Source organism: Streptomyces sp. NPDC000594 (assembly GCF_040299965.1).
Classification (GTDB): domain Bacteria; phylum Actinomycetota; class Actinomycetes; order Streptomycetales; family Streptomycetaceae; genus Streptomyces.
In genome coordinates, this window is record NZ_JBEPCY010000027.1 from 1 (window position 1) to 57,671 (window position 57,671).

Annotated in this window: 42 protein-coding genes and 1 pseudogene (1 of these 43 running past the window's edge); 24 read left to right on the top strand and 19 right to left on the bottom strand. The window is 72.4% G+C overall.

Going from position 1 to position 57,671, the window contains the following annotated elements:
• Positions 1–97: 97 nt before the first annotated feature.
• Positions 98–439, bottom strand: coding sequence for a hypothetical protein (locus ABT354_RS28255; RefSeq protein ID WP_351498830.1), 342 nt, complete (start codon positions 437–439; stop codon positions 98–100).
• 151 nt (positions 440–590) lie between these two features.
• Between ABT354_RS28255 and ABT354_RS28260 the strand changes: the two genes are divergently transcribed.
• The 6 genes from ABT354_RS28260 (at position 591) to ABT354_RS28285 (ending at position 7,780) form a co-directional block, all read left to right on the top strand.
• Positions 591–1,502, top strand: a complete 912-nt coding sequence (locus tag ABT354_RS28260) for an ADP-ribosylglycohydrolase family protein (RefSeq protein ID WP_351498832.1) — start codon at positions 591–593, stop codon at positions 1,500–1,502.
• A 483-nt stretch (positions 1,503–1,985) separates the two neighbouring features.
• The gene (locus ABT354_RS28265) at positions 1,986–3,725 is read left to right on the top strand and encodes a histidinol-phosphate aminotransferase family protein (protein ID WP_502983516.1); all 1,740 of its coding nucleotides are present in this window, start codon (positions 1,986–1,988) and stop codon (positions 3,723–3,725) included.
• Positions 3,722–4,525 (top strand): phosphatidate cytidylyltransferase, encoded by an 804-nt coding sequence (locus ABT354_RS28270; RefSeq protein ID WP_351498836.1) that lies wholly within the window; start codon positions 3,722–3,724, stop codon positions 4,523–4,525. The genes ABT354_RS28265 and ABT354_RS28270 overlap by 4 nt, the downstream gene beginning before the upstream one ends.
• A 298-nt stretch (positions 4,526–4,823) precedes the next feature.
• On the top strand, positions 4,824–5,795 hold the full coding sequence (locus ABT354_RS28275; RefSeq protein WP_351498838.1) for a hypothetical protein: 972 nt from the start codon (positions 4,824–4,826) through the stop codon (positions 5,793–5,795).
• 253 nt (positions 5,796–6,048) lie between these two features.
• Positions 6,049–6,552, top strand: coding sequence for a hypothetical protein (locus ABT354_RS28280; protein ID WP_351498840.1), 504 nt, complete (start codon positions 6,049–6,051; stop codon positions 6,550–6,552).
• A 430-nt stretch (positions 6,553–6,982) separates the two neighbouring features.
• A complete protein-coding gene (locus tag ABT354_RS28285; protein WP_351498842.1) occupies positions 6,983–7,780 on the top strand; it encodes a peptidoglycan recognition protein family protein in 798 nt (265 codons plus the stop codon).
• Positions 7,781–7,999: 219 nt separating this feature from the next.
• Here ABT354_RS28285 and ABT354_RS28290 read toward each other — a convergent pair whose 3' ends face one another.
• Complete coding sequence (locus ABT354_RS28290) at positions 8,000–8,266, bottom strand: hypothetical protein (protein WP_351498844.1); 267 nt, start codon at positions 8,264–8,266, stop codon at positions 8,000–8,002.
• Positions 8,267–8,670: 404 nt separating this feature from the next.
• Between ABT354_RS28290 and ABT354_RS28295 the strand changes: the two genes are divergently transcribed.
• The 5 genes from ABT354_RS28295 (at position 8,671) to ABT354_RS28315 (ending at position 15,176) form a co-directional block, all read left to right on the top strand.
• Positions 8,671–9,405, top strand: a complete 735-nt coding sequence (locus tag ABT354_RS28295; protein WP_351498846.1) for a hypothetical protein — start codon at positions 8,671–8,673, stop codon at positions 9,403–9,405.
• 436 nt (positions 9,406–9,841) lie between these two features.
• Positions 9,842–9,985, top strand: coding sequence for a hypothetical protein (locus ABT354_RS28300; protein ID WP_351498848.1), 144 nt, complete (start codon positions 9,842–9,844; stop codon positions 9,983–9,985).
• 1,092 nt (positions 9,986–11,077) lie between these two features.
• Entirely contained in the window at positions 11,078–13,093 is a 2,016-nt protein-coding gene (locus tag ABT354_RS28305; protein WP_351498850.1) for an ABC transporter ATP-binding protein, read from the top strand.
• Complete coding sequence (locus tag ABT354_RS28310; RefSeq protein WP_351498852.1) at positions 13,090–13,647, top strand: NUDIX hydrolase; 558 nt, start codon at positions 13,090–13,092, stop codon at positions 13,645–13,647. Before ABT354_RS28305 ends, ABT354_RS28310 begins: the two co-directional genes overlap by 4 nt.
• 206 nt (positions 13,648–13,853) lie before the next feature.
• Positions 13,854–15,176, top strand: a complete 1,323-nt coding sequence (locus ABT354_RS28315; RefSeq protein WP_351498855.1) for a glycosyltransferase — start codon at positions 13,854–13,856, stop codon at positions 15,174–15,176.
• On the opposite strand, the gene rfbD is transcribed toward ABT354_RS28315, so the two are convergent.
• From rfbD to rfbA, 4 genes are read right to left on the bottom strand one after another with little or no spacing between them, the layout of a single operon-like run.
• Positions 15,157–16,092, bottom strand: coding sequence for a dTDP-4-dehydrorhamnose reductase (gene rfbD, locus ABT354_RS28320; protein ID WP_351498856.1), 936 nt, complete (start codon positions 16,090–16,092; stop codon positions 15,157–15,159). The two genes, ABT354_RS28315 and rfbD, sit on opposite strands and share 20 nt — an antisense overlap.
• Positions 16,089–17,063 carry a dTDP-glucose 4,6-dehydratase gene (gene rfbB, locus ABT354_RS28325; protein WP_351498858.1) on the bottom strand — a complete coding sequence of 325 codons (975 nt, stop codon included), beginning with the start codon at positions 17,061–17,063 and terminating at the stop codon, positions 16,089–16,091. The genes rfbD and rfbB overlap by 4 nt, the downstream gene beginning before the upstream one ends.
• Positions 17,048–17,671 (bottom strand): dTDP-4-dehydrorhamnose 3,5-epimerase family protein, encoded by a 624-nt coding sequence (locus ABT354_RS28330; RefSeq protein WP_351498860.1) that lies wholly within the window; start codon positions 17,669–17,671, stop codon positions 17,048–17,050. Before ABT354_RS28330 ends, rfbB begins: the two co-directional genes overlap by 16 nt.
• A gap of 44 nt (positions 17,672–17,715) precedes the next feature.
• Positions 17,716–18,645, bottom strand: coding sequence for a glucose-1-phosphate thymidylyltransferase RfbA (rfbA, locus tag ABT354_RS28335; protein ID WP_351498862.1), 930 nt, complete (start codon positions 18,643–18,645; stop codon positions 17,716–17,718).
• A gap of 369 nt (positions 18,646–19,014) precedes the next feature.
• Here rfbA and ABT354_RS28340 point away from each other — a divergent pair, with 369 nt between their 5' ends.
• The gene (locus ABT354_RS28340; RefSeq protein ID WP_351498864.1) at positions 19,015–20,247 is read left to right on the top strand and encodes a collagen-like domain-containing protein; all 1,233 of its coding nucleotides are present in this window, start codon (positions 19,015–19,017) and stop codon (positions 20,245–20,247) included.
• A 157-nt stretch (positions 20,248–20,404) separates the two neighbouring features.
• On the opposite strand, the gene ABT354_RS28345 is transcribed toward ABT354_RS28340, so the two are convergent.
• Positions 20,405–22,648 (bottom strand): MMPL family transporter, encoded by a 2,244-nt coding sequence (locus tag ABT354_RS28345; protein WP_351498866.1) that lies wholly within the window; start codon positions 22,646–22,648, stop codon positions 20,405–20,407.
• A gap of 318 nt (positions 22,649–22,966) precedes the next feature.
• Here ABT354_RS28345 and ABT354_RS28350 point away from each other — a divergent pair, with 318 nt between their 5' ends.
• Together ABT354_RS28350 and ABT354_RS28355 are read left to right on the top strand one after the other, a co-directional pair.
• Positions 22,967–23,770, top strand: a complete 804-nt coding sequence (locus tag ABT354_RS28350) for a TetR/AcrR family transcriptional regulator (protein ID WP_351498868.1) — start codon at positions 22,967–22,969, stop codon at positions 23,768–23,770.
• Between the two features lie 80 nt (positions 23,771–23,850).
• A complete protein-coding gene (locus ABT354_RS28355; RefSeq protein ID WP_351498870.1) occupies positions 23,851–24,126 on the top strand; it encodes a hypothetical protein in 276 nt (91 codons plus the stop codon).
• A 292-nt stretch (positions 24,127–24,418) separates the two neighbouring features.
• Here the strand turns inward: ABT354_RS28355 and ABT354_RS28360 are convergent.
• A pseudogene (locus ABT354_RS28360) lies at positions 24,419–24,640 on the bottom strand (helix-turn-helix domain-containing protein); the annotation flags it as partial.
• A 475-nt stretch (positions 24,641–25,115) separates the two neighbouring features.
• Between ABT354_RS28360 and ABT354_RS28365 the strand changes: the two are divergent.
• Positions 25,116–26,300 (top strand): chymotrypsin family serine protease, encoded by a 1,185-nt coding sequence (locus ABT354_RS28365; protein WP_351498872.1) that lies wholly within the window; start codon positions 25,116–25,118, stop codon positions 26,298–26,300.
• Positions 26,301–26,415: 115 nt separating this feature from the next.
• Here the strand turns inward: ABT354_RS28365 and ABT354_RS28370 are convergent, their stop codons facing one another.
• The 4 genes from ABT354_RS28370 to ABT354_RS28385 all read right to left on the bottom strand — a co-directional run bounded on the left by ABT354_RS28370 (position 26,416) and on the right by ABT354_RS28385 (position 33,664).
• A complete protein-coding gene (locus ABT354_RS28370) occupies positions 26,416–30,201 on the bottom strand; it encodes a CHAT domain-containing protein (RefSeq protein ID WP_351498874.1) in 3,786 nt (1,261 codons plus the stop codon).
• Positions 30,202–30,370: 169 nt separating this feature from the next.
• Positions 30,371–31,660: an erythromycin esterase family protein gene (locus ABT354_RS28375; protein WP_351498876.1), complete on the bottom strand. Its 1,290-nt coding sequence runs from the start codon at positions 31,658–31,660 to the stop codon at positions 30,371–30,373.
• Positions 31,661–31,833: 173 nt separating this feature from the next.
• A complete protein-coding gene (locus ABT354_RS28380; RefSeq protein ID WP_351498878.1) occupies positions 31,834–32,634 on the bottom strand; it encodes an SAM-dependent methyltransferase in 801 nt (266 codons plus the stop codon).
• A 220-nt stretch (positions 32,635–32,854) separates the two neighbouring features.
• Positions 32,855–33,664 carry an alpha/beta fold hydrolase gene (locus ABT354_RS28385; RefSeq protein WP_351498880.1) on the bottom strand — a complete coding sequence of 270 codons (810 nt, stop codon included), beginning with the start codon at positions 33,662–33,664 and terminating at the stop codon, positions 32,855–32,857.
• Between the two features lie 36 nt (positions 33,665–33,700).
• Here ABT354_RS28385 and ABT354_RS28390 point away from each other — a divergent pair, with 36 nt between their 5' ends.
• The 3 genes from ABT354_RS28390 (at position 33,701) to ABT354_RS28400 (ending at position 37,515) form a co-directional block, all read left to right on the top strand.
• Positions 33,701–34,321: a TetR/AcrR family transcriptional regulator gene (locus ABT354_RS28390; RefSeq protein WP_351498882.1), complete on the top strand. Its 621-nt coding sequence runs from the start codon at positions 33,701–33,703 to the stop codon at positions 34,319–34,321.
• A 131-nt stretch (positions 34,322–34,452) separates the two neighbouring features.
• On the top strand, positions 34,453–35,958 hold the full coding sequence (locus tag ABT354_RS28395) for an alpha/beta hydrolase (protein ID WP_351498884.1): 1,506 nt from the start codon (positions 34,453–34,455) through the stop codon (positions 35,956–35,958).
• Between the two features lie 114 nt (positions 35,959–36,072).
• A complete protein-coding gene (locus ABT354_RS28400) occupies positions 36,073–37,515 on the top strand; it encodes an FG-GAP-like repeat-containing protein (protein ID WP_351498886.1) in 1,443 nt (480 codons plus the stop codon).
• A gap of 88 nt (positions 37,516–37,603) precedes the next feature.
• Here the strand turns inward: ABT354_RS28400 and ABT354_RS28405 are convergent, their stop codons facing one another.
• The 7 genes from ABT354_RS28405 to ABT354_RS28435 all read right to left on the bottom strand — a co-directional run bounded on the left by ABT354_RS28405 (position 37,604) and on the right by ABT354_RS28435 (position 45,363).
• Positions 37,604–38,146, bottom strand: a complete 543-nt coding sequence (locus ABT354_RS28405; RefSeq protein WP_351498888.1) for a DapH/DapD/GlmU-related protein — start codon at positions 38,144–38,146, stop codon at positions 37,604–37,606.
• A 57-nt stretch (positions 38,147–38,203) separates the two neighbouring features.
• Positions 38,204–38,584, bottom strand: a complete 381-nt coding sequence (locus tag ABT354_RS28410; RefSeq protein WP_351498890.1) for a VOC family protein — start codon at positions 38,582–38,584, stop codon at positions 38,204–38,206.
• Between the two features lie 190 nt (positions 38,585–38,774).
• Positions 38,775–39,410, bottom strand: coding sequence for a class I SAM-dependent methyltransferase (locus ABT354_RS28415; RefSeq protein WP_351498892.1), 636 nt, complete (start codon positions 39,408–39,410; stop codon positions 38,775–38,777).
• A 142-nt stretch (positions 39,411–39,552) separates the two neighbouring features.
• Positions 39,553–41,478, bottom strand: coding sequence for an SMI1/KNR4 family protein (locus ABT354_RS28420; RefSeq protein WP_351498894.1), 1,926 nt, complete (start codon positions 41,476–41,478; stop codon positions 39,553–39,555).
• A gap of 47 nt (positions 41,479–41,525) precedes the next feature.
• A complete protein-coding gene (locus ABT354_RS28425; RefSeq protein WP_351498896.1) occupies positions 41,526–42,608 on the bottom strand; it encodes a cytochrome P450 in 1,083 nt (360 codons plus the stop codon).
• Between the two features lie 600 nt (positions 42,609–43,208).
• The gene (locus tag ABT354_RS28430; RefSeq protein ID WP_351498914.1) at positions 43,209–44,594 is read right to left on the bottom strand and encodes an FG-GAP and VCBS repeat-containing protein; all 1,386 of its coding nucleotides are present in this window, start codon (positions 44,592–44,594) and stop codon (positions 43,209–43,211) included.
• 139 nt (positions 44,595–44,733) lie between these two features.
• Positions 44,734–45,363, bottom strand: coding sequence for an FMN-dependent NADH-azoreductase (locus ABT354_RS28435; protein WP_351498916.1), 630 nt, complete (start codon positions 45,361–45,363; stop codon positions 44,734–44,736).
• A 159-nt stretch (positions 45,364–45,522) separates the two neighbouring features.
• Here ABT354_RS28435 and ABT354_RS28440 point away from each other — a divergent pair, with 159 nt between their 5' ends.
• The 6 genes from ABT354_RS28440 to ABT354_RS28465 form a co-directional block, all read left to right on the top strand.
• Entirely contained in the window at positions 45,523–46,137 is a 615-nt protein-coding gene (locus ABT354_RS28440; RefSeq protein WP_351498898.1) for a TetR/AcrR family transcriptional regulator, read from the top strand.
• Positions 46,138–46,560: 423 nt separating this feature from the next.
• Positions 46,561–47,607 (top strand): FecCD family ABC transporter permease, encoded by a 1,047-nt coding sequence (locus ABT354_RS28445; RefSeq protein ID WP_502983517.1) that lies wholly within the window; start codon positions 46,561–46,563, stop codon positions 47,605–47,607.
• Complete coding sequence (locus ABT354_RS28450; protein WP_351498902.1) at positions 47,604–48,812, top strand: FecCD family ABC transporter permease; 1,209 nt, start codon at positions 47,604–47,606, stop codon at positions 48,810–48,812. Before ABT354_RS28445 ends, ABT354_RS28450 begins: the two co-directional genes overlap by 4 nt.
• A gap of 254 nt (positions 48,813–49,066) precedes the next feature.
• Positions 49,067–49,285: an MbtH family protein gene (locus ABT354_RS28455; protein ID WP_351498904.1), complete on the top strand. Its 219-nt coding sequence runs from the start codon at positions 49,067–49,069 to the stop codon at positions 49,283–49,285.
• A 60-nt stretch (positions 49,286–49,345) separates the two neighbouring features.
• Positions 49,346–51,442 (top strand): multicopper oxidase family protein, encoded by a 2,097-nt coding sequence (locus tag ABT354_RS28460; protein WP_351498906.1) that lies wholly within the window; start codon positions 49,346–49,348, stop codon positions 51,440–51,442.
• Positions 51,443–51,771: 329 nt separating this feature from the next.
• A protein-coding gene (locus ABT354_RS28465; protein ID WP_351498908.1) for a non-ribosomal peptide synthetase crosses the window boundary here: on the top strand, positions 51,772–57,671 show its start. The gene runs 11,722 nt beyond the window's last position; the window shows 5,900 of its 17,622 coding nt (coding positions 1–5,900); the start codon lies at positions 51,772–51,774; the stop codon falls past the right edge of the window.

Sequence of the window (57,671 nt, forward strand, 5' to 3'; positions counted from 1 at the left end):
AGACCCGATAAGTCAGACACACTCGCAGCCACCTGAACCACCCCCGGGACCCACTACCAAACACAGTACGCCCACCACAAAGACAACGGCATTGGGTCTAAAGGGGGTTTGGGGAGCCGGTGACCTGCCTGGTCGGCCGTCCGGGAAAGTCGCGGGCGGCCAGCCAGAGGGTGAGGTCGCGGGCGATGTCGTCGATGCCGGTCGCCGTGGTGACCCGGTGCTCGTCGCGGGTGGTGTCACGGCGGACGATCTCGTAGCCGCCCTCGTCGAGGAAGGTCACCGAGGCGGACCAGACGGGGTCGTCCCCGTCGGGCCGTACCACGACGAACGTGTTGTCGGAGTCGTCGAGGTCGCTGATCATCATGAACAGCGCGTCCTCGGAGGGATCGTCGATACGGTCACCGTTCTCGCTGTCGGCACCGTAGTACTCAGCCCCCATCGTTCCCTCTCCCTCACCCCGTGGATCCCGGTCGGGGTCAGCATCGCACGAAGCACCGACAGCGCGGGCCGGTCACCACCACCCACCAACCGCGGCGACAGCTCCGGAAATCGGAGTGCAGGGGTCGTCATGGCCTTGTGATACTGCTCCGATGAACATCCTGCCCGCCGCCGCGCTGGACTCGTTGTCCGGGCTCGCCTTCGGTGATGCCTTCGGGGACCGCTGGTTCGGCATCCTGCGCCGCGAAGGACCGGCCGCCCTGGAGGCTCGGATCCTGCCCCCGGAGGCGCTGTGGTCATGGAGCGACGACACCGCGCAGGCACTCGTTCTTGTCCGGGAACTCGCCGAGAGCGGCGGCACCGTCGACCAGGACCGTCTCGCTCTGCGTCTGGCCGCGGCCTATGCCGACGACACGCACCGCGGTTACGGAGCCTCGATGCACGACGTGCTCCGGCGGATCGGCGCGGGCGAGCCCTGGCGGATGGTGGTCGCCGGGCAGTTCGGCGGGCAGGGCTCCTGGGGCAACGGCGCGGCCATGCGCGTCGCCCCGCTCGGGGCATGGCACGCCGGCGACCTCGATACCGTCGCCGAGCAGGCCGCCCGCCAGAGCGTGGTCTCCCACCACCACCCGGAGGCCGTGGCCGGGGCCGTGGCGGTCGCCGTGGCCGCCGCGCTGGCAGCGCGCAGCCGGGGTGGGCCCGCCCCGGCCGCGCCGGACTTCCTCCGGGCCGTCGCCGCGCTGCTGCCCGAGAGTGATGTCCGGTCGGGAGTACGGAGCGCGGCCCGGATGCCGGCGCACACCTCGCTTCGGCACGCCGCGGAGGTGCTGGGCTCCGGTTACCGGATGTCCGGACCCGACACCGTCCCCTACGCCCTCTGGTGTGCGGCGAAACACCTCGACGACCTGGAGGAGGGTCTGTGGTTCACCGTCGCGGGAAGGGGTGACATCGACACCACCTGCGCCATCGTGGGCGGGGTGATCGCCGCCCGTACGGGTGTCGCCGCTCTGCCGTCCGCCTGGCACGCGGCCTGTGAACCGCTGCCCCCGCTGGGGCTGTCCTAGGACCCGCCGCTCGGATCGGGTGGCGCGGCGTTCCATCCCGTACCGGCGCACTGTCTGTACGGCGGGAGCCGGTTCGGCGCGACCCTCTGGACGGGGTCCGGTCGCTGCCGCGTGCGGGCGTGCGGGTCCCGGGGCGGCTGAGTAAGTTCCCACCCGTTGCCCCACCAGCAGGGGCACCCCACTCACGTACTCACGTACGCGTACTCATGTGCACCAGCGGGGCACCCTCAAGGATGTCCTTACGGCGCGAACATCCGGTGAGAACCGGCGCACGCCCACCTTCGAAGGGGTGCGTTCCGGACATCTCCTCACCCGCTCGTGGCAAGCCCGGCGTCCAGCCGTCGCCCTGTTCGCCACGGGTGGTCCTCGGAGGTGGAGCGCCCTGGGCCAGTAGGCCTCCGTACCACCAAGGGGCTCCCCCCCTCGCCGAAAGAGACATACGTGAGTCGCGACCTGCACATACGAGCTGCCACCCCCGAAGATATGTTCTGGATACACGAGTTGAGGCACCGCGTGTATGCCCAGGAACTGGGTCAGCACACGCCGCAGCCGGACCGACGGCTCTGCGACGGGCTGGACGGTGACAACGTCTACCTCGTCGCGGCCCGGGGGTCGGTCCGTATCGGCTTCGTCAGCCTGACCCCGCCGTGGCTGGGCCGCTACGGCCTGGACAAGTATCTGACTCGCGGTGAACTGCCGCTGTTGTCCGAGGGGGGCGTCTTCGAGATACGCATCCTCACCGTGGAGCCGCGCCGGCGCGGCACCATGGTGGCGCCGCTTCTGATGTACGCGGCCCTGCGCTGGGTCTCCTCCCGGGGAGGCCGCACGGTGGTGGCGATGGGCCGCACGGAACTGCTCGACATGTATCTGGCGGTCGGTCTGCGGCCCGTCGGACGCACGGTCCGCAGTGGTGCGGTGGACTTCGAGGTGCTGACGGGCGAGGTGGCCGGGCTGACGCAGGTGGCCACCACGCGCTATCGCACCGTCCTGGAGCGGTTCGGCTCCACGGTCGACTGGCAGCTGGACATGGAGTGGGCGCCGGGGCCGGACGGCTGTGAACACGGCGGTGCCTCCTTCACCGCCATGGGGACGGACTTCCGCACTTTGCACCGGCGTCATGAGGTCGTCGCCGCCGATGTGCTGGATGCCTGGTTCCCGCCCGCTCCCGGGGCCGGGACGGCGATCACGGAAGACCCGGACTGGACCGCCAGGACCTCGCCTCCCACCGGTGCCGAGGGCCTGCTGGCGGAGGTCGCGCAGGCCCGGGCGCTGCCGGTGGAGACGCTGGTGCCCGGGGCCGGCTCGTCGGACCTGATCTTCCGGGCGCTCGCCCGGTGGCTGACCCCGGCGAGCAGGGTGCTTCTGCTGGACCCGGGGTACGGCGAGTACGCCCATGTCACCGAGCGCGTGATCGGGTGCCGGGTGGACCGCTTCCGGTTGCACCGGAGGGACGGGTGGCGGATCGACTTCGCCCGGCTGGCCTCCGTCGTCGGGACGGGTCGTTACGATCTGGTGGTCGTGGTCAACCCGAACAACCCGACCGGACGCCACGCGTCCGCCGCCGAATTGGGCACCCTGATCGCGGCTGCCCCGGCCGGGACCCGCTGGTGGATCGACGAAGCCTACCTCGGCTACGTGGATCTGGCGGAGTCGCTCGCCCCGCTGGCCGCGGTGGACCCGCGGGTCGTGGTCTGCACCTCGCTGTCCAAGATGTACGCGCTGTCCGGAGTGCGGGCGGCCTTCCTGGTGGCCGAACCCGGCACCGCGGCGCTGCTGCGCCGGTGGACGCCGCCATGGGCCGTGAGCCTTCCCGCGCAACTCGCCGCCGTGGCCGCCCTGCGGGACCCCGGGTACTACCGCTCCCGCTGGCTCCGTACCCACGCCCTCCGCCGTCAGCTGGCCTCCGACCTTGCCGGGGTGGCCGACACCGCCGTGGTCGAGGAGGGCGTCGCGAACTTCCTCAGCGTCACCCTTCCGGACGACGGGCCGAGCGCTGCCAGCCTGGTGCGGGAGTGCCGTCGGCACGATGTCTACCTGCGCGATCTGTCGCCCCTCTCGCCGCAGTACGAAGGGCGCACCGTACGTGTCGCGGTCAGGGACACGGCGGAGAACGCGCGCATCGTGGCGGCGTACGGAGCCGCGCTGGAGACGCTGCGGCCCGGCTCGCTCCCACGGCGGTCCGCCGGGGCCCCGGCCGATGTCGCCGCCGGCCGTGCCCGGTGATCGGCGTCGCCTCGCTCGCGCCCTTCCTCGGCGGGGCCCTGGCGCTCGGCGGGATCGCCGTGGCACTCTCCGGGCGCCGCGAACTGCTGGTCCGTTGGTGCTGTTGGGCGGTCGGAGTGCCGCTGGTCACCGGGGCGTTCTGGTGGGGCAGCCCGGGGGTGACGGTCCTCGCGCTCGTGGTCGGGGTGGTCGCGGCGATGGAGTTCGGCGGGCTGATGGGGCTGTCCCGGCCGGACAGGGCGGTCCTGGCCGCGGCCGTCTCCGGGGTGATACTGACCTCCTGGCTGGCCCCCGGACACGAGGTGCGGGCGGTGGCGGCGGGCGCGCTGGCCATCGCCGCGGTCCCGCTGTTGGCGGGTGACTCCACCGATGGTCTGCGCCGGCTCGGGGCCGGTCTGCTCGGGCTGGTCTGGCTGAGCGTGCTCGCCGCCCTGGCGCCGCTCGGCGCGACCGCGCTCGTCCTGTTCATCGCTGTCTCGGTGGGCGACATCGTCGCGTACTTCGCCGGTCAACGGCTGGGCGGGCCACGGCTGTCGCCGCTCTCCCCGGCCAAGCGGTGGAGCGGAACCCTCTGCGGTTCCGCAGCCGCTCTCGGTGTGCTCGCCGCGCTGTCCGCGCTGAGCCTGCCGATGGCGGTCGCGGTGGCGGTCGGCGCACCGGCGGGGGACCTCCTCGAATCCATGGTCAAGCGGGGAGCGCGGGTGAAGGACTCCGCTGACTGGCTGGCCGGTTCCGGGGGCCTGCTCGACCGCATCGACTCACTCCTCCTCGCCCTGACCGTCCTTCTTCTCCTGCGCTGAGCGTCCTTCTCCTCCTGTGCTGAGCGCCTTTCTCCTCCTGCGCCGGCTCAGCGGCTCAGTGGCTCAGGTCCTTCGGCCGGAGTGCGGCCTGCCCACCGGAACCGTCCGGCCGGGGTGTGGCCGCCGGGGGCGTGCCGGTGCCCCGTATCCGTCGGCCAGTTCGGTGCGGGCGGTACCCCGCCGGTCAGGCCGTTTCGATCGCCCAGGTGTACCGGTGGCCCGCGTGCGGGGCGGGATCCGGGGCGTGGCAGAATCCCGCCTCTGATACGTGGGATGTACAGACAGTCAGGGGTGGGGCATGGGTGGGCGGTCGACCGTGGTGGCGGCGGCGGTGCTGGCAGGGGTGGTGGTGCTCGCGGGGTGTGGCGAGGGGGCAGGGAAGGATCCGGAAGCGAAGAAGGCCGCCGCGTCCTCCGTGCCTTCAGGGAAGGGGGACCAAGAGGGGAAGAAGGAGCCCGGGAAGCCGGGGAAGAAGGGGAAGCCGGGGAAGAAGGGCGTGAAGACCAGCGAGGAGGTCGCGGAGGACTTCCGTACCGCCTCGATCGGGGTCGGCGTCGGCTACACCCCCATGAGTACTCCCCCCGGCCAGGAGCACTGTGAGGTGGCCGGCATCGTCTCGGACCAGAAGGCCGCGGGGCAGGGTCAGGTGGAGCAGGTCGTGGCCGGGCTCCGGGAACGGGGCTGGGCCCCGGCGGGCAAGAGCGGGGTCAGGGAGAAGGACGGGATCACCTCGGCCGAACTGAGCGCGGGTCCCTGGAAGGTCCAGGTGGCGGGCGGTGACTACACCGAGGAAGCCGGGGAGGAGTACTCCGCCAACTCCGGACTGGAGTTCGAAGCGGTCGGCGACTGCGATGCGAAGCCGAAGGCCCCGCCTGGCGGCACGGGAGCGGAGAAGCCGGGTGAGAAGTCCCGGGAGCAGGTCACGCGGGATCTCCGCACGGCGCTGAAGGGCCTCGGCGCGGGGTTCATGGTCCAGGATCCCCCGCCCGGGCCCTTCTGCGGGGTGAACGTGGTGGTCCCGGTCGCGGCACTCCCCGGGGAGGCGGATCTGCGGGAGGTCGCCGACCGGCTGGAGGAACGCGGCTGGAAGGACGAGACCGACATGGGGATCGAGGCCGACGACAACGGCACACTGGCGGTGATGCTGCACCACGGGGACTGGTCCGTCGTCATCGGTACCGGACCGGTTCCCGAGGGCGCGGAGGCCGCGGGCCTGAAGCTGGCCATCCTTGTCGACGCACTCGGCTACTGCGTCGACGAAGGAATCTGAAACGACGGCCGGCCCGGAACCGCCCCGCCACAGGAGGACATCCGGCCGGCCCGAGCGGTGGCCAACGGACGGGACCCGGTGCGACCGACCTCAGGCGCGCGGGTCCCGTCCCCGTACCCACAGGTGTGGCGCCGGCCCGGGTCGATGAGGTCCTCGGTCACGGGCGGCGGGCCCCGGGCGGTGGTGGCCGGCCGCGGTGAGCGGGGGGCGAATCCGGATGCGCTGATCCGCGGGGCGGCCGCATACTCGCGGCATGGAATCACTCTCCGGCCGGTTCCGGGATCCGCAGAGCACCGAGTACTCCTTCCTCGGCTCGATCATGGTGCGATGCCCCGGCTGCGCGAAGGCCGCCCGTGTCATCCCGGCGCCCGGGGAGGACTCCGGCTCCGGAGGCCGGATCCTGTTCAGGCCACGCCGTCTGGTCTGCCGCGGCTGCGGGCTGTCACGGGTGTGGAACGGCCGTCTTGTCGCCCTCTCCCCCGGCACGGCCCGGCCTGCGACCGATCCGTACTTCGGTAGGCCCCTGTGGCTCCAGACCGAGACCCGGCACGGCTGGCTGTGGGCCTACGATCTCGAACACCTCGACCTGATCCGCCGCTTCGTCCGGGCACCGCTGCGGGAACGCATGCCCTACGGCGGCACCGGACAGAGGATGACCCTGGTGGCGCGCCTTCCGGCATGGATCAAGCGGGCGAAGAACCGGAACGAGATCCTGCGCGCCGTCAACCGGATCCACGGTTCCCTGGCCGACGCCTGAGAGAAGATCGAAGACGCCCACAGCTGGGCGGCGGCAGGGTCGTGACCCGGCCGCCCAAGGGGGTATACATGGATAGAGAGACCGATGCAGCACGGTCGGTCTGTGGGTGCGCAGCGCGACCGCGTCGTGACGACCGGCGAAGGACTCCCCCAAAATCTGCGGCCCGAGCGGTCCCGCTCTCCAGGACCGGCCGGTATCGGGGCCGGGCCATCCGCAGCGGGCGTACCGCCGGGTACGCGGAGAGCCGCCGGTCCCGGTCCCCGCACCGGGAGAAGAGCGCCCACGCCCGGCCGACGGCACCGGCTCCTCCGATGGCGCGCCGCTGTTCGCGGCCGCCTCCGAACACCCCGCGCGACCCGGTCCCGGGCCCCGGACGATCCGCCCGTCGAGCCCGGTGCCGCCCGGCCCGCCTGACGCAGAGGACAGTCCCATGGCCACCCCGCTCACCGCGACCGAGCTGATGGCAGCACTCCGTGACGAGGGCCTTACCCTCGTCGAGCACCGCAGCTGGCGCACGCACAACCGCAACCACAAGGGCCCCTGGGGCCCCGTGAAGGGTGTGGTGATCCACCATACGGTCACCACGGGAACCGACTCCTCGGTGCAGTTCTGCTACGACGGGGACGCGGCTCTGCCCGGCCCTCTCTGTCATGGAGTGATCGCCAAGGACGGCACCGTCCACCTCGTCGGCAACGGGCGGGCCAACCACGCCGGCGGGGGCGACCCCGTGGTCCTCGCCCGGGTGATCGCCGAGGACTACGGCGAACGCCCACCGCCCACGCACGAGCACCAGGGCAGCCCCGGGTCCGTCGACGGCAACGCCCCCTTCTACGGATTCGAGTGCGTCAACCTCGGCGACGGCAAGGACCCCTGGCCCGCCCGCCAGCTCGACGCCATCGAGCGCGCCGCGGCCGCTCTCTGCCGGGCGCACGGCTGGAGCGCCAAGAGCGTCATCGGACATCTGGAATGGTCCGATTGGAAGAGTGATCCGCTTGGCTTCACCATGCCGGACATGCGCCGGCGAATCGCCGGACGGCTCGCGACCGGGCCCCGCGGCCGCCCGATGCCGGAGGAACCGGACCGGTCCCGGCGCCCGGACCGCGCTGAAGAGCCCGAACATCACCGGGACCCGGTGACCCCCCGGGGTCCCCATGGCTCCCGCCGAGAGGGCCGACGAGAGGGCCAGGAGGACCATCACGGCCGTCAGCGGCGTCACTCCCCGATGTAGAGACGTACACCCGACCCGTGCTCCCGCACCGGTAGCTGATGATCGCCCCTGTGCCGGCGAACGCCTCCCCCGTGGTCGGGCGTTCGGGCCCGTCCTTCGGCGGTGTGGCCGAGCCGGGCTTGGATCCGGCGTCTCACCGCGCCAGGGCAACGCGGCCGGCCGGCCCGGCAGATCCGGCAGGTCCGGGCCGGTGAGGTGACGCGCCCCGTCCGAGCGGGCTCAGTCGGCCAGCGGGTCGCCCGCCACCCCGCTCAGCCGGACCAGTCCGAGTCCTTCGGCGGCTTCGACCGCCAGGTACACGGTGTGGGTCCAGCCGTGTTCCGCCGCGTGCGCGGCAGCCCAGGCGAGAACCTCGTCCACGTCCCGGTCGCCCAGTACCTCGTACTCCTCACAGGCACCGGCGGACCGGTCCCAGAAGTACACGCGGTAACGGCCGTGGTCCTGTTCCCACGCGGTCTCGCGGGGATCGACGCTGCGGATGTCCATGATCGGATCCTAGGTCCAAACTCTGGGCCACCCCGGGCGGGACCGGGGCCGTCGACCGCCGCTCGGGGCTCGGGGCTCGGGGCGGCGGAAGACTCCTCCCCGGGCCATGCGTGCGCGTCGGCGGTCCGGTGAGCGCGGCCCGCGCCTGGATGGCGGCCGTCGCCTTCGGTGGTCACGGAGGACGGCACGCACATCGCCGAAAGGTTGTAGCGGACGGCGTCTCGATCGGGCGGCGGCTTGGCGGCTACCCCGTTACGATCACCGAAGTCCGAGGTCATCAGCGTAATCCGGTAGGGATCGGCGCACCCTGCGGCGTAGATTTGCCCGACGCCACGCGAGCACGCCGTGATGACAACCGGGTGTTCCGCGCGAGGCGACCCACCGATCCAGGAGAAGTCCTTCCCATGCCACGCACCGCTGTCCGCCGTACCACCATCGTCGCCGCCTCGCTCCTCTCCCTGGCGCTGACACTGAGCGCCTGCTCGGATGCCGACTCCGGCAAGCAGGACAAGGGCGGTGCGCAGAACGCGAAGGAGGTGCCCGCGGCCGAGCTGGCCAAGCTCATGCTGACCAAGGAGGACGTGCCGGGTCACCGCTTCAAGAAGGCGACCGAGAGCGACCTCGAGCAGGCCGCGGACGAGGGGGCGAAGGACGCCAAGTGCGCGCCGATCGTCGACGCGTTGATGCTGCGCATGGGCGGGAAGTCCGCCCACGAGGCGGCGCAGACCATCTCTCCCGAGCCCAAGAAGCCGCCGAAGGACGCCTCGCCCGAGGAGCAGATGAAGGCGGCCCTCGGCGGGACGACCGTCCAGATCGGTCTGGTGTCCCTCACGGGTGATGGTGCCGCCGACGCGCTCGGCGCGCTGGAGAAGGCCGGCCAGGACTGCGCGGGCGGCTTCGGTCTGAAGGGCAAGGACGCGACCCAGATCAAGAAGGTGGAGAAGGACGGCTTCAGCGCCGGGGACGAGTCGGTCTCGCTGACCCTCACCTCGGACCTGGACGAGAAGACGACCATGAAGACCTATCTGGTGGCGGTCCGTCAGGGCGGGGTGGTGGCCAGCTTCGCCGCGCTGAGCCTCGCGGGCGAGACCCAGCACCCGAAGGCGCTGGTCGAGAAGCAGCTGGCGAAGCTCGGCTGATCCCCGGGGCGCCGCCCGGTCGGCCGGGTGGCGCTCCATCCCGGGTGGCCCGTCCGCCGGGCCCGGCCCGTGCCTCTTCCCTCGGCGTCGGCAGATCTCCGGGGTGGCGGCGATCGCGGCACGCGCGCCCTCATCGTGCCCGTACGCGCCGGAGCCAGTGGGGCACACCGCGGGCCTCACCCGCCCAGGATCGCGGGGATGGATCCCGCGCAGTTCGACGGCCAGGTCCGCGGAGGGCCGGTGAATACCCTTTCCGTCGCGGACGCCTCCCGGCAACGGGACGCGGTCACCCGCTCTGTGGCCCAGGCCCGGGAGAACCTCGTCCGGCGTGAGGCGTGCGGTGACGTCCCGGCCCTCGCCCCCCCGAGAAGGCGCTTGCCTTCGCTCAGGGGCCGAGTCGCTGTCGCTGACCGATGCTTCCGGCGGGACCGTCGCGGTGATCGTCTCCCCAGCCGTCCTCGACGTACTCGAAGACGCCCTCGGACTTCTGCGGGGCGAGGTGCGTCGTCTGCGCGGCACCACCACGACGGTGACCACCGAGGACTTGCGGGACCGGCTGAACGGGCGGATGGCCTCGTGATCCAGGTCGTCCGGGGGCAGGCGACCTCGTCGACCGGGTCCGCTGAACGACGCCTCGCAGGCTCCCCGGCTCCCTTCCTGAGCCGCCGACCAGGTGTTCACGGGGCCGCGCGGCGGGAGCGCGGGACCCCTGTCGGCGTTTCCCTCGATCCTGGCGCCCTGCCGGATGACCCGCCGTCATCTCCCGCCCCTTCTCCGTCCGACCACGCGATGCGCCGGGGGCGGTGTCCGGTGCACCCGCCGGGCGGTGCGGGTGTGGCGGCCACGGCAGGGGTTGAGGTCAGGTCTCCAACGGGTCTGTCCGCGCTGTGGGCGGGATCCCGGACGGGTGCCGTTCGCCTGTCCGGGCATGGAGGGCGTCGCGGCCGAGTCCGACAAGGCCGTCGCGCATCCCGGGCTCAGGCCGTGGCCGGCCCCTCGGTCACGTCAGGGGGAACCAGTGCCATGAGCGGGCGCTGCGGCACCTTGGTTCTGGCAGCGGCCTGATGGGGTCGATGTCAGGCCCGGACACCGGGGTCAGGCGGTGTCCTCTGGCCGGCTGCAGGGAGCGGGCCGGGCACCGGCGGTGGCGGGATCGGGGGCGGGAGCGAGAAATCCCATCCGTCACAGCGGCATCGGCTCCGGCGTTTCGGCCATCTCCCGCCCCGGGCCGTCCCGGCTCCGGTACGGGTCGATGGCGTCTACAGCCTCCGGAATTCGCTTGTTCATGCGGTTCCCGTCCCGACTGAAATACGTGTGTTCGAGCGGGCGGTCCGGGTCGTTGTCCCGGATGACGGCGGCAATAGCCGAGAAAGGGGAACGCCGATGACACCCATGGCACCGATGTCCCGCACTGCGGCCCGGCCGGCTGAACAATGCGCCAGGGCCCTGTGGCCGCAGCCGGCGGCGGGGAGGCGCGGATGACCGAGGCGCGGAGCGAGGGCCGCCGGGCCACGGGGGAACGCGTTCCGCCGCCCCGGCACGTGCCCGGCCGGGAGAGGCCCCCGGCGTGGGCCACCCCCGGCCCACGGGCAGGCAGCGGACCGTGCACCGGACTCCCCCAGGGCGGACCGTGCACCGAAGCCGTCCTGATCCGTACCCGGGGAGGAGGCGCATGAGCGCGGGGAGCAGCGGGGGCGGCCCGGAGAGCGGGGCGGAAGAGGTGTCGGCGTCGGAGCGGCTGTTGTTCGGCGGGCCGCTCGCCTACGACGTGGGCTGGAGCCAGCACCAGGGGGCGTGGCTGTCGCTGGATCTGTGGAAGATGGCTCGTTCGCTGCCGCATCTGGTGGGTACGGCGGTACGGCTGGCGCACCGGGCCGACGCGCGGGCGCTGCGGGCGGTGCTGGTGGCCGAGGGGGCGCGGGGCGTCAGCGGGGCGGTGGGGCTGGTGGCCGTGAGCGCGGTGCTGGGGCATCTGCTGGGTGCGGGCGCGGTGGAGGAGCGGTTGGCGGCCGCGTTCCCCGCGCTGGCGGTCGTGGGGGTGACGGCGCTGCTCGGCTCGCTGCTGACGTCGGCGTCAACGGCGGCGACCGGTGCGCTGGAGCCGAAGGTGCAGCGGATCGCGACGGAGCGGTATCTGGAGCTGGCCTCGCGGGTGGAGATGGCGGCGATCGAGGACGACCAGTTCCACCGGCTGCTGGACTCCGCCGGCTATGGGGCGGACGCGGCGCGACGGATGGTCACCTACTGCGCGGGGGTTCTGGCGAGCCTGGTGTCGCTGGCCGCGGCGGGCGGGGTGCTGACGGTGCTGCACCCGGCGCTGTTGCCGCTGCTGGTGCTGATGACGGCGCCGACCGCGTGGAGTTCGCTGACGATCGCCAAGCACCGTTACGTCTCCTTTCACCAGTTCGTGCAGCATGCCCGGGCCGGGCGGCTGCTGGGGCATCTGCTGATCGAGCAGCACGCCGCCGCCGAGATCCGTGTCCATGGCATCGGGCCGTTCCTGCTGCGCCACTTCCGGGGCATGGCCCGGACCAGTGAGCGGGAGCAGACCCGGCTGGCCCGGATCGCCGCCCGCGCCGGGCTGGTCGCCGATGGCGCACGGGGGCTGGCGACCCTCCTCACCTACGGTGCGCTCGGCGGGCTGCTGTGGAGTGGGCGGATGGAGCCGGCCGTGGCGGGGACCGCGATCCTCGCCATCCGTACCGTCTCCGGCAGCCTGGACCGTCTGGTGGACCAGATCACCGACCTCCATCAGGAGTCGTTGTTCGTCGCCGACTACGAGACGCTCTGCGCGGAGGCCGGGAAGCGGGCCATCCCCACGGCCGGGGCCGAGTTGCCCGACCGGGTCGGGGAGATCGTGTTCGAGAACGTCACCTTCACCTACCCCGCCTCCGGGACCGGTGTGCGGCCGGAGCCCACCCTGCGGGGCGTGAGCTGTTCCTTCCCCACGGGGAAGGTCATCGCGCTGGTCGGGGAGAACGGCAGCGGCAAATCCACCCTGATCAAACTCTTGTGCGGGCTCTACCTCCCCGACGAGGGCGGTGGCCGGATCCGCTGGGACGGGGTGGACGCCGCCCGGGCGGCGCGCTCGGAGATCTTCCGGCGGGTGGCGCTGATGCCCCAGGGCGCGTACCCGTGGCCGTTCACCGCCCGCGTCACCGTCGGTATCGGCCGGCCCGAGGACCCGATGGACGACACCGCGATCCGCGCCGCGGCGGCCTACGCGGGTGCCGAGACGGTCCTCGACACACTCCCGCGCGGCCTGGACACCCTCCTCGCCCGGGGCTACCAGGGGGGCCACCAGATCTCCGGAGGTGAACGCCAGAAGCTGGCCATCGCCATGGCCCGTCACCGCAACGCCCAGATCCTGGTGGTCGACGAGCCCACCAGCGCGCTCGACGCGGTCGCGGAGCAGAAGGTGTTCGACCAGATCCGCCGGCTCGCCGACGCGGGCCAGACGATCGTACTGATCACCCACCGCCTCCATTCCGTCCGCCATGCCGATCTCATCCACGTCCTGGAAAAGGGGCAGGTCGCCGGATCGGGCACCTTCGAGGAACTCATGGACCCCGGTACCGGCATCGCCTCCTTCCGGACCGCCTACGAGATCCAGGCCAAGGCGTTCGACCGCCCGGTGCCCGGCCAGGCCGGCGGCTCCCACGACGAGGCGCGGGCGGAGCGGCTGTGAGCGGGGCGGAGGAGCCCCGCCCGCCCCGTCGCCCGGGGGCGAGGACACCTCGAAAAGCGCGACAGGAGCCCGCGCCCGGATCTCGCCCCGGCGACGCGCCGGGCCCCACCCGGACCCGGACCGCGCTCCACATCGTAGGCGGGCATCTCTATCTGGAACGCGGGAACAGGGTCCTGCTGGGGCGGCGCCATCCCGGGTCGGCGTTCGGCGGCGGTCTGTGGCATGTGCTCGCGGGCCATGTCGACGACGGGGAGCCGGTACGGGACTGCGTCGCCCGCGAGGCCTTCGAAGAGGCCGGACTCCTGATCGACCCCGCCGAACTCCGCCTCGTCCACACGGTGCACATGTCCGGCGCAGCGGGCGCAGCGCCCCGGCTCCAGCTCTTTTTCACGGCCCGGCGGTGGAAGGGCGAGCCTCGGGTCAGGGAGCCCCGGTGCACGACCGTGTGGAGGTGGTGGCCGCGCGAGGCGCTCCCGGACGACCTCGTCCCGTACACCCGCGCGGCGATCGACAGCATCGCCGCCGGTCGCGTCTACAGCGAGCTCGGGTGGTGACCGGCGGGCGCTGCGTACGTTCGAGTGGTCTGCGGGAAGCGGGGGCCCTGGGAGGTGACGGCACGGCAGGTGCGTCGTTACCTTGACCGTAATATCACCTTTCCATGTGAAAGGTGATCAATGCGAAGAATGTGGATGTGGGTCGGAGCGACACCCAGCAGACGCGTCCTGGCCCCGGCCCCGAAGCCCAGGAGGTACAGCCGCAGATGCCATCGACCGTGACACCCAGGTTCTCCGTCTTCACCCCCAGCCACCGGCCGCGGTTCCTGGACGAGTGTCTGGCGACGCTCCAGGAGCAGTCCTGCCGGGACTGGGAGTGGATCGTCCTCCTCAACAACGGCGCCCGGTGGCGGCCCGAGCGGCCCGATGAGCGGGTCCGGGTGGAGATCGCCGACGAGATCCGGGGGGTCGGCGCGACCAAGCGCAGGGCCTGCGAACTCGCGCGCGGCGAGATCCTGGTGGAGCTCGACCACGACGACCTGCTGGCCCGCGACTGTCTGGCCGAGCTGGGGAAGGCGTTCGACGAGAACCCGGACGCCGTCTTCGTCTACAGCAACACCGCCCAGATCACCGAGGACGGCGGACGGGACGACTCCCGGTTCAACGAGACACACGGCTGGCAGTACGAGGAGGTGCTCGTCGACGGCCGGCAGCTGCTGGCCGCCAGGACCATGGCGCCGACGCCGCACAACGTCTCGTACATCTGGTACGCGCCCAACCATGTGCGCGCTTTCCGCAGGGACGCCTATACGAAGGTCGGCGGTTACGACGCCACCCGCTCGGTCCTGGACGACCAGGATCTGATGTGCCGGCTCTTCCAGGTGGGCGACTTCCACCACATCGAGCGCTGCCTCTACCTCCAGCGCATGCACGCGGGGAACACCCAGCGCGACGCGGAGGTCAACGCGCATATCCAGCGGGAGACGGTCGCCCTCTACGACAAGTACGTCGAGGCCAACACCCTGGCCTGGAGCCGGCGCCATGGGCTGCTCGCGCTGGATCTCGGCGCGGCCCACCGGAAGCCTCCGGGGTATCTGGGTGTGGACCAGTACCCGGGGGAGGGTGTGGACATCGTGGCCACCCTGCCCGACCGGCTGGATCTGCCGGACAACTCGGTGGGCCTGATCCGCGCGGTGGACTTCCTGGAGCATGTGCCCGCGAAGGTGCCGCTGATCAACGAGCTGTACCGGCTGCTGGCACCCGGCGGAATGCTGCTGACCATGACGCCCAGCTCGGACGGGCGCGGGGCCCACCAGGACCCCACGCATGTCGCGTTCTACAACGAGAACTCCTTCTGGTACTACACGGATGACCAGTACCGGGCGTTCGTCCCCGAGATCGAGGCGCGGTTCCAGAGTTCCCGTCTGGTGACGTACTTCCCGACGGACTGGCACTCCTCGAACAACATCTCCTATGTGGTGGCGAACCTCATCGCCATGAAGGAGGGCACGACACGCTGCGGCGGACCGCTGCTGGTACGGGAGAGTGCCCCGGTTCCCGCCGCGGCCCTCACTCAGCCATCAGGGTGAGGGCCGCGGCACGAGCGGCGGCGGCCGGTTCCGCGAACCGGGGGGTCTCCAGGGCCGCCGCCAGCTGGTCCCGCCAGCCCGGCTGGCGGGAGACCCCGGCCCGCGCCCATGCGGCGTGCCCCAGCACCCCGTACACCGGCCGGACAGCGGGTCTCGGGAACGCGGCCGAGCCGACGGGGCAGAGGCGCCCGGGGTCGAGTCCGCTCAGCCGGTACACCTCCCGGGCCAGCCCGTACCAGGTCGTGTGCCCCGCCGCCGTGCCGTGGTAGACGCCTGCCGGGGCCCGTCCGGCCAGCGCCGCCCGGCCCAGCACCGCCACCTGCCGGGCGAGCGCCGCCGACCAGGTCGGCTGACCGTACTGGTCCGCGACCACGTCCACGGTCGCTTTTTTGCGGGCGAGTTCGAGCATCGTGGCCACGAAGTTGCGCCCATGTGTGCCGTAGAGCCAGGCGGTGCGGATGGTGTAGCCGGTGCGCGGGAGCAGTTCGGCCACCATCCGCTCCCCCAGCAGTTTGCCCCGGCCGTACGCGTTGAGCGGCCCGGTCGGCGCGTCCTCGGCAGCGGGCCGGCCGGCGTCGCCGGGGAGGACGTAGTCGGTGGAGATGTGGAGCAGGACCGCCCCCGTCCCGGCGCAGGCATGGGCGAGATGGCGTACGCCCGTGCCGTTGACGGCGGTCGCCGCGGCCTCGTCCGCCTCGGCCCCGTCCACATCCGTCCAGGCGGCGCAGTTGACGACCACCTGGTGTGCGGCGACGGCGGCGCGTACGGCCCGGGGGTCGGTGATGTCCAGCTCGCCGCGGGTCCGTCCGGTCACCTCGATGCCCGGAGCGGCGGTGAGTTCCGCCAGGACGTCCCGGCCGAGTATCCCGCCCGCGCCGGTCACCAGCCACGCGGTGCTCGCGGCCGTCCCCTTCATGCGCGCTCCGACCCGGTCAGCAGCGGCTCCCACCAGCGGCGGTTGTCCCGGTACCAGTCGACCGTGGCCGCCAGGCCCGCCGCGAACGGGACCTCAGGGGCGTAGCCGAGCTGTTCGCGGATCTTGCTGTCGTCCAGTGAGTAGCGCAGGTCGTGGCCCTTGCGGTCGGCGACGTGGGTGACTCGGTCCCAGTCGGCGCCGACGGCGTCGAGGAGCAGTCCGGTGAGCTTGTGGTTGCTGACCTCGGTCCCGCCGCCGATGTGGTAGATCTCCCCGGGCCTGCCGCCGCGCAGGGCCAGCTCGATGCCCCGGCAGTGGTCGGAGACATGCAGCCAGTCGCGGACATGGCGACCGTCGCCGTAGAGGGGCACGGTCCCCCCGTCGATCAGCCGGGTGATGAAGAGCGGGATGACCTTCTCGGGGAACTGGTGGGGGCCGTAGTTGTTGGTGCACCGGGTGATCACGACGTCCAGGCCGTGGGTACGGTGGTAGGCGAGGGCGAGGAGATCGGCCGCGCCCTTGGTCGCGGAGTACGGTGAGCTGGGTGCGAGCGGTGACTCCTCGGTCCATGAGCCCGCGCTGATCGACCCGTACACCTCGTCCGTCGACACCTGCACGAACCGGCCCACGCGATGGCGCAGCGCCGCGTCCAGCAGGACCTGGGTGCCGGCGACATTGGTACGGACGAAGGGCCCGGCTCCTTCGATGGACCGGTCCACATGCGACTCGGCCGCGAAGTGCACGACGGCGTCCTGACCCGCCATCACCTGGTCGACGACATCGGGATCGCCTACATCGCCGCGAAGGAAGCGGTATCCGGGCCGGTGGGCGACGGAGGCGAGGTTCTCCTCGATCCCCGAGTAGGTGAGTGCGTCGAGGACCGTGATCCGCGCCGCCGGATCGGATCGCAGCCGGCCGCGGACGAACTCCGAGCCGATGAAGCCGGCCCCGCCGGTCACCAGGAGACGCATGCTTCTCCCTGTTCTCCGGACCGCGGCCGCCGCCGGTGGGCCAGGCACTCCTCGTGGATGGGCAACAGGCCCCGCCGCCCGGCTTCGGCCAGGGTGGGTGCCGAGGCGTCCTTGGCGGAGAGTTCCCTGGCGGGATCGTCGGGCCAGGGGATGGCCAGCGCCGGATCGAGCGGGTGGATCCCGAACTCCCGCTCCGGCGCATACCCCTCGGAGCAGAGGTAGACCACGGTGGAGCCTTCCTCCAGTGCCATGAAGGCATGGCCGAGGCCCTCCGACAGATACACCGCCCGGTGCTCCCGGTCGTCGAGGCGGACCGCCTCCCATCTGCCGAAGGTCGGGGAGCCGGTGCGGATGTCCACCACCACGTCGAGCACCGCCCCGCTGACACATGTCACATACTTGGCCTGCCCCGGCGGGACGGCGGCGTAGTGGATTCCCCTCAGGGTGCCGCGCCCGGAGCTGGAGCAGTTCGCCTGCTCCGTGCGGAGCGGGTGGCCGGTCAGCTCATGGAGCCGGTCGGCCCGGAACCACTCATGGAAGCGCCCTCTCCGGTCCGTGAACACCTGGGGGGTCTCCACCCAGGCGCCTTCGATACCCAGCGGTCTCACCTGTCACCTTCCTTCTGGTTCCTGCCGTCTCCACCGGCGCTCCCTCAGACGGCCGCCGCGGTCTGCGCCTGTGGTCCGCCGCCCCGCGGGGATACCACGGCGCACTGGCCGTCCTGGTCCAGCAGGTCCACCAGGTACTGCCCGTATCCACTCGTGAGGAGCGGACGGGCCAGGGCGCGGAGCTGGTCGTCGTCGATCAGCCCGACCCGCCAGGCCGCCTCCTCCACACAGCCGATCTTGAGGCCCTGGCGCTCCTCGACGACCCGGACGAACTCCGATGCCTGGACCATGGAGGCGAAGGTTCCCGTGTCCAGCCAGGCGGTGCCCCGGTCGAGACGGGTGACGCGGAGTTCGCCGGCCTCCAGATAGACCCGGTTGAGGTCGCTGATCTCCAACTCGCCGCGTGCGCTGGGCCGCAGCCCACGGGCGATCTCCACGACGCGGTTGTCGTAGAAGTACAGTCCGGGCACGGCGTACCGGGACCTCGGGCGGGCGGGCTTCTCCTCGATGGACAACGCCCTGCCGTGGTCGTCGAATTCGACCACGCCGTAGGCCGAGGGATTCGCGACCTGGTACGCGAAGACCTGGCCTCCGCGCATCCGGTCCTCGTGTGCCAGCAGGGCGCTCAGCCCCGAGCCATGGAAGATGTTGTCACCGAGGATCAGTGCGACGGACGCGTCCCCGATGAAATCGGAACCCAGCAGAAATGCCTGGGCGATTCCTTCGGGACGCTCCTGCGTCGCGTACTCGATGCGCAGACCGAGCTGACCGCCGTCGCCGAGCAGTGAGCGGAACTGCTCCTGATGTTCCGGGGTCGTGATGACGAGCACCTCGCTCACCCCTGCCAGCACCAGCGTGGAGAGCGGGTAATAGACCATCGGCTTGTCGAAAACCGGCAGAAGCTGTTTGGAGACGGACCGGGTCAGCGGCCAGAGCCGTGAGCCGGTGCCCCCGGCCAGCAGAATTCCACGCATGGGTAGTCAGGGGCGCGGTGCCCGTGCGGGGTCGCTTCCCCACCCCCCTTTCATTCCGCAGAAGAAGTGTTACGGACCCCATATTCCGGCACGAACAAAGTTTGCGGGCGCATGATCCTCCGCGAAAACAGTCGCTTCACCGATTTGCGTCTCCATTCGGGTGATGTTGACCTTCCGCCGAGCGAGTCCCGTACGCGCCTGGCCTCGGCATCTACCGAAAGCAACCCGGTTCACCAGCCCATATGAACGTCGCACAAACGCTCCGACAGGTCAACGATTGGCCTCCACGGCAGCTGTGCGGATTCCTCCGGCTGCCGCTCATCCGGCAGCTGCGACTGTCTCCTCCATTTCTACGCGAAAGGAATTCTGGTGAGAAGTAGAACCATCGTCCGCAACCGGGTGAGAGCCATCACCATGGTTTCGGTGGGTACCCTGGCCGCCGTGCTCAACGTGGCGCCCAGCGCGGCGGCCGTCGCCGACGCCGTCGAGCGCTCGGGCACCCGGCACAGCCTGGGCCTGCCGGGACCGAACGGCGCCATGGCGGCAAGCGGGCAGAACCACGACGCCGATCGGCAGGGCGAGCGCGCCGCCCAGGGGGGCGACGGCGGGCACAAGGGCAAGGACAAGGGGAAGGGCCCGCAGGGTCCCCAGGGGCCGCAAGGTGCCACCGGCGCTACCGGACCCAAGGGCCCCCAGGGGGCCACCGGCGCCACCGGGCCCCAGGGTCCGCAGGGCACCCATGGCACGAACGGTACCAACGGCACGAATGGCGCACAGGGTGCACAGGGTGCCACCGGCCCCCAGGGACCGCAGGGAACCCACGGCACACAGGGATCTCAGGGCGCGCAGGGGGCCAACGGAACGAACGGCACCAACGGCACACAGGGGCCGCAGGGCACCCAGGGCGCCAATGGAACGAACGGAACGAACGGCACCAACGGTGTGAACGGCGCGCAGGGCGCCACCGGCTCCCAAGGGTCCCAGGGATCCCAGGGGTCCCAGGGCGCCAATGGAACGAACGGCACGCAGGGGTCACAGGGCGCACAGGGGGCCGATGGCGCGGACGGCACCCAGGGCACCCAAGGAACCCAGGGCACGCAAGGCGCCAACGGCACACAGGGACCGCAGGGCACCCAGGGAACCCAGGGCGCCAATGGAACGAACGGCACGCAGGGGCCGCAGGGGTCACAGGGCACGCAGGGAGCCGATGGCGCGGACGGCACCCAGGGCACCCAAGGAACCCAGGGCGCCAACGGCACCCAGGGACCGCAGGGAACCCAGGGAACCCAAGGCGCACAGGGTACGCAGGGACCGCAGGGCCCGGCGGATCTGAACACCTATGTCATCAGAGGGCCCCAGGCCGTCCCGGTCCTCATCGGCGTGGGCGTGACGTCCACGGCCAACTGCCTGGCCGGCGACGTGGCCACCGGCGGCGGCTATGACACCTTCGGGCTGCTCAGCGCGATCAACGTCATTGAGAACGCACCCATCCCCAAGGCCGCGGGCACTCAGGCCGGGCCGGCCACCGGATGGCAGACCCAGGCCTCCGTCACCCTGCTCGGCGGCGGGTTCCAGGCCTACGTGGTCTGCGTGGACCAGTAGTCCGGGCCGGTACGCGTCGGCCCGGGGTACCGGCTCGTCGCCGGTGGGCGGACGCGTACGGGCCTGCCGACCGGTGCGGTGGAGCCGCCACGACGGCTGCTCCACCGCACCGGTCGTCATGGGCGGGACCAGCCGTCGTGGGCGGGTGTCCGTCCGGTCAGACCCTGGTCGGGTCCTTCGCGTACGGCGACCCGGTCACGGGCTCCGGCTGGGTCGCGGCGCGGGCGGCGGGGCCGTCCTCGCTGAGGCCGTACCGCTGGTGGAACCCGCGCAGGAAGCGGGGCGCGTACCAGGCCGAGCGGCCGAGCAGCCGCATCGCGGCGGGGACCAGGACACCGCGTACGGCGACGGCGTCGATGAGCACGGCCAGCCCGCTGCCCAGCCCGAACAGCTGGAGGAAGCTGAGTTCGGCCGTCCCGAAGGCGAAGAAGGACACGGCGAGCAGGCAGGCCGCCGCGGTGACGATACGTCCCGTGCGCCCGAGGCCGTTGGCCACGGCGGACTCGTTGTCCTCGCCCAGATCGTGCAGTTCCTTGATCCTGCTGGTGACGAACACCTCGTAGTCCATCGAGAGGCCGAAGGCGACGCAGAACATCAGCACGGTCATGGAGACATCCATCGGCTGCGCGGTGAAACCGAGCAGGGACGAGAGGTTCCCGTCCTGGAAGATCCAGGTCATGACGCCGAGGGTGGCCCCCAGGCTGATCAGGTTGAGCAGCAGTGCGCGCAGCGGCTGCACAACACTTCCGGTGAAGAGGAAGAGCAGCAGGAAGGTGGTCAGGGCGACCAGGCCCACCGCGAGGGGGAGCCGATCGCCGATGGAGTCCTTGGAGTCGACCAGTACGGCGTCGACGCCACCCACCAGCGGGCGTGCTCCGTCGGGCGGCGTGACCGCCCGTACCCGCTCGACGAGTCGCTGGGCCCGGTCCGACTTGGCGGGCAGGGCGCTCACCACGTTGATCCGCTGCGCGTCGGGGCGGCCGAGGGCGGCATGGGCGGGGCCGGTCGCCGTGGACCGTCCGTCGGTGTAGGTTCCGGCGCTGGTCTCGACGCGGGCGACCCCCGTGAGCCCGGAGAGGGCGACCGCGTAGGACGCCAGGGGTGCCTTGCCCACGGGCCGGTCGATGACGACGTGGAGGGCGGCTTCGTCGGTGCCGTCGAACCTCTCCTCCAGCACCGAGGCGACCTGGCGGCTCTGGGCGTCCTCGGGCAGGACGCGCTCGTCCGGGGTGCCGAAGGTGATGCCCAGCAGCGGGCTCGCCGCGAGGAGGAGCACCGCGAGTACGGGCAGCGCGGTGAGGGCGGGCCGCCGCATGACGGTGCGGGCCAGCTTCCCCCAGAAGGTGCCCCGGGCGTCGGAGCGCCCCGGGTTCACCCAGGGCAGGCGGCCGCTGTTGACCCGGTGACCCAGGACGACGAAGAGGGCCGGCATCACGAACAGGGTGCCGACGGCGGCGATGACGACGACACCGGTCCCGGCGTAGCCGAACGAGCGCAGGAAGTACTGCGGGAACACCAGGAGCGCCCCGAGCGCGGCGGCCACGGTCGCGGCGGAGAAGGCGACCGTACGGCCCGCGGTGTGCACCGTCCGCCGGACGGCGTCCTCCACGGTCTCCCCGGCCGCGAGCTGCTCGCGGAACCGGCTGACCATCAGCAGGGCGTAGTCGATGCCCAGACCGAGGCCCAGTGCGGTGGTCAGGTTGATCGCGAAGATGGAGACATCGGTGACACCACCGAGCAGGGAGAGCTGGGCGAAGGTGCCGATGACGGCGATGAGCCCGATCGCCAGCGGGAGCAGGGCGGCGACCACGCTGCCGAAGACGAGCAGCAGGAGGACGAGGGTCAGGGGCACGGCGATGGCCTCGGCCAGGATGAGGTCGTCGCCCACCTGGCCGCCCATCTCGTCGCCCACCGCGGCGCCGCCGCCCGCCCGGACCGTCAGGGTGTCCTCGTACGTCCCGGTGTAGGTGTCGATGATGATCCTGGCGTTCTCGCTCTGCTCCGTCTCGTCGCCCTTCACATGGGCGAGCACCAGGGCCTCGCGGCCGTTCTCCGAGCGGAGGCCGGGCCGGCCCTCGTCCCAGTACGAGACCACGTTCTCCAGGCTCCGCTCCTTCCTGAGGTCGGCCACCAGGGCCCGGCCGGTGCGCTCGGTGGCCGGGGTGTCGACACCGCCTTCGGAGGGACGGACCAGCAGGACGAGGTTGGTCTCCCCGCCGAACTTCTCACCGATGACCTTCCCCGCCCGGGTGGACTGCGAGGTGGGGTCGTCATAGCCACCTTCCAGGAGTTTGCCGAACGCGCCGGCGCCCGCGACGCCCATGAGGGCCACCACCACGACGGCCATGACCAGTACCAGCCGGGGCCGGCGAATCACCAGCTCGGCTATGCGTTCAAACATGCATGATCTCCCTTTTCGCGCACTGTTGGTGAGAGCCCGGCGGACGAGTGCGGGCGGGTGGAGCCGCGCGGAGGCGAGTCACGCGGGGTCGGGCAGCCGGAGGCATGGGTGGCCGGTCCATGGTGGCCAGGGCTTGGGTGGCCGGGGCATGGGCGGCTCCGCGGGAACCCTCCACCGTGTCGGAAGCGGCCCGCTGTCACTTCTCTCGTCGCCGCTGTCGACGCTAGTGGGGTACCAGAAAATTTAGCAGTGTTAGATTTTTTTGATGGGTGTCACCTTTCGGGTGACCAGGAGGAGTTGCCGTCGTAAGGTCGTCGCATGCCTGCGGAAGAACATGCGACGGCCCGGCTCTCCCTGCGCGAGCGGCGGCGGGCGGCCGCCACTCAGGAGATCCTGGACGCCGCCGAGCGCCATATCGTCGAGAACGGTCCGACGGCCCTGTCCCTGCGTTCGGTCGCCCGGGAGCTGGGGATGACCGTCCAGGCCCTGTACCACTACTTTCCGAGCTGGTCCGGCCTGGTCACCGCGCTCATCACCAAGGCGTACGACGACCTGGCCGACGCCATCCAGGTCGCCGTCGACACGGCGCCGGAGGATCCGGGCCTGCCGCGTGCGGTGGTCGCGGCCGAGGAGTACCGCCGATGGGCCGTCACCCATCCCGAGCGATTCCAGCTCCTCTTCGGAACACCGCTGCGGCAGTACGCGGCTCCCGCCGACGGACCGACCACCCAGGCGATGATCCGGATCAGCGAGATCTTCCGGCGCGAGATGTTCGACGGGTTCACCCGTGCCCAGCTGGAGGCGGCCGACGCCCCGGCGCTCTCCCCCTCGCTGCGGGCGCATCTGGAACGACTGCAGTCACCTGGTCTGGGAGCCGCGCCGGCTCCGGCGACCACTCTTCTCCTGAGCGCGTGGGGGCATCTGCACGGTCTCGTCGTCCTGGAGGTGTTCGGGCACACCTCCTTCCTCGGTGAGCACCAGGCCGAGATCTTCCGCAGAGGGGTGCGGAATCTGGTGGAGGACGTCCACCGCCGGATTCCCCGCGATGGACCGGGTGCGACGGCTACGGAGCCCTTGGCCGAGCCGGGCTTCGAGGGCGACCCCGCCGTACCCACCGCCTGACCGGGGCCGGCGGAGCGCGATGTCGGTGCCGTGTGGTGGGATGGGTGTATCCACTGCCGTGACCTGCTGGGAGTCCCACCATGCCCGTATACCCGTCTGTGACCCATGCTCTGGCGGGGGCCCTGGTCGACGTCCTGTGGTTCATCGAGGGCAGTGACGAGGAGCAGATGGACCAGGACGACGCCGTGAAGGTCATGGAGAACGTCGCACACGTGGTCAGCGAGCTGTCGGGCGAGCAGCGCGGCGAGCTGACCGGCCTGCTCGCCGCGATGGCCGAGGCCGAGTCCGACCCCGCGCGCCGGGAGTTCCTCGAAGGGTTCCCGGAAGGCTTCGGCCTGCTCGACGAAGCGGTCTGAGCCGTCCGCCCCGGGGTGGCGGGGCACGACCGGTGCCGGCTCCTGCCCTCCCGGAGGTGGTCCGGGGCTCCCGGGATCGTGTGGGTGACGCCGACGGGTGCGCTCAGCAGGTCTTGCGGTACGGCAGGTCAGGGAGGTGGGCCCGCCATTCCGCGCGCGACAGGCCCGAGCCTGCGCGCTCGCACACGGTGGCGGCCAGCCGCAGGGGGTCGAGATCGTATGTCTCCAGGCCGGCGTACAGGCCCACCGTGTACAGGGTGTGGCCGTCCGCGCCGAAGGCGAGCGAGAGAGCCGGGTCGCCGCCGCACGCCTGGACATAGGCCAGGGCGACGTCCAGCGAGGGCAGCTGCTCGCCGGCCGCCGCCCGGGAGAGCGTGGCCGCCGAGTACGGGGCGTCGCGCGCCATCGCCCGGTAGGTGGGGCCGCCCGCCTCCGTCCGGAGCTTCCGCAGATCGTAGGCGAACCGCTGCACCGGCCCGGCCGCAGGATCGACAGGCACCTCACGACGCCCCACCTCAACCACTCCTCCCGTCGACCGGCCTCCCGGCGAGGCTAGGAACCCGGCGAGCGGGGTCACAAGCCGGATTCAGGCCGCTGGCCCGGCACGGACCGTACAGCCCTGGCCAAGGCTTTGATTCACCTGGTCAGCAGGGGCTGTGTATCAATCCCGGAAGCCGAAGACTCGGTGACGAGCGGCAGAGCGGGGGCGCTGCCCGGGACCTGCGGAACGGGGGTCCGCAGGAGCGACCAACCGGCCGGAGCCCCCGCCTGCCGCGACAGCACCGTTGGGTCCTGTGTCGCCACGGAGTACGGACGCGTTCCCACCCCGTCCCGGTGCCGGAACTCGTGTGGACCCGGCGCTTGTCGGTGCTCGCTCGTGGCTGTTTAGCGATCGTTGATCGCATGATCATTTCAGCCCACTACCTTCCTGTCTCGTCGCGGTGGCACCGAGCCGCCGCAGTACGACACAAGCGTGGGAAGGCCTACACATGCGACGCGGAACTGCCCTGCTCGCCACCGGTGCCGCTCTGGCGGCCACGGTCCTGGCCACGGTGGGTGGCACCAGTGCCAGCGCACAGCAGAACGGCAAGGACGTGGTGGACATCGCGCGGACGCTCCCGGCGCCGGAGCTGCGGAAGATGGCCGAGCAGCGGCCCCTGGTCGCCGCCGCGAGCGCGATCAGGAAGGAGATCGAGCGCGGTGGTCACTCCGGCTACACCGGCATCGGTCTGGAGGAGGGCCGGGTCGCCCTCTGGTGGAAGGGACGCGTACCCGCGAAGATCGAACGGGTGGTCGACAAGGCGCGGGGTACCGCACCCGTACGGATCGCCCCGGCACGGTACTCGCTCGCCGAGCTGAGGAAGGCGTCCGAGCGGCTCCAGGGCGAGCTGCGCCGGGACCCCTCCCTGGGACACAGTGTGAAGATCCCCACCGACGGCAGCGGTCTGGTGCTCGCCACCGGCTCCGGGAGCGGCGCGAAGGCCACGGCCCCGGCGACCGCGCGGCGCGGCGCGGTGGCGGCGGCCGGGGTGCCGGTGCGCACGGTCCGGGAGCAGCCGCTGGTGGAGCGTTCCCGGGACAACGACTCGTTCCCCTGGTCGGGCGGCGCGCTGCTGAAGAACAACGGCGTCCCCAACTGCACCTCCGGTTTCGGGGTGCGCAATGCCTCGGGTGCCCAGTTCATCCTCACCGCGGAGCACTGCGGCAAGGCCGGTGACCGCTACACCAACGGCAACGACCAGTACATCGGGACGCCGGGCCCGGCGCACGACCCGCACGACATCATGCTGATCCCCACCTCCCAGGTGGACAACTTCATGTACACAGGGGGGCGGAACGACGAGCGCGGGGTCCGGGTCGACGGGTGGGACTGGGTCTTCCCCGGTGAGTATCTGTGTCAGTCGGGTGCCACCAGCGCGGGTGTGACGGGCGGACCCGTCTGCAACCTCAAGGTGCTGTTCTTCTACAACGACTCCGAGGACCTGGTGGAGGCCGAGCAGATGAACGGTCAGATCGCCGCGCGCGGCGGTGACAGCGGTGGTCCGGTCTACTCGGCGTCGGCGAGTGGCGGTGCGATGGCCAAGGGGACGGTGACCCGCTCGGCCGGGGCCCGTCTCGGTTTCCAGGACTTCGGGACCGCGACCCGCGACTTCGGGGTGTGGATCAAGAACTGACGGAACGGTACGCGGGCGCGCCGCCGACGCCCTTCAGCCGCCCCCGGCCACCGGCCGGGGGCCTCGTTCTTCCCGGCGGCGTCCGGCCCGTCGCCCGGTGCCGGGGGGCGGTGCGTCACCCGGTGCCGGGCGGGGTTCGGTGCGGCGCGGGGTTGCCCTGGTGGGTGAAGGCCGCCCACAGGTGGATCTCGTGCAGGCCGGTGCGGGTGGCCTCACGCTCCAGCAGGTCGGTCAGGCCGGGTGGGGGCCGCCGGTCCGGGTCGAGCATCCACATCTGTGCCGCGCGCAGCGCGTCGGCGGGAGCGAGCTCCTGGCTGGTGAGGAAGTGGTGGAAGACGGTCATCATCAGTGCGGTCGCGCTGTCCCTGACGGCCCAGCGGGAGCCGACCACATCGGCCGCGCCCCGGGTGACCAGGGCGGTGGAGAGGGTCAGTGCCTCGTCGTGGTCGCCCATGCTCAGATCGGTCTCGCAGGCACTGAGGACGACGAGCGGGCCGTCCGTGCCGGGGTTCACGGCCGTGTGGTCCAGGATCCGGGCGACGGTCAGCTCGCCGTCGGCCAGTGACAGGGCCGACCGGGTGGGACTGGGGCCGGCCACGCCGTGGCAGGAGATATGGACGACCGCGGCCGGCCGGCTGCCGCCCGGCAGTACGGCCAGCAGGTCCTCGCAGTTGCCCGGCTTGTCCGGTACGCCTTCGGCCGTCAGGAACCCGCCGTAGCGCCGGGCGTCCGGATAGCAGGCGGAACGCAGCGCCTCCGTCTCGATCTCGGCCCACATCAGATCGAGCCGCGGGTCGGTGACCAGCACCTGGGGCCCGGTGGCGGGCAGCCTGCCGCGGGTGGCGGCCCGCAGGAACTGCGCCCCGGACGGGGCGTAGCTGAACACCGCGTCCTGGCAGGCGTACCGGTATCCGCCCAGCGGGATGTGGTCGCGCGCCGCGTGCCAGGGGACGACACCGAGGGGGCCGCAGGGGATCAGTACGATCCTCGGCAGCCGGCCGAGGGGTTCCAGGGTGTCGAGGACCGGCCCCATGGCGGCGGGCCAGGCCCAGTCGCACAGCTCGCCCAGTGCCGCTTGCCATTCCGTCTCGGCGGCCTCCCGTGACGCGTGGGACGCTTCCGGGTCCGCCGCCCTACGGGAACGTTCGCCGGCCGCGGTGAGGTACCGCTCCAGTTGGTGACCGCCGGGGGAGAGCAGGAGCGGCAGGGTGAGCAGGGTGGGTTCGGCGCCGCCGGGGCGCAGGATCAGCGCGTGTCCGGGGATATGGGGGCGGAAGCCCTCACCGGGGACGAGATAGACCAGCAGGTCGGCGCCCGAGGCGGCCAGGGCGGTGGTCAGCGCGGCCAGGTCCGGAGTGCCGAGCAGCTCCCGCGCTCCGGTGCCGCTGCCCGCTCCGAGTGCGGCGAGTGCCGTGCGCCGCAGGCTGCTCGGCAGCTCGGTGCCGGGGATCGGGGCCGCCGCCGTCACGGCTGCTTCCGTCGGCGCCGACCGGAGTGGATCGTCCCCGCCCGGATGTCCCTCGCCGGTCTCTCCCCCGGCCTGATATCCCTGGCCCGCTTCTCCGCCGGCCTCATCCGCCGCGCGCGGGCCCTGCTGGAGTGGGTGCCGCGGTGTCTGCGCCCTCCATCGCTCGGCCAGGTCGGGGTGGCCCTTGTCCGCCAGCAGCCGGGCCACCCGGTGGGTGGCGGCGGCCGTCCGGAGTACGAGGGCCCGCCCCAGCTCCAGCGCCTCCACGGCGTCGGCGGGGTGGTTTCTCTCCGCGCACCGCAGGGCCAGCCACAGTGCGTGGCCGGTGGCGTCCCGGGCCACGGACAGGGCGTGCTCGGCGCCGAGTTGCAGAAGGACGTCGGCGGCCATCAGCTCCAGTGCCTCGCGACGGGTGTCCAGGCTCGACCTCCCGTCGTCGGCCCCGCTCGCTCCCTCGATCACCGCGCTCACCCAGAAGGCCGCGGACAGCTCCGTCAGAGCCTGCACCAGCAAAGGCCGGGCATGGCCTTCATGCGCCAGGGCACGCACCCGGCTCAGCTCGGCGATGCACGGATCGAGCAGGCTGAGGTCGCTGCGGTCGGTGATCGCGCAGCGCAGGACCCGGCCGAGGCGAAGCCGGAGCTGGGCTTCGTCCCAGCGGGATGCCCGCGCATGGTCGATCACCCGGTGAACCTCCGCGATGGCGCGGTCGATGACCTCCCGGCGGGGGTCGACGATGGCCAGCTCGACCATCAGGGACGCCCGGACCGCGGGGAAGTTCGCTGCCAGGGACTGGGGGATCGTGGCGGGATCGATCGCCACCGCCTCCCTCAGATACCGGACCGCGGCGCGGCGGTCGGTCTCGTCCCCGGTGTGCTCGGCACGCTCCCGATGGGCCGTTCCCAGCATGCCAGTGATCATGAAGGTGGTGGCCGCATCGGACCGGGGGGAGGTGTACCGGTCACCGGCTGTCCGGATCAGCTCGTCCGCAGCGCGGGCCAGCGCGGCCCGGTCCCGGCTGCGGTGGGCCGCCTGGTACCGGGCGTGGAGACCGAGCAGCAGCGGGATGTCGTCGAGCTCACCTTCACCGGCGGGCAGCATCCTGACCATCGCCAGGCCGGTGGCGCCGTCCTGGAGGCTCCCTCCCAGAAGAGGGGCGGTGGTGACGCGATGGGCGAGAAGCCGGGACAGATACCGCCGGGTGGGCGCGGCCGCCCCGTTCGGCGGAAGGGCGTCGATCCATTGCCGGAGCCATGCCGCGCTCCGCTCCACGCGGGTGATGTCGCCGCTCCCCACCCACAGGTTGTCGATCGAGGTGGCGAGGACCGTTTCCAGGCTCAGCGGGTGCCGCCAGAGGGATCGCGCCGCAGGGTCCGGATCCGGCCGGGCCGAGGCCGCGTCCACGGTGCCGAAGTCCAGCGATCCGGGCATCCGGAGGTTTCCCGCCACCAGCAGGGCCGCGTGGAACTTGGCGAAGCGGATCCGCTCGGGCGAATCCACCGGCAGGGTGAGCAGCGTCTCCCTGGCCGCACGGGCGGTGCCGTGGAGGCGTTCGGCGAGTGCCCGTTGGTCCTGCCCGCCTGATCTGAGCGCGGCGAACAGCTCGCGCAGCGGCGCGACCTCGGGCCGGTCCAGAGGGAGATCCATCAGTTCCCGGCCGGCGTCCGCCAGGGGGACCGGGGGGTCGTTCACGGTGACGCACAGCCATTCCAGCAGGCGCGCGAAGCCCACCGCGTCCCGGCGCGCCCGGTCCGCCATCTCCTGGATCGCGCCGGTCGGTGCCTCCGCTCCGGGCTCCCCCGGGGGCGGAGCGCCGTCCGGTACGGGGGTCTCCTCGCCTTCGCCCGGCGTGGCGGGCGCCACCTCCCCGGGCGGGCCGGGGAGTTCGGAGAGCATCGTGGCGACGCGCTCCATTTCGCCCAGCGTCCCCTGCCGCGCCGTCGCGCCCCCGGCGACGACGCGGGCGAGCACGTTCAGGGCATCGGTCAGCTGTCCCCGCAGGATTTCGATCACTGCCGGGGGGCAGGAGCCGTCACGTACCTCCGGGGGAATGTCCGGCGGGATGAGCAGATCGGCCAGGCCGTTCCGGGCCATGACGGCGAGCGGGTCGTCCAGCGGCCCGGCGCGGTCGGCCCACTGGAGGTGGTTCAGGGCCGCAGCGCACTCCCGTGGATCGAAAGTGGAACGGCTCTTGAGCCGTACCACCATCAGCAGGCCGAGCCAGCACACCACGGCCGCCCGGGACGGGTCCTCCGCCGGTAACAGCCGCTCGACGGTGGCCAGATGTTCGGTGACCAACCGCGACTCGGCCGACTCGGGATCCCGCCTCGCGCGGGGCCACACTTCCTGCGCCTGGCGTACCGCGACAGCGGCCCAGGCCCGGATCCCCTCGTCGGCTCCCCCGTCGTGAACCCGCCGCTTCCCCTCGGTCATACGTCCCAGCCATGCGTCTCAGCCATATGTCCCCCTCGACCAAGGACCCGGCCCACTCCCCCGCCGACGCTCCGTGGTCGGAAGGGTGCCGAAAGTCATCGAGTAGAGGTTACCGCCGGGCCGTGGTGCGGGCCGGGCGTTGAGCCATCGACCGTCCGGCTCCCCTCTCCTACCCTGCTGGAGGCGGCTCCTCCACCCGGCGGAGGAGCCGCGCCGGAGTCACCCGCCGCAGATGGACGAGTACGTCGAACCACTCGGCCGGCGAACCGCCCGTCATATGGTGATCGGTGTCGCGTCGGGGGTCATGGCGTGGTCCGATGAGCCGGGACCGGGTGGTCCGGGCGAGCCAATCGGCGACCTGTCGCGGGGGGTCCGTACGGAGGTGCAGCAGGTAGTCGCCCACGGCCTCGTCGTCCAGCACCGCCTCCAGCAAGGGCGGTACGGGGCCGGGCACCCGGTGGGCCGGGGCGTCGGTGTAGGTGGCCAGTTCCCCCGTACCGAAGGTGAGACCGATCGACAGGTACCGGGCACCGAGGTCTTCGCGCAGATAGCTCCCCGCGTTCCGGGACGGACTGACCGGGTCCGGCGGAAAGCTGACGGCTCTGCCGCGCGCGTTGGCGGTGTGGGAGCTGGAGGACCAGAAGAGCACCCGGTGGCCGGTGTGCCGGTGCCACCACAGGACGTTCTCGGCGAACGACCTCTCGTAGCAGGCCATGTTGTGCGGGTCCAGCGGATCGTCGTCGTGGTCGTGGAGCTCGTAGTACTGGACGATCAGCCGTGCGTGGTGGAGCGCCCACGCATGGCCGTCGTGGCCGGGTGCTCCCGCCACCAGGTCGTGGGCCGCCTGTGCGCGGTCGCGCCAGGGCCTCCTGTCCGGCAGGGCGCGGAATCGGCGGGTGTGCGCGGACACCTCGCCCTCCGGGCGGAGACCGGCGTAACAGCGCTCCACTTCGTCCAGCAGCCCGGGTGCGGCCCGGCGCAGATAGTCGGCCACCGTGTCGTACGCCGACGGCCCCGTCTCATGGGGACCGACCCCGACGAGGCGGACCGGATCGCCCGGGTGGGTCTCGTTGAAGGCACGCGTCCACCGGACGAGGGCGAGGATCTCCTCGGTGCGGCAGAACGGCTCGGCGGACTCCAGCAGGGCCACGGGGTCCCCGGCGCCGGTGCGGACATGGGCATCGAGCCGGGCGACGAGGGTCCAGTCCTGGTCGAGGGCGACGGCGCGGAAGCCTGCCTCCCTGATCAGCAGTTGGGCGATACGCGCCTGGAGAGCGAAGGGCTCCTGCGCGCCGCGCGTCCCGGCGCCGTACCCCACCACGGCCGTCCGCTCAGGAACCATGCCGAGCAGGGGCCGGAGGTCGTCCAGGGGTTCGGACGCGTCCGTGGTGGTCAGCGGGTGTGCCGTGGCCCTGATCCAGTTCTGGACCGCCGTGTGCTCTTCCGGTGAGATCGTCATGGAGCCAGCCTCGGACCTCAAGTCCGATCGAGGTCAAGTCTCCCGATCAAGCGTCCGGGTCAAGCCTCCGGATCAAACGTTCGGGTCGACGGAGCCTGTCAGGGAACTCCGCCGCGGCGCATGACCCCGCACCGGGCCCGAGCGGACCCGGGGCCGGTGCGGGGTCATACCGGTCACGGAATCCGGGCGACGCCGCCCCAGCCGGCCCGCTCGGTGAGGCGTCCGGTGGTCGCGTCGGGCCGCCAGTTGGGCCAGGACACATAGCCGGGCTCGACCAGTTCCAGACCGTCGAAGAAGGCCTTTGTCTGCTCCGGCTCGCGGAAGATGTAGGGGATCGCCCCGGAGTTGTTGTACTCCTCCTGGACGGCGCGGTGGGTCTCATCGGCGGCGGTCGAGTGGCTGAGGGCCAGATAGCTGCCGGAGGGCAGCCGTTCGACGAGGCGGCGCACCAGGCCCAGGGCGTCGTCCCAGTCCACGATGTGGCCGAGGACATCGCTGATCACCAGGCCCACCGGCAGGCTCAGGTCCAGGGTCCTGGCCGCACCCGCCAGGACGGCCTCGGTGTCGCGCATATCGGCGAGCACATAGTCCATGGCACCCTGGCTGGTGCTGATCCCCATGGCTTCGACATGCAGAAGGACCAAGGGGTCGTGGTCGACATAGACGACCCGGCACTCCGGCGCGATCCGCTGGGCGACCTCGTGCGTGTTGTTGACCGTCGGAAGTCCGGCGCCCACATCGAGGAACTGGCGTACCCCCTCGCGCGCCAGATGACTCACGCTCCGGACCAGGAAGCCCCGGGACTCCTGGGCGAACGGCTCGATGTCCGGGTACCGCTCGCGATAGGCGTCGCCGGCCGCCTGGTCCGCGGGGAAGTGGTCCTTCCCGCCGAGCCAGTAGTTCCAGACCCTCGCACTGTGCGGGACCGAGGTATCGATCTTCCCCGGTGGGGTGACAGGGGTGGGCTGACTCATGGAAATCCTCTCGTGAGCCGCTGGGACGGGCAGGCACACGGGACTACGCCCCGGTCCGACCGGACCGCGTCCCGCTCATGGATCCCCTGCCGCCCAACAAGATCGGGAAAGCGCGCGTCGCCCCTACCCTGTCGGTCACCATCCCCTGTCCGCAACCCCCTTGGGGACGGGTGCCGAGGCCCGGGCCGGAACCGGCACCGGCACCGGCACCGGCACCCGGTCAAGCGCGGCCCGCGGTCGTGGCGAGGGTGTCGAGCAGGCGAGCCAGTTCCGCCGGGGCCTCCCGGTGGGCCAGATGGCCCTGGCCGGGGAGCGGGTGCACCTCGGCATGGGGGACATGCTGGACGACGTCGTCGAACGAGGTTCCGTACGGGGGCGTTCCGCGATTGCGCTCGCCGACGATCAGATCGACACGGTCCGCGCGCCGTGCGATCCGATCCGGTGGCGGCGCCGCGTTCAAGGCGGCCAGCTCCGCGTGGGCCGGTGCGCTCAGACGGCACAGGGCGGCCCACCCCCGACGGTCGGCCCGCAGGGCCTCGACCTGATCCGTGTCGAGGCCGGAGATCCGCCGGAGCACCGTCACGACCGTGGCGTCGAGGTCCGCCGCCGCCTCGGCGGCCTTCAGCTCCGGCAGGGCGTGAACGCCGAACGGCGTCATCACCGGCTCATAGGCGATCACTTGGCGCAGGGCGCGGACGTCGGCGGCGAGCAGGGCGATCAGGCCACCGTAACTCCAGCCGAAGAGCGTCTCCGTGCCCGCCAGCGCATCGAGGACCGCACCGAGGTCGTCGACCTCGGTCCGCAGCGAGTACGCGCCGGTCAACGGCCCCGAAGGGGCACGGCCACGGCGGTTGACGACCGTGACGGACGGCCAGGCGTGGACGGCGGTCGCGACATCGCGCCACGCGTGCGCGTCGCTCAGCCCGCCCGGGACGACGACGAGGCCGGGGGCATCCGGCTCCCCGTACACATCGAACGTGACCCAGCTTCCTCCGCCGACCGACAGCCTTTTCTGAATCGTTCGCTCCATAAATTTATTATGGAGCAATCGCTCTACAATGCAATCATGCCCCAGCGAACCCGTGGACGACCTCCCGCCTTCGACCGTGACCTCGCGATACTCGAAGCCGCCCGCCTCTTCTGGCGGTTCGGCTACTCCGGTACGTCGACCCGCGCTCTCACCGCGGCCCTCGGGCTCTCCACCTCCAGCCTCTACGCCGCCTTCGGCAGCAAGGCCGGGCTGTTCGAGGAGGCGGTGCGCACCTATGCCGAGCGCTACCGGGAGATCTACCGGCGGTCCGTCGCCGAGGAGGACCTCGGGACCGTCATCGGACACATCCTCACCGGCTCGGTCCATGAGTTCACCCGGCCGGGTGACACACATCCGGGCTGTCTGCTCAGCAGCGCCGCGATGACCGACAGCACGAGCACGCTCGACACCAGCGCCTACTTCGCCGAACTGCACGGCTGGAACGAGCGGGCCCTCCTCGGGCGCGTCGAGCGAGCGGTCCGGGACGGGGAACTGTCCCCCGGCACCGAGGCGGCGGCCCTGACCGGCCTGGTGCAGTCCGTGGTGCACGGGCTGTCCGTACGGGCCCGCCTCGGCACATCCCGTGACTCCCTGCTGACGACGGCACGGCTCACCCACGATCTGATCCGCGGGCAGCTCATGTCAGCGACGGCGTGACCGGCCATTGCGCGGGGGAACAACCAGCGTGCCAGGGGTCGGAGTTACGTACCCATCATCTGCCCATCGAGCCGCCATCACACGGGGCCGACAGAGTGACGCCCATGAACACAAGGAACCCGATCACGCGTGTGAGCAGGACGCCGAGCGGGACACCGGGCCCCGACCCGAGGACAAGCGGTCGCACCCTCGCCGTCCTCCTCGCCCTCTCCGCCTCGGCCGCGCTGGCCGCGCCCACCGCCGTCGCCACTCCCGGCGCCGGAGCCGGTGCGGCTCAGAAGGCGATGTCCGGTGCCGCCACCGCGCCCCCGGCGATCCGCTGGGGAGCCTGCCCGCCCAGTGACCCCTTCCCCGCGCCGGGACCACAGACCCAGTGCGGGACGATCAAGGTCCCGGTGGACTGGTCGAAGCCGCAGGGCCCGCAGACGAGTGTCTTCGTGGCCCGCTACCGGGCCGCCGACCCCGCGAAGCGGATCGGGGTCCTGATGACCAACCCGGGCGGGCCGGGGAACCCCGGGGCCGACAGTGCGATCTACGCCGACATGGAGTTCTCCCCCGCCCTGCTGGAGCGGTTCGACGTGGTCGCCTTCGACCCGCGCGGCATCGGCCGCAGCGAGGGCATCCGCTGCGACGAGTCCATCGCCGGGAAGATCCCGGACCGCCCCCGTAACGCCGCGGAGTTCGAACGTCTGCGCACCCTGAACGGCAAGCTCGCGGAGAGCTGTCTGCGGCGGATGGGCCCGCTCGCCGGCCATATGGACACGGAGAGCGTCGCCCGGGACATGGACGCGATCCGTGCCTCCCTCGGCGAGCGGAAGATCAGCTTCATGGGGACCTCCTACGGCACCTCCATCGGTGAGCGGTACGCGCGTCTCTTCCCGGACCGGCTCCGGGCGCTGGCGCTCGACAGCGCCGTGGACCCCGAGCGTATGGACGCGGAGCGGTTCCTCACCGATGGCAGCGTCGCCGTCGACGACATCTTCAAGCGGCTCCTGGCCGACTGCGAGAAGGACACTTCCTGTGTCCTGAAGGGCCGGGAGCTGATCTCCGTCACGGAGGAACTGTTCGCCCGTGCCGACGCCGGCACCCTCCGCGAGCCGGGTCCGACCGGACCCGGTCAGCGGAAGATCGATACCGACCAGCTCGTGCACATCCTCTACTTCGCCCTCCGCCAGTACGTGCCGGAAAAGGCGACGGAGCAACTCGCCGCGCTGCACAGCGGCAAGGGCGAGGTCTACCTGCACGACTTCGGTTCCGACCGCGCCTGGCAGCTGGTCCTCTGCCGGGACAACGACCTCCGGATCCGCGACTGGGCCCACTACCGGGCCATCAGGGAGCGGGTCGCGAAGGCCGCCCCCCATGTCCGCTACAGCTCCCAGGCCCTGGACATGGTGCTCGGCTGCCAGGGCTGGACGCCGCCCAAGCCCCGGTCCGAGCGGGCGAAGGGCGCGCTGCCGCCGGTGCTCGTGGTCAACGCCCTCCATGACGCGGCGACCCCGCTGGCGGGCGCACGGCGCATGGCGGCCTCCTTCCCGAAGGCGTCCCTGCTCACCGTGGACACCGTGGGCCACGGGATGTACGGCATGGAGAAGCCGAGGCAGGCGATCGACGCCTATCTGAGCGGCCGGAAGGACTGAGCCGGGGCGGCCCGCCGGCAATGATCGCGTGATGGGCAACCGTCGGGCCGGTCCGTCAAGTCGTAGGGCTCGGGATGAGCACCGCTCCCCCTTGTTCTCTCTCCAGGAGCACCTATGACTTCGCGTCGCACCACCGCGGGCCTCGGGACGACGGCGGCCATCGCCGTCCTCACCTCGCTGCTCGCCCCCGCCGCCTCCGTCGCGGCGGCGCCCGCGCCGAAGAAGCCCGTCGCCAAGGCGGACGACTTCAACGGTGACGGCTACGGCGACACCGCCGTGGGCGCCACCATGGCCACCGTGAACGGCCAGCAGGCCGCGGGCTTCGTCTCCGTGCTGTACGGCTCCGCCGCCGGTCCCCGGAAGGGGCGTAAGCAACTCCTCCACCAGGACATCCCCGGCATACCGGGAGCGGCCGGGTCGCCGAACTTCTACGGATCGGCGCTCGCCACCGGCGATCTCGACCGGGACGGCTACACCGACCTGATCGTCGGCGCCCCGGGCGAGACCGTCGGCTCCCTGACCACCGCCGGGACCCTCTCCGTCGTCTGGGGCGGCAAGGGCGGCCTGAAGGGCGGGACGGTCCTCGCCAGGGGCACGGCCGCGAACATGTCCCTCGGCAACTGGCTCACGGCCGGGGACTTCGACGGGGACGGCGACCAGGACATCGCCGCCAGCGAGAACGCGCAGCAGCTGCGCATCCTCTCCGGCCCCTTCGACCGCAAGGGGAAGGCCCGCGGCTCGCGTGCCGTCTCCTCGGGGCAGGGGACCTTCATCCACGGGGTGACCTCCGGTGATCTGAACGGTGACCGCAAGGCGGACATCGTGACGGTCGGCAGCGGAACCCCCGGCGCCCTGGCCCAGGTGTGGAAGGGCACCGCCCAGGGCCCGGCGTCCCCGGCGCCCGTCCGCAACCCCTCGGGGAACTCCCTGACCCCCTGGTCCCTCGACGCCGGTGACATCAACAAGGACGGGTACGAGGACCTGGTCATCGGTCACCCCAACGGCGGCCTGATCATCCATCTGCCCGGCTCCGCCAAGGGGTTGGCGACCGACAGGATCCGGTTCATCAACCAGGAGACCCCCGGGGTGCCCGGAAGCACTCCCCCGCGCGACAACTGGGAGGACTGGGACGACTTCGGGCACACCGTCTCCATCGGCGACATCGACGGGGACGGCTACGGGGACATCGCGGTGGGTGCCCCCGGGGAGAAGGTCGGCATCTTCAAGCGGGCCGGTGCGGTGATCACCCTGCGCGGCACCGGGTCCGGTCCGACCGGGAAGGGAGCGCGCCTCCTCCACCAGGACACCGACGGCGTCCCCGGGACGGTCGAGTACAACGACGGGCTGGGGATCGCCGTCCGGCTGCTGGACACCAACGGCGACCGCCGTGCGGAGCTGATCAGCGGAGGAGCCCGCGAGAACAGCACCGCGGGAGGCTTCTGGGTGTTCCCGGGCAGCCGCACGGGCAGCACCGGGAAGGGCACCGCCGCCTATGGTCCGCAGCACTTCGGAGCCGAGCGCGGGAAGACCGGGCTGGGTGTCGTGATCGCCCGCTGACCCACGGACGGCCCCGCGTCCCGGCCGGCCGAGCCGCCCGGGATGCGGGGCGGTCCGCGTAAGCCCGCGATCGTGCGGAACGCCCCTGTCACCACTGACGGTGGACGGTTGCCTTGCCGCCGGTCACCAGGCTCGCCGGTGGAACGTCCTCGGCCACGACCGCGCCGGCGGCGACCACGGCGTCCCGGCCGATGCTGACGCCGGGAAGGATCGTGGCACCGGCGCCGATCCACACATTCTCCGCCACATCGATGGGCGCGCCGCTGAGCCACCCACGCCGCTCCTCGGGGTCGACCGGGTGACCGACGGTGATGAAGGTGGCCTTGGGCCCGACCATCACCCGCTCGCCGAGCCGGATACCGGCGTAATCCAGGAATGTGCAGTTCTGGTTGATGAACACGCGCTCCGCGAGGTCCAGACGAAGGCCGTGGTCCGTGTAGAAGGGCGGATAGATGGTGACCCCTGCCGGCAGCGGCCTGCCGAGGATCTGTTCAAACAGCTCCGCCTTGCCCGCTTCGTCCTCGAAGGGCAGGACGTTCAGCCGCGAGGTGAGTCCGGTGACCCGCAGCACCCGCTCGGCCATGGCCCGGAACTCGGCGCTCTGGATGCGCAGAAGACGGTCGCTGGACATGGCGCGATCCTTTCTGGTGCACCGCGGTGACCGGACAGGTCTCGCCGGCGGAGGCCGTCAGAGTGGGTTGAGGCGTGCCTTCAGCAGGCAGAACTCATTGCCTTCGGGGTCGGCGAGGACATGCCATGACGCCTCCGCCGACTGACCGATGTCGACGCGTTCGGCCCCGGCGGCCAGGAGGCGTTCCAGCTCGGCGTCCTGGTCGCGGTCGGTGGGGTTGACGTCGATGTGCAGCCGGGCATGCCCGTTCTTCGGCCCGTCGTCGCGGATGAGGAAGATCGTCGGCTGCGCGCCGCCGAATCCTTCGCGCGGGCCGATCTCGACGCAGCCCTCCGCTTCGCGATCGAGCACCACAAAGTCCAGGACCTCGCACCAGAATCGCGCCAGTGCCTCGGGGTCGCGGCACTTGAGCACAAGTTCACTGATACGGCATGCCATGGACAAAACCCTCTCTCGGCGTGGGAACTGCCGGGGTGATCGCTCCATGCGTCCCATGGGCTCCCCGCAGTGAGAACACGGTCGCGACAGTACCGGGCGGGGTGAGCGGGCGCGAAACGATTTCGGGCCCCGCCCGGCCTCGGACCCCGCCCGGCCCGGCCCGCCCGACACTGGGTCCTCGGGGTGCTCCTTACCAGGCGGTGGCGGTACGGCGGATGGTCAGGATGTGGTCGATGACCTCGGCGGTGCGTCCGCCGGGCCCGGTCGCGGTGCGGCGGGACGCCTCGGCCCGCTCGACCGTCCACGACCGCGGGTCCAGGCCGATGTCCTCGGCGACCTCCTGCGGGCCGGGGTACCGGACGCCGGGATCCTGGTTCCACGACCACGGGGCGGTCGACCCGTGGTCCACGATCAGCAGGAGCCCACCGGGGCGCAGCGCGTGCGCGGCGGAGCGCAGGACGGCCGACCGGTCCAGGTCGAGGGGGGTGTGCAGATAGTGGGAGCTGACCAGGTCGAACGTGCCGGGTGGGAAGGCCTCGCGCAGGTCGTGCCGCTCGGCGGCGATCCCTTCGCCCAGACCGTGTGAGCGGGCGAGACGGGCGAGCCGCTCCACGGCCACACCCGAGACGTCGACCGCGGTGACGCGCCACCCCTGGCGGGCGAGCCACAGGGTGTCACCGCCCTCTCCGCATCCGAGGTCCAGGGCCTCGCCGGGCGGCAGGCCGGTGACCGTCTCCGTGAGGCGGGCGTTCGGCCGTGGATCGGCGGCCTCCGGGCGGTCCGCGTAGAACCCGTCCCAGAACATGACCGCGTCGGTGGTGTTCATCGACTCTCCTTCTGCCGGGGGCGGCCAGTCTCGCCGTGTGTGTGACGAACCGGCACGCGTTCTTGCCGTTCCGGCAAGACGACCCGGTGGACCAGGGGCTGACGTGTCGCCGGGCGACGGGTCCGCGGTCGCGGCCGGCCCGTCAGTGCTCGGCATCCCCGCCCATGCTGATCACGACTTCGACATACGTCTCCCCCTCTCCCGGCGGCCTCGTCCATGATCGGGTGGTGAAACCGTGCAGCCGTCCGCAGGTGATCGCATGGCGCGGCAGATGGACGCCGAACTCTCCGCTCAGGGCCTCCAGCAGGGACCGTTCCGCCGGGGTCGCGGGGGTGCCCTCCTGCCGGGAGTCGAAGAACCGGTCGGGGTCCAGGGCCGGTGGTATCTCCCCGGATCGGTGTATCTCCCCGTCCGCGTAGGTGAAGGCGTATCGCTCCGCACCGTCCTGGGCCACGGAGAGGTGGAAGAAGGGTTCCCCGCTCCGGGTCCGCAGACCGCTCCACACGACCACCGCGCGGGTGCCCGCGCCGGCGGCGGCCGCGGCCGGGGAGACGAACCGCTGCGGGTGGAAGCGCGCGGGGGCGCCGTCGAAGGCGAAGCTCCAGCGGGTGCCGGCCCGGCCGACCGCCATGAGGGCTCTGTCGTCGTGGGACGCGAAGCCCCTCTTTCCGCGAAGCGATCGGGCGCGCGCTTCGCGGGAGGTCATGGGCTCGTCCAGGGCCGCCGCCGTCCCGTCCGCGAGACGTCCGGGCAGGTCCTCCGGAGGCACGCCTTCGACCAGGACGAAACGGTAGGAGGTGATGTCGTCAGGGCGGTTCGGGTCCGCGAGCCACGCCAGGCCGTCCGGGTCGGGACCGGCCGCCGGGGCCGGTGCCTCACCCGGCTGTCCGCCCCGGGGGGTGGACAGCAGCTCGCGGCCCCGCTCCGGGGTGAGCAGGGGTCCGAGCAGGGGGTCGGCCACCCACCCCAGCGGCGCCAGATGGTCGGGGCCCAGCGGTATCCAGGCCGGGAGAGCGTCGATCAGTGTCCGCCATGCCCGGTCGGTGTCGCCCCACCGCGCCAGCTCCCGTGCCCGCCCGACCGCTTCCCCGAAGGGGCCGGCCGCCGTGTAGCGGTAGGTGCCGGCGCGCACCTGCTCCAGGGTCGCGTGGGCCAGCGCCACCACGTCGTCACCGGCTCCCCGTAGAGGGAACATGAGCGTGGAGTCGTCCCCGTACGAGTGCGCCGCGTGCTCGGCGACCAGTGGCGGCAACAGCTCGGGGGCGTACCGCGGGTCGGTCACCAGGTCCTTGAAGGACATCATGGAGGTCTGTCCGAGCAGATGGTGGATCTGGTCGCCCAGTCCGGCGGCCCGCGGTCGGCCGTACCCCTTCGCCTCGTCCAGCACGTGCCCGGCCCGCTCCCAGTCGCCGCGCAGCGCCGCCAGCCGGGCCTGTTCCATCCGGGTGTCCAGCTCACGCGTCGTGTCGTTGGTGAACTCCGGCCTCCCGTGCTCCGGGCGCGCCCGGAGGTTGTGGAACTCCCGGTGCATGCCCCGCATGAACGTGGCGAAGTCCGCGTGCCGCTCGGGTGGCTCGGCCAGCCAGCTCGACCAGGTGTACACGGCCCACTCGCCGTCCTCGTCCATGTCCTCGGGGTCCAGGAGGACATGGGTGGCGTCGGACTCGACGTCGAGCTGGAGGCCGCGGCGCCAGATGTCCGCCTCCTGGCGCTCGGTGTGTCCGGCGTCCTCGTCCAGGTACTCCTCGAACATCTCGGCGAGTCCGGATGCGTTGTTGTGCCAGCGTGCGTCCGTGGTCCCCGCCAGGAGCCAGATGAACCCGCCGGCGTGCCGCCACCCGTCGCTGACCTTGAGGAACTCCCGGTACGACGGGGGCATCCGTCGGCCGAGGCGCTCCTCCATGGCCGAGATCCGCTCCTCGGGGGCCGGCGGGAACCCCAGCCACCGAGCCCGCTGGGCGGCTTCCTCCGCCTCGCCCGTCGTCTCGTCGTCGGGCAGCGAATCCGCCCACTCCCCGCTCCATCCGAGCAGGAACGGCCGCCAGTCGAACGGTGTCGTATCCGTCATGTGGCCCATGCTGTCACCCACCACTGACAGTGCTCCGTGACGGCACCTCAGCGGCTGTGCCCGGCGTCCACCTCCAGTACGCAGTGCCGCAGCTCATAGCTGCCGATGGCCTCCATGAAGCCGATCGTCGGCGGGCTCGCCATCCGTACTCCGGGCACGGCGACCAGCCGGCTGAGGAAGACATCCGTCTCCAGGAGCGCGATATGCAGCCCCGGGCACTTGTGCGGGCCGTCGCCGAAGGCCAGCCCCGGCGCCCCGGCGTCCTTCATGGTGCGCCCCGGGCGCAGACAGCGCGGCCGGGCCCCGACGGTCCGTTCGTCGATATTGGTGTGATCGAGCAGGATGTCGATCCGGTCGCCGGCCGGGACGGTGAGTCTCCCGCCGTCGGCGCCGGGCAGGTCGAGCGGTTCGGTGGTACGGCGGCTGAGACGGCCCACGACCGGTTCGAGCCGCAGGATCTCCCCGAGCACCGCGAGCCTGCCCGGCTCGTCGGCCGCGCGGTAGTGCGCGAGCAGCTCGGCGTCGGAGAAGAGATGCCAGGCCGCCGCGGTGATGAACTCACGGGTGGTGACCATGCCCGCCGCCGCGAAGGTGAGGCACTCGCCGAGGATCTCCGTGTTCGAGCAGCCGTCGTCGATGAGGTGGGAGATGAGATCGTCCCGCCGGGTGCGGCGGCGGGCGCGCACGGCGGGGCGGACATCGCCGACGTACACCCGCAGCCAGTTGGTGTTCTGCCGCAGCATCCAGTAGAGGCCGTGCGGGCTGGTCAGCCCCGGCGTGCCGAAGCGCTCCGGGAAGAAGCGCTCCAGCCGTTCCTTGATGCCGGGTCTGCTCTCCGTCAGACCGATGACGGCGCAGGCCACCTCGATCGCGAGGTCGAAGCTGAGGTCGGAGAGCCGGGCCCGGCCGTCGGTCCGGAGCCGGTCGATCCGGGCCTGTGCGACGCGGACCATGACGGCGCGGTAGTGCTCGTCGACACGGCGTGGGGTGAAGAACCGCGCGGTCTGGCGGCGGTGTTCGCGGTGCTCGGCGCCGTCCCGGTAGAGCACCGGCCGGCGGATGCGCTTGGGTATCTTCGACACCATCTCGATCCCGAGGCCGGCCTGTACGGTCGCCGTACTGCGCAGCACGGCACGCGCCTCCTCGTACCCGCGCACCTCCCAGACGCCGTCACCGCCCGGCGCGACGGGGCACTCCGCCGCCGTCCCGCCCCGTTCTATCCTGCGGAGTCCGAATCCCCGGTCCGACCCGGCCCCGGCCCCTTCGCCATCGGTGTCATGGAACCCACCGGACCCTCTGGACCCAGCGGACGCACCGGACCCACCGCTCATGAGCGGCACCTCCCTCTTCCCGAAGACCGTGCCGGTATCCGCGCACCCGGCCTGCCCGGCCCGGCCGACGGCACGCTCCCGCCGATCACGGGGCGGTGCGGCGGGCCGTACCGGGGGGTTCCTTCCCACCGCGACGGCACGGGAAGCGGGCATCAGGGGGTGTACGGCGGACCGGGCGGGCGGACCGGCCGTCCCGGGGCCCGATCCGGCGGGTCCCGCCCGGTGTCCGGGCGGGTCGGCAGAGGCCTGGACCGCGTCGGCCGGCCCCGGGCGCGGGTGGGAGATGTGTGCGGCGTGGTGCGGGCGGGTTCCGTGGTACCCGGCCGCGCCACGCCGTCCCCTCCTGTGGTGCCGCGCCGCTGTCCCGCTACGGGGCTACGGGTCTAGTGGGCTACGGGGCTACTGGACGAAGTTCGCCGTCACCGGCACATCACGGTGTCCCTTGGCGGTGATCCCGCTCTTGCCGCCGGGCAGCAGCAGGCTGGTCTCCTCGGTCTCGGAGACAAAGAGATCGGCGTCGCCGTCGCGGTCGGCGTCGAGCAGGCGCGCGTAGGTGCCGAAGCCGCCCCATGCCTTCGCCTTGCCCGGCACCCCGGCGGTGTCACGGGTGAACCACTGGGACTTGGCCCCGGTCAGGCCGCCCTTCCCGCCGCTCAGGAGGTGGACCCCGCCCGCGGAGCGGTGCCCGCTGACCTTCTCACCGGGCGCGGTGACCGCGAGATCGGGGTACGTGTCGCGGTTGACGTCCCCGGCCGAGATCACATTCCCGAACTGGTCGGCGGTCGACTCCCCGGTCGCCACGCCCGCCGTCGACTGCGTGATGGTGTACTGCCCCTTCGGCCCCGAGGCCCCGCCGCGCAGCACCACCACCGTGCCCGCGTTCCGGTTGGGCACGGGGTGGGCTATCGCCAGCTCCCCGTAACCGTTGCGGTCGAAGTCCGCGACGACGCCCCGGGGGTAGTAGTTGCTCTCGTCGGACTTGGTGTACGTGGTCGTCCCGCGCGAGGTCACGGTCTTCCCGCCCTGGAGGAACCACACCTCCGAGGCCCCGATGACATACAGGTCGTCCGTCTTGTCCCCGGTGACCTTCCCCGCCGCGAGCCACCGGGGGAGCAGGGTCTTCCCTCCGCCGACCGTGTGCCGGGTGACCGGGCCCGTCGTCCCCTTGGAGGAGGAGAAGGAGCCCCGGACGATGTGCACCGAGTCGATGTCCCCGACCGCCAGATCCGGCTTCGCGTCGCCGTTGAAGTCCCCGGCGGTCAGGGAGATCCCCACATGCTGCCGGGCCCGTCCGTTCTTCAGCGGCACCAGGGTCGCCTTGTCGCCCAGCCCGGTCTTCGACCCCCATACGATCGTGACCGCGCCCCGCTGCTCCAGGCCCCCGAGGGTCTCGGTGGAGTCGCCGACGGCGAGATCGGCGTACCCGTCCCCGTTGAGGTCCGCCGTCGCCAGCGTCTTTCCGAAGGCCTCGTTCTCCTCCTCCGGAACCGATGTCTTTCCGGGGATGCCGGGGCTGTTCTGGTCGATGTGCCGGGTCTTGGTGCCCGGCCCCTTCGCGGTGCCGTAGGTGACACTGAAACCGGGGTAGCGCGGTACGGCGTAGTCACGGTAGCCGTCGCCGTTGAAGTCGTCGGCGTACCGGGGGGACTTGCCGGTTCCGGAGGACGGCATCCCCTCCTCGGCGGGGGCGGCGGTCGCCGCGCTCCCCGCGGACAGGGAGAGCAGACCACCCGCGAGGGCGGCGGCCGTGGCCGAGGCCAGGGCTCTGCGGAGGTTGATGTGCATGGTCACGGAGGCTCCTGCGGTCGGGTCGTGACAGAGAGACCAACCAGGGGGCCCGAGGGTTGTACGCGGGAACGAAAAGACGGGGCGGCGCCCGGCACGCCGCGCCCGGGGCGGGGGACCGGGCGGGGGCGGGGTGGGGTCAGCCGGCGAGGGCGCGGCCCGCGGTGCGGGCGGCGGTGAGGGCGCGGAGGTGCTGCTCGTCGGCGAGGTCCCGCAGGGCCGCCATCGCGGGGTTGGTCCCGGCGAGGGTGAGTTCGCGCTTGATGACGGTCAGATCGGCCTGCCAGGCGTCGCGCAGGATGCGCTCCATGTAGGGGGTGGAGTGGTCCCAGCCCTCGCGGGGGGTGCCGGGGCCGTAGCCGCCGCCGAGGGTGGTGACCAGGACGGTGGGGGTGTCCTTGAGGAGCGACGCGGTGGGGCCCGCCGCCGCGATGACCAGGTCGGCCCAGGTCTTGAAGTGCTGGGAGACGCCGTAGTTGTAGAGCGGCACCGCCAGGACGACGGCGTCCGCGCGCTCCAGCTCTCCGGCCAGCTCGGTGGCGAGACCGAGCGCCTCGCGCTGGGCCTCGGTGCGGTCCTGCTCCGGGGCGAAGCCGCCGGTGGCGGCCAGTGCCCAGGCGTCGGCGGGCAGGGGGTCCGTGCCGAGGTGGCGGCGGGTGACCGTGGCGCCGGGGTGGGCCGCCGCCCATTCGGCCTCGACGGTGTCGGCGATCTCGGCGGAGGTGGACGTGGTGGGGAGGATGCTGGCATCCAGCCGGAACAGGTTCATCATCTGGCTCTCCTCGATGAGGGACGGTCCGTGCCGCGCCCCGGGGAGGGGTGCGGCGCATGCTGACAGGGCGGCCGGAGCCGGTGCTGACCCGGGCCGTCCACGAGCATAAGCGGACTTTACCCCGCTTAGGTTCCCGGGGAGGGGTAGATTGATCAGGTGGACAGTTCGATCGTGCCTTTCGGGAAGCCGCGCGGTGAGCGGGCGGACGCGGTCCGTAACCGTGAGCTGCTGCTGACCACGGCCCGCGAGATGATCGCGGAGCAGGGGGCGGACAAGGTCACCATGGACGCCCTGGCGGACCGGGCCGGGCTGGGCAAGGGAACCGTCTTCCGCCGCTTCGGCACCCGTGCCGGAATCTTCCAGGCCCTGCTCGACGCGGCCGAGCACCACTTCCAGGAAGAGGTGCTCTTCGGCCCGCCACCGCTCGGTCCCGGCGCCGGTCCCGAGGAGCGGCTGATCGCCTACGGCCGCGCCCGCATCGACTTCCTGCTGGACCACCACGCCATCGCACGGGCCGCCCTGGACCGCAGCCTGCCCGTCCCGGCGGGCGAGACCAACATCTCCCGTATCCATGTGCGCATGCTGCTCACCCGGACCACCGCGGCCCTGCCCGACCACGACACCCTCGCCCTCCAGCTGACGGCGGCCCTCGAAGGCCCCGTCCTGCTGTATCTGACGATGTCCAACGCCAAGACGCCGCCCCCGCCGGGCCCCCGGCGCGCCCTCGCCGACAGCTGGCAGACCCTGGTGGAACGCCTGCTGCGGGACTGACGGCCGGGCACAGGCCTACGGTGGCCCGCTCCTCGTGCGGGCCCCTTGCCCGAACGGGCCGCGGGCGCCGACCACTCCCCCGCTCCCCCTCTTCCGGCGGATGGCCGACACCTCCCGGCATCTGGCTAAGGTTAGCCTTACTTCACCGCGCGGTCGGACCCGGTACGGCCGGGCAAGAGGTGTGCCCCGCAGGGCAGTTGGCCCCTGGCGGGCCGGCGCGGTCAAGCGGACGAGGAGAGGCTGAGAGATGCGGGTTGGCGTGGTCGGGTACGGGGTCTCGGGGCGGCGGCGCCCCCCGCAGGCGGGACCGCGGTCCCGTACGGGGCGCCCCCACGGGAGTCCGGTTCGGCGGTGCGCGGAGGCTGTCGCCACCGCGCCGCGTCCTTCGTCGGCCGGTGGCGCGCGGCCGTGAACCGGAAGGCGATACTCTCCCCCGCCGCGCGCCCGGGAGCGGACGACGAGCGGAGCACCGCCCGTACGGTCCTGCGGGGCACCGGCCTGCTGGTGGCCCTCGGCGTCCTGCTGCTCATGGTGGTGCTCAGCACCTGGATCGGGACGAAGGACACCTCGCTCGGGCAGGTCTGGTCCGCGATCACCGGTGACGACGGCTCGTACGCCACCGGGGTCATCCGCGAACTGCGGCTGCCCCGCACCCTGATGGGGCTGGCCGTCGGCGCGGCGCTCGGTGTCGCGGGCGCGGTCATGCAGGCCATGACCCGTAATCCGCTCGCCGACCCCGGCCTGCTGGGGGTGAACGCGGGGGCGTCGGCGGCGGTGGTGCTGGGCATCGGGGTGTTCGGGCTCGGCACCTTCACCTCCCTGGTGTGGGCGGCCTTCGCCGGTGCCGGGGCCAGCGCCGTCCTGGTCTATGTCCTCGGCGCCTCGGGCCGTGCGGGGCCGACCCCGGTACGGCTGGCGCTCGCGGGCGCGGCGGTCAGCGCCGCCCTGGGCGGTCTCATCGGCGGGCTCACCGTCTTCAACGCGGCGACCTTCGAATACATGCGGTTCTGGATGGTCGGCTCGCTCGCGGGCCAGGATCCCGAGGTGCTGCGGCAGTTGCTGCCGTTCGTGCTCACCGGCCTGGCGCTGGCACTGCTCATGGCGCGCTCGCTCAACGCGCTCGCGCTCGGCGAGGAGCTGGGCCGGGCGCTGGGTACCGGGGTGGCGCGGACCCGGCTGGCGGCGGTGGTGACCGTGACCCTGCTGTGCGGCGCCGCGACCGCGGCGGCCGGGCCCATCGGCTTTGTCGGGCTGGTCGTCCCGCTGGTGGCGCGCTGGCTCACCGGTCCCGATCTGCGCTGGGTGCTGCCGTACTCGCTGGTCCTGGCGCCGATCCTGCTGCTCGCGTCGGACATCGTGGGCCGGGTGGTCATGACCGGCGGAGAGCTGGAAGTGGGGGCCGTCACCGCGCTGGTGGGCGCGCCCGTGTTCATCGCCATGGTGCGCCGCCGCAAGGAGATCTCGCTGTGACCACGACCACGGGCCGCGCCCGGCCCGCCGCCACCGGCCCCGAGCCCGGAGCAGGGAACGGATCGGGGAATGAATCGGGGAACGCACCAGGGTCCGGGCGGGCGAGCCGGCCGGTGAGCGCCTTCTCCGGCCGGGTCGCCCTCCGGGTGCACCGCCGCACCGCCGGGGTCTGTCTCTCCGCACTGCTGGTGACCGCCGTGACGCTGGTGGTCGGCCTGGGGGTCGGCGCCTATCCCGTGGCCCCCGCGGAGGTCGCGCGGGCACTCTTCCACGGCACCGGCGATCCGCTGGCGGTCCACTTCGTCAATCAGGAGCGGTTGCCGCAGGCGGTGCTGGCGGCGCTGGTGGGCGCGGCCCTGGGGATCAGTGGCGCGATCTTCCAGAGCATCTCCCGCAATCCGCTGGCCAGTCCCGATGTGGTCGGCTTCAACAGCGGTGCGGCGACCGGGGCGATCCTGGTGATCGTCTCCCTCGGGGGCGCGGCCGGGGCGGGGGCCATGGCGCTGGGGGCGATCGGCGGTGGTCTGGCGACCGCCCTGGTGGTCTTCCTGCTGGCGAGCCGGGGCGGGCTGCACGGGGTCCGGCTGGTACTGATCGGTCTGGGGGTGACGGCGATGCTGGGTTCGGTGAACTCGTATCTGCTGACGCGTTCCAGCCTCAACAACGCCCAGAACGCCCATGTGTGGCTGGTCGGTTCGCTCAACGGCCGGGGCTGGAGCTCGGTGCAGATGATCGCGCTCGCGCTCTGTGTGCTGCTGCCGGCGACGGTGCTGCTCGGCCGCCAGCTGCGGATGCTGGAGCTGGGGGACGAGCTGGCGTACGGCCTCGGGGTACGGGTGGACCGGGCGCGGCTGGTGCTGACCGTGCTGGGTGTGGGGCTCTGCGCGGTGGCGGTGGCGAGCGCGGGGCCGATTCCCTTTGTGGCGCTGGCGGCGCCGCAGATCGCGGTGATGCTCACCCGCAGTCCGGGGGTGAGTGTGCTGTCGGCGGGCGCGGTGGGCGCGGCGCTGCTCTCGCTGGCGCATTTGGTGTCCGGTCAGTTCTTCAGCACACTGGCCGAGGTGGGGGACCGGGTGGCATGGCTGGATCTGGTGGATGACACCCAGCGCAACAATCTGCTGCCGGTGGGGGTGACCACGGCGGTGCTGGGGGGCGCGTATCTCGCCTGGATCCTCTTCCGGCGGCGGGGTACGGGCAGCGCCTGAGGCCACCGCCTCCCGCCGCCGCCTCCCGCTACCGCCTCATACCGCCGGCTCGCATCGCCGGCTCACACCCTTGCGCCCGCCGCCGTGCGCTCCCGGGATCACACCGGGGGCGCATGGCTTGTTCTTTGCGGCGGGTGCCCGGTTTGGCGCCTTTGAAGCGAGCTTGACCCCTGCACAACAAGCCATTCCCGAGGGGCCATTGATCATCATGGATCACTAAGGTTAGCCTTACCTAACCACTAAGGAGGACCTCTGTGACCAATCCGTTCGAGGACGAGAACGGCACGTACCTGGTACTCGTCAACGATGAGGGACAGTACTCCCTCTGGCCCGCCTTCGCCGAGGTGCCGGCCGGGTGGACGACCATCCACCCCGAGGACACCCGTACCGCCTGCCTGGAGTACGTGGAGAAGCACTGGACCGACATGCGCCCCAAAACTCTCGTGGAGAGCATGGCGAACAACCAGCCGTAACCCGGCACCGGGTGGGCGGTTCAGGACGGAAAGGGCGTGCGAGCGAGAGTGGGAGCACCGGTGCGCAGGACCGACAGCGGCATCACCGGAGACGGAACCGGGAACGGAACCGGCTCCGGTGACACCGAGGAGGAGAGAACGGACCGGGGACGGGTGCTCCGCAGGCGCGGATTCCTCGCCGGGGCGGGCGCCCTGGGCGGCGCCATCGCCGTGGGCGGGGGCATGGCCCTCACCGCGGGCCGCGGTCACGCGGCGGTGCCACCCCGGCCCGATCTGATGACCGCCGCCCTGGGCACGCCCCTGGACGAGCTGCCCGGTGCCGCCGAGGCGGCGCGGTCGGCCGCCGGTACCCGCAGCGCGGATCCGGCGGTGGCCCGCGCGGTCCGGGCGGCCCGGCAGCAGATCACCCCGTTCCGGGACCCCCTTCCGGTCCCCCGCGTCCTGCGCGGCCGGAAGGGGCAGCTCACCGTCTCCCTGCGGGAGGCACGGCTGCGTCTGCACAGCGCCCTCCCGCCCACCCGGCTCTGGACCTACGAGGGCAGCCATGTGGGCCCCACCATCGAGGCCCGCAGCGGCCGCCGGCTGCGGATCGCCTGGGAGAACGACCTGGGCGGGACGTTCCCCGTAACGGCGGTGAAGGTGCCCTTCGCCTATGACCCGGCCCTGCCCCTGATGTGGGACCGGCCCGGCCGGGAGGGCAGCGCCCCCCGCGCGGACGTCGCGGGCCTGCCGCCCTGGGCGGTGGTCCATCTGCACGGCGCCGTCACCGGCGGCGGCAACGACGGCTGGGCGGAGAACGCGGTACTCCCCGGCGCCGCGCAGCTGGCCGAGTATCCCAATGAGCAGCCCGCCGCCGGGCTCTGGTACCACGACCACGCCATGCACATCACCCACCTCAATGTGATGACGGGGCTGGGCTCGGGCAGCTATCTGATCCGGGACGACGAGGAGAAGGCGCTCGGACTCCCGTCCGGCAGCCGCGAGATACCGCTCGTCCTCTTCGACCGCAATCTCGACCTGGACGACTCCGGTGCCTTCACCGGGGGGCTCCTCTACAAGGGCATCGTCGTCATCGCCGAGCCCTATCAGCTGGTGCGGCCCTTCACCGGCCCGTTCAACCTGGTCAACGGGGTGATCTGGCCCTATCTGGAGGTATCCGCCGGCTGGTACCGCTTCCGGGTGCTCAACGCCTCCAACAGCCGCCCCTATCTGCTGAAGGTGCTGGACGAGGAGGGCCGGGAGCTGCCGCCCGAGGCGGTGGTGATGGCCGGTACCGACGCCGGGCTGCTGCCCCGGCCCGCGCCGGTCTCCGGCGGGGTGCCCCTCACCCCGGGCGAACGCGCCGATCTGCTGGTCGACTTCTCGCGCTACCGGGGACAGCGGCTGCGGCTCGTCAACGACAACCCCGAGCCCGGTATCCGGCCCGATCTGATGCAGTTCCGCGTCGGGTCCCGGGCCGACGCGGGGGGCTTCGCCCCGCCGGAGGTGCTCGCCGCGTCCTTCCGCCCCATCGGCCGGGCGGAGGCCCAGCGGGCCCCTGAGCGCATGGTGGTGGTCACCCCCGTCTACCCCAAGGACCCGGAACTGTGGGAGATGGAGGAGACCGACCCGCCGAAGGGCCCGTTCCCCGTCGACGGCATCATCCAGATCGAGGACGAGGACGGCACCGTACGCACCTTCCGGCGCGTCGCGGCCACCTTCCACGACCCGGTGCGCTTCACCGTGCCCGCCGGGGCCACCGAGCGCTGGACCTTCCTGAGCCTGGAGCGCTCCCCGGGGGCCTATCCGCATCCGATGCATCTGCACGCGGTCGCCTTCCAGGGCGTCAGCCGCGCGGTGTACGACGTGAGTTCCTTCGAGTTCCTCCCCCAGGAGGGCGGCGGTTACGGCGCCGGGACCTCCCGGCCGCTGAAGCGGGTCCGCTCCGGCACCCTCACGGCGGCCGAGCAGGGGCCCAAGGACGTCATCCGGCTCGCGCCGGCCGAACTCCTCACGGTGGTGGCCCGCTTCGACGGACCGCCCGGCCGCTTCATGCACCACTGTCACACCTACGAGCACGAGGACATGATGATGATGCGTCCCTTCCTCGTCCAGCCGAAGGCCGTACTCGATCTGGCCCCGCACGGCGGGGGCACGGGGCACGGCACCCACCACTGACCCGGCCGGCCACCGCCCATCCCGGCAGCCCCGACACACCTGAGCCGCCCGGGTCCGCCCCGCGCGACCGGGCGGCCGTTCCCTCTCCGCCCTTCACGCCTTCACGCCACGACCACGCGCGCGCCGACGGCTCCCCCGCCCGGGGGACGGCCGGTGCGCCCGTGTGCGCCGGTGCGCCCCCGTAGCGGCACCGGCCGGCCTGCCCTGCCCGCCCCCGTCGCGGGGCGGGCGGCCCCGGCCCGCGCGGATCGCGCCGGACCCGTGGCGATCACCCCCCACACGACCACCACCACCGGACTCGGACGAGTCCGTCTGCCGGGAGATTTCGCATGAGCATCCGCCGTGATCGTCTGCCGCTCAGCGCGGCTCAGCTCGGACTCTGGTCCGCTCAGCAGTTGGATCCGGCGAGCCCGGCCTATCTGACGGCCGAGTATGTGGAGCTGACCGGACCGCTGGACGAGGCCGCCTTCCTCGCCGCGCTGCGCCGGGCGGTCGCCGACACGGACGGGCTGGGCGTCCGGTTCACCACCGAGGGCGACGAGGTGTGGCAGGAGACCGGGGCGGTGCCGCCCGGGGAGCCCCTCGTCCTCGATCTGCGCGGCGAGGACGACCCCGCGGGCCGGGCCCTCGCCTGGATGGAGCGCGAGCGCTCGGTGGCGGTCGACCTGGTGGGCGGTGAGCTGTACCGGCACGCGCTGCTGCGCACCGGTGCGGCGTCCTGGCTCTGGTACCACCGGTGCCACCACATCCTGCTCGACGGGTACGGGTACCTCCGCTTCGCCGAGCGGGTCGCCGAGGTCTACGGCGACCTGGCCGCCGGACGCACCCCGGCGGACCACCGGCTGGGCTCGCTGCGCGATGTCCTGGCGGCGGACCGGGAGTACACGGGATCCGGCCGGGAGAGCGCGGACGCGGAGTACTGGCACGCGCTCCTCGCCGACCGGCCCACCCCGGTCACCCTCGCCCGCCGGGAACCGGACGGCCCGGACGGCCGCTTCCTGCGCCACCGGAGCGCCCTGACGGCCCCGGCCGCCACCGCGCTGGAGGAGTTCGCCCGGCGGACCCGGACCACCTGGCCGGATGTGGTCCTGGCCCTCTGGGCGCTCTATCTGACCCGGCTGACCGGCGCCGACGAGGCCGTACTCGCCCTGCCCGTCATGAATCGCGCGGGCGGCACCGCCCGGGTGCCCGCCACCACCGTCAATGTCGTCCCCCTGCGGACAGCCGTCGACGAGCGGACCGCACTCGGCCCGTTCGTCCGCTCCGTCGCCGCCGCCCTGCGCGACCAGCGGCGCCACCAGCGGTACCGGGGGGAGCGGCTGCGCCGGGAACTCGGCCTCTCCGGCCGGGGACAGCGGCTCTTCGGCCCGCAGGTCAATATCAAGCCCTTCCCCACCCGGCTCTCCTTCGGCACCTGCTCCGGCGTGGCCCGCTATCTCTCCGCCGGGGCCGTGGACGATCTCACCCTGACGGTGAACGGACTCCCCGGCGCCGGCGGGCTCGACATCACCCTCGACGCCAACCCCCGGCTGTACGGGGCAGCGGAGACGGCCGCGCACACGGAGCGGTTCACCGCCCTGCTCTCCCGGGTCGGCGGATACGACGAGAGCGCCCCGGTGGGCCGGCTCTCCCTGGCCGGCCCCGCCGAGGAGCGGCGGATCCTGGACGACCTCCACCCCGACCCCGACGCCCGCGCGGAGGAGGAGCGCAGGGCGGTGGCCCCGGCCCCCGATCTCTGGTCGGCCTTCGCCGACCGGGTCCGGACCGCTCCCGACGCGGAGGCGGTCCGCAGCGGTGACCGCGCGATCGGCTACGGCGAACTCCACGCCCGCGCCGAACGGCTGGCCCAGGTCCTGCGGGAGCGCGGGGCCCGGCGCGGCACCCTCGTCGCCGTCGCCCTGCCCCGTACCGAAGCACTCCTGGTGACCCTGCTCGCCGTCGTCCGGACGGGAGCTGGGTACGTCCCGCTCGATCCGGCGCAGCCCCGGGAGCGGGTCGCGCGCATGGTGACCGACTGCGGCCCGGTGCTGCTGGCCGCCGCCCCCGGCACGGAGTGGGGGGTTCCGGTGCCGGTGGTGGCCGTCGCTCCCGACGGAACGGCGGCGGTGACGGCCGGCCGGGCGCGGGAGGTGCCCACCGCCGTACCGCACCCGGACGACCCCGTGTGCGTCATCCACACCTCCGGCTCCACCGGCCGCCCCAAGGGGGTGGTCGTCACCCATGGCTCGCTGGCGAATCTGCTCGCCTCGGTGGACGCGCTGCTCCGGCTGGGACCGGCGGACCGGATGCTGGCGGTCACCACCGTCTCCTTCGACATCGCCGCCACCGAACTCTTCCTGCCGCTGCTCGGCGGCGGCACCGTGGTGCTCGCCGACAGCGACCAGGTGCGCGACCCGTTCGCCCTCGGCGCGCTGGTCCGGGCCACCCGGCCGACGGTGATGCAGGCGACCCCCTCGCTCTGGCGGGTGCTGACCGAGGCGGTCCCGGACGATCTCGCGGGGCTGCGGTTCCTCACGGCGGGCGAGCCGCTGCTGCCCGATCTCGCCCGTACCCTGCGGGAGCTGGGCTCCGGCCTCTTCAATCTCTACGGGCCGACCGAGACGACCGTCTACTCCACGGCCGGCGCGGTGCGCGAGGCCGACGGCGCCCCCCATGTGGGCCGTCCCGTCCGGGGCACCCGGCTGTTCCTGCTGGACCGGGCGCTCACGCCGGTCCCCGACGGGCACACCGGTGAGCTGTACATCGGTGGTGCCGGGGTGGCCCAGGGCTATCTGGGGCGGCCCGCGCTGACCGCCGAGCGCTTCACGGCGGCCCCCGCCGGTCTGGGCATGCCGCCCGGCAGCCGGCTCTACCGGACCGGCGACCTGGCGCGGCGGCGTCCGGACGGGCTGCTGGACGTCGCGGGGCGCGCCGACCACCAGGTGAAGATCCGGGGCCACCGGGTGGAGCCGGGGGAGATCGAGGCGGCGCTGCTGGAGCATCCCGCCGTACGGGAGGCCGTGGTCGTGGCCCATCCGGCGGCGGGCGGGGAACGCGTGCTGGTGGCGTATCACACGGGACACGGGGGGACGGCGGGCACGGCACCGGCGGCCCAGGGCGCCGGCACGGACACCCGTACCGGCTCCGACACCCGTTCAGGTTCCGGCACCCGTACAAGCTCCGACACCGGTACCGGCACGGCGAAGTCCGGCGAGGGCGCCGAGCGCGGTGCCCTCGCGCGGGAGCTGCGGGCCCATCTCGCGGCGCGGCTGCCGGACCATCTCGTCCCGGGTGTCTTCATCGCCCTCGACGAGCTGCCCCGGACCGCCAACGGCAAGACCGACCGCAAGGCGCTGCCCGCGCCCGCCCCGGCCGCCCCCGACGACGCTTCGGACCGGGCCGCCGCGCCCGCCTCCGCCGCCGAGGCCCTGCTCCGTACCCTCTTCGCACGGATCCTCGGGGTCCCGGCCACCGGCCCGGACGACGACTTCTTCGCCCTCGGCGGGCATTCGCTCTCCGCCGCCCGGCTGGTCACGGCGGTACGGGCGGAGGCCGGGGCGGAGCTGACCGTACGGTCGCTCTTCGACCACCCGACCCCGGCGCTCCTGGCCGGCGCGCTGGAGCGGGCCGGCTCCGCCCGTGAGCCGCTGCGGCCCCGGCCGAGGCCGGCCCGGCCGCCGCTCTCCGCCGGACAGCGCCGGCTCTGGTTCCTGGCCCGGTCCGGGGAGCCCGACGGGGCGTACAACATCCCGCTCGCACTGCGGGTACGCGGGCCGCTGGACCCCGCCGCCCTCCGCGCGGCCGTCGGTGACCTGCTGGAACGGCACGAGATCCTCCGTACCCTCGTCCCGGCCGTCGCGGGCGAGCCCTATCAGCGGATCCTGGACCCCGTCGAGGTGGTCCCGCGGATCGCCTGGCACCGGATCGCCGCCGCCACCCGCGAGAAGCGCGTCGTCGAGGAGTCCGCGCGGCCCTTCGACATCGCGGAGGAGATCCCGCTGCGGGTCACCGTCCTCTCCCTGGAGGACGGCCCGGCGGGCGACCCGGCGGACGACCCGGCGGACGACCCGGCGGCGGAGGCCGGGACGGACGAGCACACCCTGCTGCTGGTGCTGCATCACATCGCGGGCGACGAGTGGTCCCTGCCGCCGCTCCTGCGTGATCTGGGCACCGCCTACGCGGCCCGCCTCCGGGGCACCGCCCCCGGCTGGGCGCCCCTCCCCGTCGGCTACGCCGACTTCGCCCTCTGGCAGCAGGCCACCGGGCTCCGCGACGAGCGGCGCCTCGGCGAGCTGTGGCGGGAGCGGCTGCGCGGGGCCCCCGAGCGGCTGGTCCTGCCCTGGGCGGAGCAGCGCACTCCGCCGGGCGGCGGCACGGACGGCGACACGGACGCCGGCTCCGACCCGGCCGAGGTGCTCGACTTCCCCATCGGTCCCGAACTCCACGGCCGGGTACGGGAGCTGGCGCTGCGCACCCGGACCACCGGCTTCATGGTGCTGCACGCCGCCTTCGCCGCCACCCTCTCCCAGCTCGGGTGCGGCGAGGACATCGTGGTCGGCGCGCCGGTCGCGGGCCGGGACGACGAGGCGCTGCGGGACGCCGTCGGCTTCTTCATCAACACCCTGGTGCTCCGGGCCGATCTCAGCGGCCGGCCCACCTTCCTGGAGCTGCTGGAGCGGGTCCGCGAGAGCGACCTCACCGCCCTGGCCCATCAGGAGCTGCCCTTCGACCGGATCGTGGAGGCGGTCAACCCGCCCCGGACCCCCGGGGTGAACCCCCTGTTCCAGGTGTTGTTCGCGGTACGGGAGGAGTTCTCCGCCGAGCCCGTCCTTCCCGGGCAGCAGGGCCGTCCGTTCCTGGTGAACACCGGCAGTGCCAAGTTCGACCTCCAGCTCACGGTGAGCGAGGACAGCGCATCCGGCGGGGCCACCGGCCGGCTGGAGTACCGCACCGCCCTGTGGGGCCCCGGTGCCGCCACCCGGCTGGCGGCCGCGTATGTCCGGCTGCTGGAGCGGATGACCGCCGACCCCGGCGCCCGGGTGGCCACCACCGCACTGCTGACCGACGGTGAGCGGGCCCTGGTCCGGGCGGAGAACACCGCCCCGGTACGGGCGGTGCCCGGGGTCTCCCTCGCCCGGCTCTGCGCCGATCAGGCCGTACGCACCCCCGACCGGACCGCGCTGATCGGCGGGGGCGAGGAGCTGAGCCACCGGGAGCTGGACAGCCGGGCGGCCCGGCTCGCCCGGGTGCTCGCGGAGCGCGGCGCCCGCCCCGGCACCCTGGTCGGGGTCAGCCTGCCGCGCGGCACCGACCTGGTGGTCACCCTGCTGGCCGTCGCCCGTACCGGCGCCGCCTATCTCCCCGTCGACCCGGACTTCCCCGCCGAGCGGATCCGGCTGCTCCTGGCGGACGCGCGGCCCGCGCTGCTCGTCACCGACCGGGCGGGCGCCGCCGGTGCCGGTGAGGTGCCGGGCGCCACCCTTCTGCTGGACGACCCGGCCGTGGCACGGGCCCGGCGCGAGGCCGAGCCGCTGGCGCCCGCCGCCGCCCGGCACGGTGCCCATCCCGCGTATGTCATCCACACCTCGGGCTCCACCGGCCGCCCCAAGGGCGTCGTGGTGACCGAGGCGGCCGTCACCAACTTCCTGCTCTGCCTGGCCGGGGAGCTGGGCTTCACCGGTGCGGAGCGGCTGCTCGCCGTCACCACCGTCGGCTTCGACATCGCCGTGCTGGAGCTGTTCCTGCCACTGATCACCGGCGGCACGGTGATCCTCGCCGACCGCGCGCAGGTCCGTGACCCGGCCCTGCTCACCGAGGTGCTGACCCGCTCCGGTGCCACCGTCGTGCAGGCCACCCCCTCGCTCTGGCGGGCGCTGACCGAGAACGGCACGGAGGCGGTACGGGGGGTGCGCGCCCTGGTCGGCGGTGAGGCGCTGGCACCCGACCTCGCCCGTACCCTCGTCGCGCACGCCGACGGGCTGGTGAACCTCTACGGCCCCACCGAGACCACCATCTGGTCCACCTGGGCGGTGCTGGACGAGCGGTCCGCCGCCGCGCCCCCGGTGGGACGGCCGCTGTGGAACACCCGCGCCCATGTCCTCGGGCGCGGTCTGGAGCCGGTGCCCACCGGGGTGACGGGTGAGCTGTATCTCGCGGGGGACGGGGTGGCCCAGGGCTATCTCGGACAGCCCGCGCTGACCGCCGAGCGCTTCACCGCCGAGCCCGACGGGCCCGGTACGCCGCCCGGCAG

What these genes read in the sequence shown, in the direction of transcription:
- ABT354_RS28345 (WP_351498866.1), bottom strand. Translation starts at nt 22,648, where the DNA reads ATGTTTGAACGCATAGCCGAGCTGGTGATTCGCCGGCCCCGGCTGGTA.
- ABT354_RS28370 (WP_351498874.1), bottom strand. Translation starts at nt 30,201, where the DNA reads ATGACCGAGGGGAAGCGGCGGGTTCACGACGGGGGAGCCGACGAGGGG.
- ABT354_RS28355 (WP_351498870.1), top strand. Translation starts at nt 23,851, where the DNA reads ATGCCCGTATACCCGTCTGTGACCCATGCTCTGGCGGGGGCCCTGGTC.
- ABT354_RS28315 (WP_351498855.1), top strand. Translation starts at nt 13,854, where the DNA reads ATGCCATCGACCGTGACACCCAGGTTCTCCGTCTTCACCCCCAGCCAC.
- ABT354_RS28390 (WP_351498882.1), top strand. Translation starts at nt 33,701, where the DNA reads ATGCCCCAGCGAACCCGTGGACGACCTCCCGCCTTCGACCGTGACCTC.
- ABT354_RS28295 (WP_351498846.1), top strand. Translation starts at nt 8,671, where the DNA reads ATGCCACGCACCGCTGTCCGCCGTACCACCATCGTCGCCGCCTCGCTC.
- ABT354_RS28385 (WP_351498880.1), bottom strand. Translation starts at nt 33,664, where the DNA reads ATGGAGCGAACGATTCAGAAAAGGCTGTCGGTCGGCGGAGGAAGCTGG.
- ABT354_RS28435 (WP_351498916.1), bottom strand. Translation starts at nt 45,363, where the DNA reads ATGAACCTGTTCCGGCTGGATGCCAGCATCCTCCCCACCACGTCCACC.
- ABT354_RS28365 (WP_351498872.1), top strand. Translation starts at nt 25,116, where the DNA reads ATGCGACGCGGAACTGCCCTGCTCGCCACCGGTGCCGCTCTGGCGGCC.
- ABT354_RS28420 (WP_351498894.1), bottom strand. Translation starts at nt 41,478, where the DNA reads ATGACGGATACGACACCGTTCGACTGGCGGCCGTTCCTGCTCGGATGG.
- ABT354_RS28265 (WP_502983516.1), top strand. Translation starts at nt 1,986, where the DNA reads ATGTTCTGGATACACGAGTTGAGGCACCGCGTGTATGCCCAGGAACTG.
- ABT354_RS28285 (WP_351498842.1), top strand. Translation starts at nt 6,983, where the DNA reads ATGGCCACCCCGCTCACCGCGACCGAGCTGATGGCAGCACTCCGTGAC.
- ABT354_RS28280 (WP_351498840.1), top strand. Translation starts at nt 6,049, where the DNA reads ATGGAATCACTCTCCGGCCGGTTCCGGGATCCGCAGAGCACCGAGTAC.
- ABT354_RS28400 (WP_351498886.1), top strand. Translation starts at nt 36,073, where the DNA reads ATGACTTCGCGTCGCACCACCGCGGGCCTCGGGACGACGGCGGCCATC.
- ABT354_RS28260 (WP_351498832.1), top strand. Translation starts at nt 591, where the DNA reads ATGAACATCCTGCCCGCCGCCGCGCTGGACTCGTTGTCCGGGCTCGCC.
- ABT354_RS28405 (WP_351498888.1), bottom strand. Translation starts at nt 38,146, where the DNA reads ATGTCCAGCGACCGTCTTCTGCGCATCCAGAGCGCCGAGTTCCGGGCC.
- ABT354_RS28350 (WP_351498868.1), top strand. Translation starts at nt 22,967, where the DNA reads ATGCCTGCGGAAGAACATGCGACGGCCCGGCTCTCCCTGCGCGAGCGG.
- rfbB (WP_351498858.1), bottom strand. Translation starts at nt 17,063, where the DNA reads ATGCGTCTCCTGGTGACCGGCGGGGCCGGCTTCATCGGCTCGGAGTTC.
- ABT354_RS28290 (WP_351498844.1), bottom strand. Translation starts at nt 8,266, where the DNA reads ATGGACATCCGCAGCGTCGATCCCCGCGAGACCGCGTGGGAACAGGAC.
- ABT354_RS28275 (WP_351498838.1), top strand. Translation starts at nt 4,824, where the DNA reads ATGGGTGGGCGGTCGACCGTGGTGGCGGCGGCGGTGCTGGCAGGGGTG.
- ABT354_RS28305 (WP_351498850.1), top strand. Translation starts at nt 11,078, where the DNA reads ATGAGCGCGGGGAGCAGCGGGGGCGGCCCGGAGAGCGGGGCGGAAGAG.
- rfbA (WP_351498862.1), bottom strand. Translation starts at nt 18,645, where the DNA reads ATGCGTGGAATTCTGCTGGCCGGGGGCACCGGCTCACGGCTCTGGCCG.
- ABT354_RS28430 (WP_351498914.1), bottom strand. Translation starts at nt 44,594, where the DNA reads ATGCACATCAACCTCCGCAGAGCCCTGGCCTCGGCCACGGCCGCCGCC.
- ABT354_RS28410 (WP_351498890.1), bottom strand. Translation starts at nt 38,584, where the DNA reads ATGGCATGCCGTATCAGTGAACTTGTGCTCAAGTGCCGCGACCCCGAG.
- ABT354_RS28375 (WP_351498876.1), bottom strand. Translation starts at nt 31,660, where the DNA reads ATGACGATCTCACCGGAAGAGCACACGGCGGTCCAGAACTGGATCAGG.
- ABT354_RS28255 (WP_351498830.1), bottom strand. Translation starts at nt 439, where the DNA reads ATGGGGGCTGAGTACTACGGTGCCGACAGCGAGAACGGTGACCGTATC.
- ABT354_RS28415 (WP_351498892.1), bottom strand. Translation starts at nt 39,410, where the DNA reads ATGAACACCACCGACGCGGTCATGTTCTGGGACGGGTTCTACGCGGAC.
- ABT354_RS28380 (WP_351498878.1), bottom strand. Translation starts at nt 32,634, where the DNA reads ATGAGTCAGCCCACCCCTGTCACCCCACCGGGGAAGATCGATACCTCG.
- rfbD (WP_351498856.1), bottom strand. Translation starts at nt 16,092, where the DNA reads ATGAAGGGGACGGCCGCGAGCACCGCGTGGCTGGTGACCGGCGCGGGC.